The sequence below is a fragment of the Mycobacterium sp. 1164985.4 genome, from assembly GCF_001668575.1.
Taxonomy (GTDB): domain Bacteria; phylum Actinomycetota; class Actinomycetes; order Mycobacteriales; family Mycobacteriaceae; genus Mycobacterium.
In genome coordinates, this window is sequence record NZ_LZMD01000085.1 from 113876 (window position 1) to 169103 (window position 55228).

The window sequence follows — 55228 nt, forward strand, 5'->3', positions numbered from 1 at the left end:
TCCTCGAGGAGTTTCAGCCCAGCGGAGACGATCGCTTGCCGGGTGGCCTCCTTGCGCTCCTCCCGGGACATCGTCGACTCGCGGGATCGTGATCGTCCCGACCGGCTCGGCCGTGAACCAGGCGTACGACTGTTCACTATGTGAAACCTACCACAACCTGGGTCAATGGGTTGACGAGGTGCTACAGAAGCAGCAACGGTGTACATATGTTCACTCAAACGTTGACCCGGGGCATCCGGGACAGAGTGCTCGCGTCACCGCTGGTCGACCTGCTCACCGGGCCTCATGGCGTGGACCGATACACCGAGCTCGTCGCGCCCACCTGGACGCGGGCAGAGGCCCGCGCAGAGGTCGTCGCGGTGCGCCGCCAGACACCGCGCAGCGTCACGCTCACCCTCGAGCCGAATCAGGCGTTCACCGGTTTCCGCGCCGGGCAGCACGTCAACCTCACCGTCGAGATCGACGGTCGCCGTCGCACCAGGCCCTACTCGCCGGCCAACGCCGAAGAGGCTCGCTATCTCGAGCTCACGGTGGGGCGCCACGATGGCGGCCTGGTCTCCGGCTACCTGTGTGACCATGCGCGCCCCGGCATGGTGGTGGGTCTGGACTCGGTCGGCGGTGACTTCGTGCTCCCCGACGACACGCCGCGACGCCTCCTGTTCGTGTCCGGCGGCAGCGGCATCACCCCGGTGATGTCGATGGTGCGGACGCTGCGGGCCCGTGGCTTCGGCGGCGAGGTCGCGTTTATCCACTACGCCCGTTCGCTCGAGGACGCGTGTTACCGCGCCGAGCTCGACGCGATGACGGGTGTGCGGGTGCTGCACGGCTACACACGCACAGCCGCCGGATCCGACCTGGACGGCCGGTTCGGCCCTGCGCACCTCGCCGCGGCCATGCCGGCACCCGACGCGGTGTTCGTCTGCGGCCCGCCCGAACTCGCGTCCGCCGTGCGTGAGCACTGCGCGGATGTGCGCTCGGAGAGCTTCGTCCCGCCGACCTACGACCTGCCCGCCGAACCCTCCGGCGGCACCGTCACGTTCGCCGAGAGCGGGGTCGAGGTAACCGACGACGGTCGCCCCCTGCTGGAGCAGGCCGAGAGCGCGGGCCTGAGCCCCGAGAGTGGATGCCGGATGGGCATCTGCCACAGCTGCACTCGCCGCAAGACACGCGGCGCGGTGAAGAACCTGATCACCGGCGCGGTGTCCGCCGCCGAGGAGGAGGACGTGCAGATCTGCGTCTCGACTCCCGTTGGCGACGTCGACATCGCGCTCTGACACCGAAGGAGATCGACATGACCGTCATCACCGACACCCAACCGCATACCGCACAAGAGCCGCGCGCCGCACAGGAGCCACGCGCCCTCGAGAAGACCGTGGCCGGCAAGAAGATCCGCATGACCGCTGAGCAGGCCGAGGCCTTCGGCCGGGAGCTCGATGCGCTCAAGGAACGCGTGATAGCCGACCTCGGCGAGCGTGACGCCACCTACATCCGTCGAATCATCAAGACCCAGCGGGCTTTCGAGGTTGGTGGCCGCGCGCTGCTGTTCGGCGGTGTCTTCCCACCGTTCTGGCTGGCGGGCACCGCGCTGCTCGGCCTGTCGAAGATCCTCGACAACATGGAGATCGGCCACAACGTCATGCACGGTCAGTACGACTGGATGGGCGATCCGGCCATCTCGAGCCGCGGGTTCGAGTGGGACACCGCGTGCCCGGGGGAGCAGTGGCGGCACTCGCACAACTACATGCACCACACGTACACCAACATCGTCGGCATGGACCGCGACGTGGGTTACGGCATCCTGCGGATGAGCAAGGACCAGAAGTGGAGTCCGTACTTCCTCGGCAACCCCGTCTACGCGTTCCTGCTGATGGTGTTGTTCCAGTATGGCGTCGCGCTGCACGAACTCGAGACCGAGCGGATCCGGGCCGGCGAGATCACGATCGCCGACAAGCGCGAGATCCTCGAGGGCATCTGGCGCAAGACCAAGCGCCAGACGCTCAAGGACTACGTCGCGTTTCCGTTGCTGGCCGGGCCGTTCGCGCCGTGGGTCGTCGCGGGCAACCTGACCGCGAACCTGATGCGCAACGTGTGGTCGTACATGATCATTTTTTGTGGCCACTTTCCCGACGATGTCCAGGAGTTCTCCGTCGAGGAGACCAAGGCCGAGACGCGGGGTCAGTGGTACTTCCGCCAGGTGCTGGGTTCGGCGAACCTGACGGGCGGAAAGCTGTTTCACATCCTGAGCGGCAATCTGTCGTTCCAGATCGAGCACCATCTGTTCCCGGACATCCCGGCGCATCGGCTGGCCGAGATCTCCGAAGAGGTCAAGGAGATCTGCACCCGCTACGGAATTCCGTACAACAAGGGGTCGCTGCCGAGGCAGTTCGCGACGGTGGTGCGCAAGATCGTCCGGTTGGCGCTGCCTGGGTGAGTGCGGGTCAGGTCTGGCAGACCGGACACCAGTAGGACACGCGATCGCCCGGGTTGCCCGGGTGGGGCGAGTCCGACTGGATCTGCGTGCCGCACCGGCGACAGGGCCGCCCCCGTCGGCCGTACACCCACAGGTCGCGGCCGCTGCGGGTGTCGCCCGTCGTGGTCCGATTCACGCGGGACCTGTTCAGCCACAGCATGTCTCGGGCCCGCTGCACCATCCGCAGCGGGTCCTTGACGTTGCCGACGGGGGTGGTGGGGAGGTAGCCGGTGACGAAGCAGAGTTCGTTGGCGTAGACGTTGCCGACGCCCGCCATCACGCGCTGATCCAACAGCGCCTCGGCCAGCGGCCGCTGCGGGTCTTCGACGAGGTTGGCCCTGGCGACGCGCGGTTCCCAGTCGTCACCCAGCAGGTCCGGCCCGAGGTGGGCGACGGCCTCCATATCGCGATCCCGTGGCAGGATCTCGAGCACGCCGAGGTCGACGCCCGCGGCGCGGGAGTCACTGGTGTGCAACAGGATCCGGATCTTGTACTCCGGCACCCGACGGATCTGACCGCCGATCAGCCAGGCGCCCTCCATCTTCAGATGCGAGTGGATGCTGGCATCCCCGGCCCGGATGAACAGGTGCTTACCGCGGCTGAGGACCTCGTCGACCACGCAGCCCGTGAGGTCGACCGTCGCGAACTTGGGCACCCGCACGTCGCAACGCGTGAGTTCCTTACCCTCCAGCGCCTCACGCAGTTTGGTGGCGGTGCGGTAGACCGTGTCACCTTCGGGCATGCGTCAGCGCCCTCTGTTCTTCGCGCGAGCTCTCATCACCGCAACCGCAGGCCGCGCGGCGTGCGGACGAAGCCGGCGCCGAGCAGTGCGTCGTGCACTGCCGCGCGCTCGCCCTCGGCGCCCGGTTCGAGCACCGGTACCCCGTTGACCTTCTCGACGAGGAACGATCCCACGCGACCGCTGCTGACCAGTTCGGCGAGGGCCCCCGCCGACGCGATGTGCGCGTCGGCGTCGCCGGAGAAGCTCAACAGCGAACGCCCCCCGCGCTCGAGGAACCACACCAGTTCACCGTCGACCATCGCGACCAGCGCACCGGCCTTGCGGCCCGGACGGTGCGTGACGTCGTCATCTGATCGCCTCGTCGGCCACGGGAGCGCCGCACCATAGGGGTTCGCCGGATCGGCCGCCGCGAGGACGACCGCCCGGTATTCCCGGTGGTCCTGGTCGACGCTGTCCAGATAGGTGCGCAATCGGTCGACCGTCGAGGCAACGGCGAACTGGGCGCCGCCGAGCGACTCGACGAAATAGCCGCGCTGACAACGGCCCGCATCCTCGAACGCGGTCAGCACCTTGTAGAGCATCGCGAAGCCGCCAGGCACCCCCTCCGCGCCGACGGCGCCCTTGGTCAGCACCCCGTGCCTGCCGAGAAGCAGCTCGGCCTGGAAGTGTGCGCGCACGGTCGACTCCGGATCGGCCACGGGCAGCGCCGACCAGCGGCCCGCCACCGTCGGGTCGGCGTTGCGGGTCTGGGCGTGCGCGACGCTGTAGCTGCTCAGGCGGGGCGCACGTCGACGCTGTCGATGGGCGGGTGCGCTGCGCCGCCCGGCCGGCCCGCGGGTGCCCATCAGCTTCGCGCGCACCGGCGCGAACGTGTCGCCGGTGACACGGCCCGCCCAGACCAGATCCCACAGCGCGTTCTTGCGGTCGTCGGTCGGATTGTCGGCGAGCTGCCGGAAAAAGAAAGCACCGCCGCGATCGAGCGCCTCGAGAATCGCCCGGTGGACGTCGGTGAACTCGATCTCGGTGGGAGCGTTCAACGTCAACGGCGCCGACTCGGCGGAGTGGAACGCGATCCAGCCGTCGCCCCCGCCGATCTGCCCCGCACCCGACCACATGACCTCGCCCGAGGCCAGCAGTTCGTCCAGCATCGCGGGTTGATAGTCGCGAACACGTTGACCGAACACCAGAGGTTCGACGGCCGACGCCGGAATCGGAACGCCCGCAAGCTGATCGATCACGGTGGCGAGGCCGTCGACGCCGCTGGTGTGCGCCGAGCCGACCGATTGCCAGGCGGGCAGGAAGCGACCGTAGGCCGCGGTGCTGACCGGTTCGATCTGCGCACGCAGCGCGGCCAGCGATCGGCGCCGCAGGATCTTGAGCACGTCGGCGTCGCACCACTGCTCGGCAGCCGCGGAATCCGAGACCGGCAGATCGGTGAACTCGCCGCGAATCAGCTTGCCGTCGATAGCCATTCGGCCCAGCACGTCGGTGGTGACGCGCAAACCCAGGCCGAACCGGGCGGCCGCGTCGTGCGTGGTGAACGGTCCGCGGGTGCGGGCGTAACGGCCTAGCAGCTCACCCAGCGGGTCGTCGACCGATTCGGTGAACGCGATCGGCACCCCGACCGGTACGGCAACGCCCACGCCGTCGCGCAGCAGCCCGATGTCCTCGATGGCCACCCACCACGTCCGGTCGGCGAAGGAGACGGTCAACGCGCGCTTGGCCCCACGCAGGCCGTCGAGCCACCCGCCGATGTCGGACGTCGTGCAGCGCTCGGCGATCTCGGTCTCGGTCAGCGGGCCCAGCAGCCGCAGCAGATCGGCCACGCCCTCGGCGTCACGGGCCTGGCGGTCGTCGCTGAGGTGTTGGAGCTGTCGCGTCGTGCTCGTGATGACCAGGGGATCGAGCAGCTCCCGCAGCTCGACGCGGCCCAGCAGTTCCGCCAACAGCACGCTGTCCAACGACAGTGCGGCGGCGCGACGTTCAGCCAGCGGGCTGTCGCCCTCGTACATGAAGGCGCCGACGTACCCGAACAGCAGCGAGGCCGCGAACGGTGACGGCGTCGTGGTCTCCACCTCGACGAGGCGCAGCCGCCGCTGGGCGACGCGATGCATCAGCTCCGTCAACGCGGGCACGTCGTAGACGTCCTGAAGGCACTCCCGCACCGCCTCCAACACGATCGGGAAGTCGGGATACTTGCGCGCGACGTCCAGGAGCTGCGCGGCGCGCTGCCGTTGATGCCACAGCGGGGAGCGCTTACCCGGATGGCGCCGCGGCAGAAGCAGTGCGCGGGCCGCGCATTCGCGGAACCGCGACGCGAACAGGGCCGAGCCGCCCACTTCGGCGGTGACGATCGGCTCGATCTCGTCGGCGTCGAACACGAACAGGTCGGCGCCCGGGGGCGCATCCTCGGTATCGGGCAGGCGCACGATGATGCCGTCGTCGGAAGCGGTGGGCTTCTCCTCGATGCCGTACCGCTCACGCAGCCGTCGCGACACCGCGAGTGCGAGCGGGCCGTGCACCCGCAATCCGTATGGCGAGTGCAGGATGACCCGCCAGTCGCCGAGCTCGTCGCGGAACCGTTCGACGACGAACGTCGTGTCCGACGGGACGACGCCGGTCGCCTGACGCTGGTCGTCGATCAGCTGCCACAGGTTGTCGGTGGCGAAGTCATCGAAACCCATTGCCCGGCAACGTTGGTCGAACTCGTCCTTGCCCAACCGGGCGAGTTCGCCGGTGTAGGCGCCGACCGCCGCCCCGAGCTCGGCCGGGCGGCCGACACCGTCGCCGCGCCAGAACGGGAGCCGCGCCGGCTGCCCCGGCGCGGGGACCACCAGGACGCGGTCGTGGGTGATCTCGGTGATCCGCCAGCTCGTCGCGCCCAGCGAGATCACGTCCCCGGGGCGCGACTCGTAAACCATCTCCTCGTCGAGTTCGCCGACACGCGAAGGCTTGTCGGATTCGGTGGCCAGGTAGACGGTGAACAGGCCGCGATCGGGGATCGCCCCGCCGCTGGTGACGGCCAGGCGCTGGGCGCCTGGGCGCGCGGTCAGGGTGCCCGTGTCGCGGTCGTACACCAGGCGGGGCCGCAGCTCGGCGAACTCCGTCGACGGGTACTTGCCCGACAACAGGTCCAGCGTCGCCTCGAACGCGCTGCGTGGCAGCGTGGCGAACGGGGCGCTGCGCCGCACCGCGTCGAACCAGCGGTCGGCGTCGAGCGGTTCGAGCGCACACGCCGCGACGGTGTGCTGGGCCAGCACGTCGAGCGGGTTCGTCGGTACCTGCATGGTCTCGATCTCGCCCGAGAGCATCCGCTTCACCGTCACCGCGCATCCGATCAGGTCGGTGCGGTGCTTGGGGAACAGCACGCCCTGTGAGATCTCGCCGACCTGATGGCCCGCGCGTCCGATGCGCTGCAGTCCGCTCGCGACGGACGGCGGCGCCTCGACCTGGATGACGAGATCGACTGCGCCCATGTCGATTCCGAGTTCCAGGCTGGAGGTGGCGACGACGGCCTTGAGCCGGCCGCTCTTCAGGTCGTCCTCGACGATCGCCCGCTGTTCCTTGCTGACCGAACCGTGGTGGGCTCGGGCCAGCAGGGTCGGCGCGCCCGACGCCTGCCCGCTGCCCATGATGTGCGCCGGCGAACCGCCTGCGACGCCGGTGTTGGGTCCGGTCTGGAGCTCCTGGCCGGTTCGTTCGGCGTGAATCTCGTTGAGCCGCGACGTCAGTCGTTCGGCGAGTCGGCGCGAGTTGGAGAACACTATCGACGAGTTGTGCGCCTCGATCAGGTCGACGATGCGTTCTTCGACATCCGGCCAGATGGTGTTGTTCTCGAGGTTGGCCATATCAGGTACCGGCACCTGGACCGACAGGTCGAACGTCTTGGCCGCGGGCGGCGCCACGATCGTCGTGCGTGCCTGCCCGGACAGGAACCGCGCGACCTCTTCGGGTGGGCGCACGGTGGCCGACAACCCGATCCGCTGGGCGGGGGAATCGAGCAGTTGGTCCAGCCGCTTCAGCGACAGCGCCAGGTGGGCGCCGCGCTTGGTGGCCGCGACGGCGTGCACCTCGTCGACGATGACGGTCTCGACGCCGGCCAGCGTGTCGCGTGCCGCCGAGGTCAACATCAGGAACAGCGACTCGGGCGTGGTGATCAGGATGTCGGGTGGGCGGGCGATCAGTTCGCGGCGCTGCGCGGGGGAGGTGTCGCCCGACCGGACTCCGACGCTGATCTGCGGGGCCGGGACACCGCTGCGGTCGGCCACGCGCGCGATGCCGGTCAGCGGCGTGCGCAGGTTGCGCTCCACGTCGACGGCCAGCGCCTTCAGCGGGGAGACGTACAGCACCTTGGTGCCCGCCCGCGGGTCCGACGGCGCCGACGTCAACTGGTCGATTGCCCACAGGAACGCCGCGAGCGTCTTACCGGAACCCGTCGGCGCGATGACGAGCGTGTTGTCCCCGTCGGCGATCGCCGTCCAGGCCTGGGCCTGGGCGGGCGTCGGTTCGGCGAACGTGCCGGTGAACCACTCCCGGGTCAGGTCGCTGAACCGGGCGAGGGGGGATTTGCTCATCGACTCCATGGTGCACCCCACCACCGACACTTCTTCGACGGTTTCGGTGCTCTACCTATCGCCCAGCGATGGTTAGTGCACCGAAATCACAGGTCAGCGGCGTTTCGGGGATACCGCGTCGCGCAGGGAGGAGGGGATGCCGGGGACCCGCCCGACGGCGTCGAGCAGCGCATGCGCACACGCGTCGGCGACCTGACCGGCGTCGATGGACGGATCCATCAGTCGTTGCCTGCACATCTCCAAGGTGAACGCGAGCCAGCCGTAGACGGTGATGCGCAGGTCGCGCTCGACCTTGGAGTCCAGCTCGTCACCGAGCGCGGCGTGGATGCGGCTGAGGATCCGGTTGGCCTGGCGGTCGTTGTCGGTGTCCTCGATGCCCCGCAGCACGGGATCGGAGCGGCCCGACCCCACGTAGGCCGCCCACGCGCCGTGAGGGTGGTCGTCGTCGTACCGCAGATACGCGAGCACCCCCTCGCGCACCTGGTCGAACAGGCTCTGGCCGGGCCGCGGTGGCGTGTTCGTCGCTTCGAACAGCCGCTCGCCCTCGGCGCGGATCACCGCGGCGAAGAACGCCCGCTTGTCGGGGAAGTAGTGATACATCAGCGCCCGCGACACCCCGGCCCGCTCGGCGATCTCGTCGATGCGGACCTCGTCGTAAGGCCGTTGCCCGAACACTTCGGCGCCGAGCGTCAGCAGTTCGCTGCGTCGGTCGGCGGGCGACAGGCGCCGTCGAGGCTCGGCCATGCGGCCATCGTAGTGAACACATGTCAAACAGAGCTGCGTCCGGAGTATTCCGACCAGTGCGGGGTAACCCGCGCAAGCACAGGCATCGGAACGAGAGGCGATCGATGAGTTTCCCCGAACAACAGCAGTCACCGCCAGGCGTGCAGAGCGAGATGACCCCTGCTCCCGACTGCGGTGAGACGAGCTATCGCGGATCGGGTCGGCTGACCGGCAAGCGCGCGATCATCACCGGCGGCGACAGCGGCATCGGCCGCGCGGTCGCGATCGCCTACGCGCGCGAGGGTGCCGACGTGCTGATCGCCTACCTGAACGAGGACGGCGACGCCAACGAGGTACAGAAGTACGTCGAGGATGCCGGGCGCAAATGCGTACTCGTGGCGGGTGATCTGTCGGACCCGGCGCACTGCCGCGCCGTCGTCGACCGCGCCGCCGCGGAGTTCGGCGGCATCGATGTGCTCGTCAACAACGCCGCCTACCAGATGACGCACGACACCCTCGACGAGATCAGCGACGAGGAATGGGATTACACGTTCCGGCTCAACATCGGCGCGTACTTCTACCTCGTGAAGGCCGCGCTGCCGCACATGGGTCCCGGCGCCTCGATCATCGGCAGTTCGTCGGTGAACTCCGACATGCCGAATCCGAAGCTGGCGCCCTACGCGGCGACCAAGGCCGCCATCGCCAACTTCTCGGCCAGTCTGTCGGAGATGTTGGGGGAGAAGGGCATTCGTGCCAACAGCGTGGCTCCTGGCCCGATCTGGACCCCGTTGATCCCCTCGACGATGCCGCCGGAGAAGGTCAAGCAGTTCGGCGAGAACACGCCGCTGGGCCGTGCGGGGCAACCTGTCGAATTGGCACCGATCTACGTGATGCTCGCGTCGGACGAGGCGAGTTATGTGACGGGTGCGCGGATCGCGGTGACCGGCGGCAGGCCGATCCTGTAGACGGAACTCCTACAATGACGCGATGACCGAATTGCGTGTCGAGCGCACCATCGCGGCACCGCCCGAGCGCGTATTCGACTGGCTCGCCGACCCGAACGGCCTCACGGCGGCGCCGCTCGTCCTGCGGGCCAGGCTGGCGAAGGGAACGTCGGAAGTGAAGGCCGGCACGGTACGGATCGTGACCGGGACCGGCATGTGGTTCGAAGAGGAGTACACGGCCTACGATCCGCCGCGTAGCTATTCGTACCTCATCCTGCGCTCGGTTCCGGGTTTCGTTCACGAAGGCGGCACGCTGACGTTCACCCCCGCAGGCACCGGTACCCACGTCGAATGGGTAACCAGGTACACCCACCCGCTCTGGTCGGGCGGAAAGGCCTTCGAGCCGGTGAGTTCGCGGCTGTTGCGGTGGAACTTCCGCGCCATCCTCGACGGCTGCGCCAACGCGCTGGAGACGTCCTAGCCGAAGTGCACGCCCTGTGCCAGCGGTAGTTCGGTCGAGTAGTTGACCGTGTTGGTGGCCCGGCGCATGTAGGCCTTCCACGAGTCCGACCCCGACTCGCGGCCGCCGCCGGTCTGCTTCTCGCCGCCGAAGGCGCCTCCGATCTCGGCGCCCGAGGTCCCGATGTTGACGTTGGCCATCCCACAGTCCGAGCCGTCGGCGGCCAGGAACCGCTCCGCCTCGCGCATGTCGAGGGTGAAGATCGACGACGAAAGACCGTGCGGGACCGCGTTGTTCATCGCGATCGCCTCGTCGAGGCTGTCGTATGTCATCACGTAGAGGATCGGGGCGAACGTCTCGGCATGCACGATCTCGGTCTGGGCGGGCATGCGCACCACCGCCGGTGTGACGTAGTAGGCGCTCTCGTCACCGACGTCTTGGCGTTGCCCGCCGATGACCTCACCGCCGTCGGCGCGTGCGATCTCCAACGCGCGCACCATGTCTCGATATGCGGTCTCGTGGATCAGCGGGCCGACGAGCGTGCCGTCGACCGACGGATCACCGACGGGAAGTTGGCGGTAGGCGGCGGTGATCCGCTGGACCATATCGTCGGCGATAGAGGAGTGCACAATCAGCCTGCGCAGCGTCGTGCACCGCTGACCCGCCGTGCCCGCGGCGCTGAACACGATGGCGCGCGCCGCCATTTCGAGGTCCGCGGACGGCGTCACGATCGCGGCGTTGTTGCCGCCGAGTTCGAGCAGGACCTTGCCGAACCGCTGGGCCACCCGCGGGCCGACCTGCCGGCCCATCCGTACCGACCCCGTCGCGCTGAGCAAGGCCACCCGCGGATCGTCGACGAGGCGTTCGCCGATCTCGCGGCCGCCCTGGATCAATCGGCTCACTTCGGGTGGGGCCCCGACGTCGCGGGCCGCGCGGTTGATCAACGCCTGACACGCCAGCGCGGTCAGCGGGGTCAGCTCCGATGGCTTCCACACGACGGTGTCACCGCACACCAACGCCACCGCCGCGTTCCACGCCCAGACCGCGACGGGAAAGTTGAATGCGGTGATCACGCCGACCACGCCGAGCGGATGCCAGGTCTCCATCAGCCGATGACCGGGGCGCTCGGAGGCGATCGTGCGGCCGTAGAGCTGACGCGAGAGCCCAACGGCGAACTGGCAGACGTCGATCATCTCCTGCACCTCACCGAGGGCCTCGGACGTGATCTTTCCGGCCTCCAGAGTCACCAACGCCGCGACGTCGGCCTTGTGGGCGGACAGCAGCTCACCCAGCCGTCCCACCAGCGCGCCACGGACCGGCGCGGGCGTGGTGCGCCACGCCGTGAACGCTTCAGTCGCTTCGCCGATCGCGCGGTCGGCGTTCTCGGCCGTCGTCTCCGGGACGGTGAACAGCACCTCACCGGTGATCGGTGTGCTGGCCTGCAATCCGTGCTCCCCGGGGGCGCCGAGGTCACCGTCGAAGCCGACGGCGTGGAGTGCGTCGAGTGCATGCGTGCGCAGCATCTCGACGGAGGGGAGTGTCGCTGTCGCCATGGTCGTCATTGTGCTGCTTTCTCGTAGAGCGCGTAAGGGTCGTGGACGGGTCGGCCGATCCGGTCGGACAGCCAAGCTGCGCCGTAGTCGAAACCACCGGCGGACTCGTCGGCCCGTGCGTCGTCGTCGAGGTTCGACCGGAAGATGCCCGCCGCCGAAGCGGGCAGGAAATCCTCGTAGACAACCGGTTTCGACGGATCGCCGCCGCGGTAGTAGGCCAGCCCGGATGCGGCCAGCTCCTCGTCGGTGGCCGGGAAGTACTGAGCCCAGACGGCGGCCGGATCCGGGGTGGCCATCGCGGCGTCGTAGTGTTCGCGGCCTCGGTCCGTCAGCGCCACCCCGCGAGCCTCGACCTCGCCGAAGCGCACCCGCAGCGCGCCCTCCGACACCGAACCGTCCGGCTCGCGGAAGCGCCGTTGCTCGGCGAGCGCGCGAAAAGATGTCTGCCTCAACAGCACCGGTGGACCGTCGGCGCGCGGTGGGCCCTGGATCGCGTCGATCATCGTGATACCGCGATCCGTCATCCGGCTATACAGCTCGTCGATGTCGAGCACCCGCGGCGTGAGGTGGTTGATATGGGTGGTGGTGACGCCCGCGATGTCGGCCGCCACGGCGGAAACCCTGCTGAGTTCCTCGTACCACCCGCGGTCGATGGGTGCACGCGACAAGGCGAACGCGGCCACCGCGGCGGCGACGAACCGTTCACCCCGGTCCTGGTCGACCGTGCCCGCAGCGACTATGCGCCTTGCCTCGGCGATCAGCGCGGGGTCGAACAATTGCCGGCGGCCCACGAACCGCTCGACACGACCGCGTAGCTCGGCGGGGAAGAACCGCGCGTCGGCGGTGGCGAGCATCGACGTAAACACCCGAAACGGGTTGCGGGCCAGTTCATCCGGATCGATCGGGCGAAACGCCGTGGACACCACCGGAACCGGCGACTCCGCTTCACGCAGGTCGTAGAAGCCGACCGGGTACATGCCGAACGCCGCGAACAGGTCGGCGACGTCGGCGAGTTCGGCGGCGCTGCCCACCCGGATCGCACCGTGGCGCTCGGCGGTGACGCGTTCGAGCGAGCCGAATCGCTCGGCGCCCGAAACCCCGTCGGCATGGTCGCGGTTCACCTCGGAGGCGACCTCCACGAGCGTGGTGTAGGCGGGCACCTCGGCGCCGTACATCCGGGACAGTTCGGCGGCGAACCGGGCCCGTAACTGCCATGGTTCGAAGCTCTTCGGGGTCACCGCTTGCACCGCCTCGGATACAGTGCCGCCATGGCTGGAGCCGACGAACAGCCCCACACCGCGACGCATCTCGACGAGATCGATCGCACCCTGGTCCGTGAACTGATCGCCGACGGCCGCGCCACGCTGGCGCACCTGGCGGCGACCGCGGGACTGTCGGTCTCGGCGGTCCAATCGCGCGTTCGGCGGCTCGAGGCGCGCGGCGTAGTGACCGGATACTCGGCCCGGATCAACCCCGAAGCGGTCGGCAAGATGCTGTCGGCGTTCGTGGCGATAACTCCTCTCGATCCCTCGCAACCCGACGACGCGCCCGCGCGCCTTCAACGCATAGAGGCCATCGAGTCCTGTCATTCGGTGGCCGGGGACGAGAGCTACGTCCTGTTGGTCCGCGTCGAGTCGGCGCGGGCGCTCGAGGACCTGTTGCAGCAGATACGCACCGCGGCCAACGTTCGGACCCGAAGCACAATCATCCTACAGACTTTTTACGAGCGTCGTGACTTCATACCGTAACTATTCCTGTCACAGACGCTTTTGACCGTATATCTTCTGGTAACCTCCCGGTATGACCGATCTGTTGCTGCGTTCGGACTGCGGGTCCCCGACCGGCGCCGCCGGGCTCGACGTCGGACCCGATGATGTCCACGCCGTGCTGTCGCGCAGCATTCTGGCCGACGGAATGGATCTGGTGCTCGACATGCGGCGGTCGTCGGGTTCGTATCTGGTCGACGCCCGCTGTGCTGATGGGGAAGGCGAACGCTTCCTGGACATGTTCACGTTCTTCGCCTCGTCCGCGTTGGGGTGGAACCACCCGGCGCTGGCCGACGACGACGCATTCCGCGCCGAGCTCGCGGCTGCCGCCGTCAACAAACCGAGCAACTCCGACGTGTACACGGTGCCGATGGCGCAGTTCGTCGACACGTTCGTGCGCGTGCTGGGGGATCCGGCGTTGCCGCACCTGTTCTTCGTCGACGGCGGGGCGCTCGCGGTGGAGAACGCGCTGAAGGTGGCGTTCGACTGGAAGAGCAGGCTGAACGAGGCCGACGGGCGAGATCCCGCGCTGGGCAGCAAGGTTCTGCACCTACGCGGTGCGTTCCACGGCCGTAGCGGCTACACCTTGTCCCTGACCAACACCGACCCGAACAAGGTGGCCCGTTTTCCCAAGTTCGACTGGCCGCGCGTCGACGCGCCGTATCTACGCCCCGGCTTGAACGATGAGGCTATGGACGCGATCGAGGCGGAATCCCTACGTCAGGCCCGCGCCGCGTTCGAGGCCCACCGGCACGACATCGCATGCTTCATCGCAGAACCGATTCAGGGCGAGGGCGGCGACCGGCACTTCCGGCCGCAGTTCTTCGCGGCGCTGCGCGACCTCTGCGACGAGTTCGACGCGCTGTTGATCTTCGACGAGGTGCAGACGGGCTGCGGGCTGACGGGGACGACATGGGCCTACCAACAGCTCGGCGTGACCCCCGACGTGGTCGCCTTCGGCAAGAAGACCCAGGTATGCGGCATCATGGCCGGTCGCCGCGTCGACGTTGTGCCCGACAACGTCTTCACCGTGAGCTCGCGGCTGAACTCGACGTGGGGTGGCAACCTCACCGACATGGTGCGGGCCCGCCGCATCCTCGAGGTGATCGAGGCCGACGGCCTGGTGGCCGGTGCGGCCGAGATCGGCCGCTACCTGTTGCGCCGCCTCGAGGCGCTGTCGGCGGAGTTTCCCGACGTCGTGCTCGACGTTCGGGGCCGCGGACTGATGTGCGCGTTCAGCCTGCCCACCCCGGCGCTGCGCGACGAGTTGGTTCGCAGGCTGTGGGAGCGGCGCGTGATCCTGCTCCCGAGCGGAACGAGCAGCGTGCGATTCCGGCCCGCCTTGACGGTGTCGCGGGAGGAGATCGACCCGGCCATCGACGCAACCCGCGCGGCCCTGCGCGACGTGCTCAGGTGAGCTGGGTCGGCGCCGACGGCTCCAGCAGCCGTCGGATCGTCGCACGCAAGCGAGGCAGGTCGGCGCCACATACGAGCACGCAACCGTGACGCTCTGCGAGCTTGCGTGCGGCAGCGGTGAATTCGTGATTCGTCACCACCATCGTCTGAGTGCAGTCCTGCATCGGCGCGCCCGCCACGACTTCCTGTACGGCACCGGCTCCGACCGGGCGCGACTGTCGCTTGCACTGAATGGCAACGCGATTCGGTCGCATGCCGACGATGATGTCGACACCCCAGTCTCCGGTCATCGCCGTCATGATCACCGGAGCACCGCAGGACCGCGCCACTCGCGCCACGTAATCCTCGAACTCGGCACCGGACATCGCCGCGGTGGGATCCTCGCGCGCGCCGGCGGTGGTGGCACCGGCGAGCGCGCCGGCAAGAAAGCGTGGAGCGGCGGCCAGCAGCAGCGGCGCAACGAGACCGATCGCGACGCTGACCTGAACAGCGACCCCGAGAAGCCATGCCCCTACCCCCGCCGCCGCAGCGACGGCCAGGTACACCTTCACGGTCACCCGACGGATCCTAAGTTTCGACCCCGACATGCAGCCCACAGTCGGTGCCGGTGTTTATCCGATAAACGAATGAACGTCATCGCCGCGATACACGTGTGCGGTCACCGGCGCTAACCTGCGATCATGACAGACGAGCTGCCCGAGTCCAATGGGCAGACACCCGTCGAACAGGCCCTTGCCGGCGGTGACCCGCACCGCGTGGGCTGGTTCCGGTTCTATTTCGCCGACGAGCGCTGGGAGTGGTCGCCGCAGGTCGAGCGGATGCACGGCTACGAGCCGGGTACCGCGCAACCGACGACGGAACTGGTGTTGTCGCACAAACATCCCGACGACTACCGCCAGGTGGCGGCGACGCTGGAGGAGATCCGCAGGACGTCGGGTGCGTTCTCCACCCGTCATCGGATCATCGACACCCGCGGCGACGTGCACCACGTCGTTGTGGTCGGCGACCAATTGTTCGACGACGGCGACCAGGTGGTCGGAACCCACGGCTTCTATGTCGACGTCACCCCGTCGCTGCAGCGGCACGACAGGGTTTTCAGTGCGGCTGTCACCGAGATGGCCGAGGCCCGCGGCCCGATCGAGCAGGCCAAGGGCATGCTGATGCTGGTCTACCGAATCTCCGCCGACTCGGCGTTCGAATTGCTCCGGTGGCGTTCACAGGAGACCAACACCAAGCTGCGGCTCCTGGCCGAGCAAATCGCCAAGGACTTCCTTGAGCTGAACTATGACGAGGAGTTGCCGCCACGCGCAACCTATGACCGGCTCCTGCTGACCGCGCACTATCGCGTCGAAAACTGAGGTTTACCGAGCCAAGCAGCCGGGAACACCCTCTGCGTCTAATTCATATCGCTGATTGCGCAGCAAATTCGGGAGTTTTCGTCGTGTATCACGGTCCCAGCGAGCTGAGGCATGTCGACACCGGCATCCGCGACGCCGTGCGGTTCGCCATCGGTATCGGTGCCACCGGCGCCATCTTCCTGCTCGGCGCCATGGTGTGGGTGAGCACCTGTCAGGGCGCGACGGCCGACACCCTGGCCTGCGGCGCGCCCCAGCGAACCCTGCTGGCGCTCGCGGCGCCCGCCGTCCTCCTGCTGGGCGGGGGGCGCGCCTTCTTCCGCGCCTATCAGAACTGGCGCAGGGGCGAGATGTCGACCGCGTGGCAGGGTGCGGGATGGTTTCTGCTGACGTCGATGCTGCTGGTGCTCACCACGAGCATGCCCGCCCTCACCGGATCCGCGGTGTTCGGCGGATGAGCACTCAAGCCTACGCCGATCACCCGTTGACCGCCGTCGCGCTGGTCTGCAGCCTCAAACCCAGCCCCGCCGAGTCGAGCAGCGCACTGATGGCCGAGCACATCTGTCAGAACTTGCGCGACGCCGGTGTGCAGACCGAGATCGTGCGATGCGTCGACTACGCCATCGCGCCGGGTGTCGAGGCGGACATGGGTGACGGTGACGAGTGGCCGCAGATCCGCGAAAAACTGTTGGGCGCCGACATCCTGGTGTTGTCCACCCCCATCTGGCTGGGACACCCCGCCAGCGTCACGCAGCGGGCGCTGGAACGTCTCGATGCCGAGCTGTCGAACACCGACGACGCGGATAGGCCGGTCATGGTCGGCAAGGTCGCCGTGGTCGGGGTCGTCGGCAACGAGGACGGTGCGCACAAGGTGATTGCCGACTGCTTTCAGGGCCTCAACGACATCGGCTACAGCATCCCGGCCCAAGGGGGCACCTACTGGACGGGTGAGGCGATGCAGAGCAAGGACTACAAGGAACTCGACGAGGTTCCCGAGCCGGTCGCTACGACGACTGCGGCGTTGGCCCGCAACGCCGCTCACCTCGCAAGGGCCCTGCGAGCCGAGGTGTACCCGTCCTATCGGTGAGGCTCATTTCGGTTTCGTTTCTTCCCTATGGGGTCGGGTAGTTCTAGCGTTGTCAGTAGCCCATAACCGGGTGCAGGTATGCCGAGAGAGGAGTACCGATGAAGAGCCCGAAGGATCCCGTCGACCACGCGAGGACGACACGTCCGCACGCCGGGGAGACGATGAAGGACAGCAAGGACCTGCCGGGACTGATCCTCATCGGAGTGGCACTTGTGCTGTTCGTTTCGGCGCTGGCGGCCCACGGTGCCAGCCATCACAGCGTGGGTATCGGCTTGGGTTGCGGCTCTGCCGCGCTGTTGATCATCGGCGGCGGGTGGCTGCTGGTCGAGCACCTACGGGTGCGCAAGATCGAAGAACGTTGGTACGCAGAGCATCCCGACGCTCAGCGGCAACGACCCAGTAGCTGAAGTAGTCAAGAGAAAAGCCCAGCCGATCGGCTGGGCTTTTCTGCTTTCGGTCCGAACTACTGCTCGTTCTCCTGGCGCTTCTCGGCGGCCTCGGCGCCTGCGCGAGCGGACTCCGCCTCGGCTTCCTTCTTGGCCGCATCCTGCTGGGCATCGGCTTTGTCCTGCTGGGCCTTGCCCTCGCGAACCATGTCGTCGCGGCCGGTGACAGTGCCGACCGTTTCCTTCGCCTTGCCCTTGACGTCTTCGACGACGCCCTTGATGCCTTCTTCAGGGCCACTGTTCTTCTCGGTCATGTTCACCTTCCGCAGTGGAGTGGATTCAGTCCAATCACGAGGAACTTCCTCGCGCAGGTGTCGGGTTCCCGAGCACCTGACCGACTAAACGCCCGCGCTGGGCAACATCGCCGAGAAGCGGGTGTAGTCGGCGCGCAACCGCACGCCATCCGTGCCAATACGGGCGACGTCCTCCCACGCCGCCACGAACGTTCCGCGGTGCCGCCACCTCGCGACTCGGGCTATCAGAGCCGGGGCGGTCGCGCCCGACCGTTCGAAACCCCAGAACGACGACCGCGTTTTGGGACTCACGACGAGTCCCAGCACCCGCGGCGCCGGCGGATCGTCGGTGGGGTCGCCGCTGGTGGCGAGGCGAACGTCGATCACCGTGCCGACCCGACGGTTGCCGGCGTCGACGACCCGCAGCCCCAAGAGTTCACTCAGCCGCATGTCGGCCTCCCGGAACGCGTCTGACGATGTGGTCGCGCAGCCAGCGTTCGACCCAGCCGACGTCGAACGTCATATCGGTGGGTTTGAGCCTGACAACGACCTCGACCGAGGCGACCAGGCGCCAGGGGATCTCCTGCAGTCGCGAACGAGGAGGTGATCCACCCAAGATGCGCGTCGCCACCACCTGTCCTGAAAGCAGGGCACTCACCCGCGGTGGCTGGGCGTCGACGGCCACGTCGTGATCCATCTCGATGCCGGTCAGCTCGATGTCGTCGACGATTCCGACGGGATCACCCGCGTCGTCGAGCATCTGGCGGTCCAGCAGATGCAGTCGGGCGTCGAGTAGGTGACCACGATGACGCTTGACCGGAAGATCGTTCACTGTCCCGCTCCCGTCACGATCATCAACGGGATCGCCGCCACCGACGCGGCGACGATGACCACCAGGAACACCGAGGCGAGCATGTTCGTCACCCTTCCGTTGGTCTCACCACCCATGTATTGAGAGTCGTTGGCCACGATCAGGATTGGCAGGTATGTCAGCGGAAGGGCGATGGCAGAGAACACCACGGAGTACTCGGTGACGAGGATGGGGTCGACTCCGGTGAACAACACCGCTGCACAGGCGATGATCGCGATGAAGATGACGACGTGGAAGCGCGCGGCCTCGGCGGGACGTCGGAACTTGCCCCACGGCCAGCCGAGGAACTGGGCCAGGATGTATCCGCTCGACAGCGCCGTCTCCAGCGCGGCGCCGAACGTCGCCGCGACGACACCCACGATCACGAACGCCAGCGCGAGCTTCCCGCCGGCGGCCACGACCGGCATGACCGTCTGCGACAGCGAGGTCACCTCGATCTGTTGAGGGAGCAGGACAATCGCTGCCGAGGCCGCGATACCGAGCGACAGGAGACCCCCGAGCGGGAAGCCGACGAGCACGTTGACGCGTGATGTGCTCAAATCCTTGCGGGTCCAATGCTCTTCGACGGCTCCGGAAGAGAAGAAGAAGACCTCGTACGGCGTCATCGCGGCACCGAACAGCGCGATGGCGAAGTACCAGTAGGTGGCCTCGGATTCCTGCTCAGGGATGACAGGCGTCATCGCCTGGTCGGCGAGATTCGCCCAATCCGGTTGCAGCAGAAACACACTGACGAGGAACACGATCAGGAGCAGTCCCAACAGGCCCGCGACGTTCTCCATGATCTTGAACTTGACTCGCCATACCACCAACCAGATCGCGAACGCCGCGACGGGAATCCACATCATCGGGCCGACGTCCGTAGCCAGTTGCAGGGCCAAAGCGACACCGCCGATCTCGGCAGTCAATGTCATCAGCGTGATGAAGAAGGATGCCGCGAGGTTGGCGGCCGCGGTGCGCGGACCGAGGCGCTCCCTGATGATTTCGAAGGTCGCACGGCCGCTGACCGCCGCTACGCGGCCGGCCATGTTGGCGTACAGGCAGATTCCCGCGACACCGACGACAACGACCCAGGCCAGCCCCATTCCGAATCGTGACCCCACCACGGCGTTGGTGACCAGGTCGCCGATATCGACGAATCCACCGATCGCGGTCAGTATCCCGAGCGCGACCGACAAGAGCTTCTTCATCAGCGGTATCGGCTTTCGAGCGCGGTCGCTGCCGCCAGGAGGTCGGCGCGAGCCCGCTGCGGCGACGGTTCGCTGCTGACCCGTCTGATGCTGGCTGCCGCGGCGTTGAGGATGCCGATGATGTCGGTCATCGAGTCGGTCAGCATGCGTTGTCGCCCGACGTCGACGGAGTCGCGGGCGCGCAGATCGGCGATGCCCTGGTAGGCCTTCACGACGTCGGAGCGGGCGTCCGACAGCTGCACACCGGCCAGTTGAGCCGTCGACCGTCCCTGCGACCACAGGTCCAACGCCGAGGCGCCGCTGCGCGCCGCCGACGTCGTTTCCTCCATCGCGCTGGCGAGTTGGCCCGGCATGCCGTCGCGATTAGCGGGGCAGCATGTGAGCAGAAGCCCGAGCGCGACGAGCACGACCAGCAGGGTCAGTGGTCCCTGGAGTCGTCGAGCGCGCTCGTAGCCGGGCATCGCACTGGTGCCTGTCAGTCCCCGACGGTGCCGTCCTCGTCGTCGATCTCCACCGTCTCGAGCTGTTCCTGCCAATCCGCGGGCGGTGCTTCCAGCGGCGGATCCGGTTCGGGTTCTGCGCTGGCTTCCTCGTCGAGAACCGGTTCGCTGGTGTCGCGCTGCTGCTCCATCGCATCGGCCACGGGAACGTCGTCGGGCAGGCTTTCGCTGTCTGACATGCCGGTCGGGTACCCGTGCACCCAGTTGTGAAACGGCACCCGAGTCGAGCCTCTCTGGGGGTTCGACGGAAAAGTCCGATATGCGAATCGGCTCTCGTCCGCTATGCGAAGAGTCGATCGGAGAACCGTTTTGCCTCAGAAGTGCTCGGGTAGGCGGGCCTCATGTCGATCTCGTCGACGCCCCGTTCGGTGCTCCTCTGGCATGTGCACGGGTCTTGGACCGAATCCTTTGTGGCGGGCCGGCATCGCTGTGTATTGCCTGTGAATGAGCGTAGAGATTCCGACGGCCGCGGGCTGTGCGGGCGCAATTGGCCACGAGCGCAAGAGGTTTCGCTCGCTGATCTGTATGACGAGGACATCGACCTGGTGGTCTTGCAACGTCCCGAGGAAATCGATCTGACGAACCGGTGGCTGGGACGCCGACCGGGTCGAGACTTACCCGCGGTTTACGTGGAACACAACGCCCCGCGTCCGTTCGCGGTCGACAGCGTTCATCCGGTTGCTGACCGTACCGACATCCCGATCGTCCACGTGACCGACTTCAACCGGCTCATGTGGAACAACGGTTCCGCCCCGACTCGCGTCATCACTCACGGGATCGCCGACCCAGGGTTGCTCTACCGCGGGGACGTCGCGGCCGCCGCGACGATGATCAACGAACCGTGCAGGCGTTGGCGCACGGTCGGCGCGGATTTGCTGGCCGAGTTCTCCGAGCACGTCCCGATCGACGTCTGGGGCATCGACACCGATGTGATCAGCGAATGCATCGCCAGTCCGCGGGTGTGCGGAAGAGGTGACGTGCCGACCCCCGTCCTGCTGCCTGAGGTGGCCCGGCGTCGCGTCTTCCTGCACACCGCCCGGTGGACATCGCTGGGTATGTCGCTGATCGAGGCGATGTTCATCGGAATGCCGGTGGTGGCCGTCGCGTCGACGATGGCGCCGCTGGTCGTGCCGCCGGAAGCCGGTGTCGTGAGCGTCGACGTCGACGCACTCGGCCGCGCGTTGGCGTCCTTCGTCGCGGACGGCGCCGCCGCCACCGCGGCCGGGAAGGCGGCGCGCGATTTTGCCAAGGCGCAGTTCGGAATCGATCGGTTTCTTGCGCAATGGGACGACCTCATCGATGAGTGCTGTCGGTGACAAGGAAAGGAGGGGCGCCGATGAAGATCGCAATGGTGTCTGAGCATGCGAGCCCGCTCGCTGCGCTCGGCGGAGTCGATGCCGGAGGCCAGAACGTGCACGTCGCCGAGTTGTCGGCGGCACTGGCCAGGCGGGGCCATCAGGTCGGCGTCTACACCAGAAAGGACGACCCGAAGCTTCCCGACCGGGTCGTCACCTCGCAGGGATACACCGTGGTGCACGTGCCGGCCGGACCGGCCGAACCGCTCCCCAAAGACGAACTCCTCGCCCATATGGGGCCCTTCGCGCAATTCCTCGACGACGACTGGGCAACCGACCGGCCCGACGTGGCCCACGCCCACTTCTGGATGTCCGGTATCGCAACCCAACTCGCGGCCCGCCATCTCGACCTGCCCGCCGTGCAGACCTTTCATGCGCTCGGTGTGGTGAAGCGTCGCCATCAGGGTGTCCGTGACACCAGTCCGCCGGATCGGTTGCACCTCGAGGCGACGGTGGCGCGCTCGGCGACCTGGGTTGCCGCCACGTGCACGGACGAGGTGTTCGAGTTGATGCGCATGGGCCGGTCCCGCAACCGGATTTCCGTGGTGCCGTGCGGCGTGGATCTTGACCTGTTCAACCCGGAAGGCCCCGTCGCTCCGCGGGGTGACATGCGCCGCATTGTCAGCGTCGGCCGGTTCGTTCCGCGAAAGGGCTTCGACGTCGTCGTGCGCGCATTGCCGCATATGCCCGATACCGAGCTCGTGATCGTCGGCGGACCGGAGGCCTCCCAGCTCGACACCGAGCCCGAGGCGCGTCGATTGATGGGTCTGGCAGGGGATTTGGGTGTCGCGGACCGCGTGCACCTCTACGGTTCGGTGTCCCGCGGCGACATGCCGGCCATCCTTCGGTCAGCCGACGTGGTCGCGTGCACCCCGTGGTACGAACCGTTCGGCATCGTGCCGCTCGAGGCGATGGCGTGTGGTGTTCCCGTCGTCGCCTCGGCGGTCGGCGGAATGCTCGACACCGTCGTGCACGACGTGACCGGACAGCTCGTCAGGCCCAAGCGCCCCGACGAGGTCGCCAAGGCGGTGAACACCTTGCTGCGAGACGACTTCCTGAGGAAGAGCATGGGTGCCGCCGGCCGGGACCGTGCGAGGGCCCGCTACTCCTGGGACCGGATCGCCGTCGACAGCCAGCGGATCTACGATCGGCTGGCCCCGGTGCGGGTGCCGGCGACCAGCGTGTCGTCGGGATGACCGGTTCAGCTCGACTCCAGCAGACGCACGGCTTGCTCGAGCCGGCTGGGCAATGTGCGCCGCTGCGCGACGACCGCGGGGAGGCGAACCACCGCCTCGACAGCGCCCTTGGCATGCTCGCGATCACGCAGCGCCGCGGCGAGCATTCGCCCACTTGCGTTCAGGCAGTGGCCAATCGGACGTCGCAGCCATGTGGTGAGTACGTCGTTGCGCAGCACCCGCGCGGCCTGCGCGGCGGTCGTGGCGCGCACCGAGGAGGGCTGGTGGATCGCCACCAGTTCGGGGTGGTAGCAGAGGTCCCATCCGTTCGCAGCCAGATCGAGCGCGAGCAGTTGCTCCTCGCCGCGGAAGTGCAGGATGTCGCTGAAACCCCCAGCCTGCTGAAACGCCCGCTTGCGCACCATGGCGGCACAGCTCATGAAGCCGAGGATCGATGGGCCCGGCAGGTCCGGTCGCCGGCCGAGCGCGCTGTGTGCCAGCTGTGTGGAGAACGAATCCTCGCGGCGCTGCGGCCATACGATCGTGCGCGCGGCGAGCAGTCCCACCGACGGATGCCGTTCGAACGCCTCCACTGCGGTCGGGGGGGACTCCGGCGTCCACCAGGAGTCGTCATCGCAGAAGGCGACGTACGGCGTGGGGCACGCCGCCACCCCGACGTTGCGCCCGACCGCGCCACGATTGGTGTCGAGCCGGATCAGCCGAAGGCGGTTCGCCGACCTGGCAGCCATCCTGTCGATGATCGCGGCGGTGTCATCGGTGGATGCGTTGTCCACCACGACGATCGGGCATGCGGTGGTGTCCAGCAGCCGGGCTGCTACCGTCGCGAGTTCGGTGGCGCGATTCCGGCTGGCTATCACGAACGAGAGGTCGGAGAAGGCTCGGTTCTGCATGACCGGGGTGACTACCCGCACATTCGGAAGGCAAACGATGCGTGACATCAAACGCGCTCTGGTTACCGGCGGCAGCGGGTTTCTCGGCGGGCACCTGTGTGAGCGGCTGCTGGACCGCGGGGTCGAGGTGATCTGCGTCGACGATTCATCCACCAGCGCGCCGTCCGCGGCGGACCTGTTCCTCGACCACCCGGGATATCGCCTCGTCCGCCACGACATCAGCGAGGCACTGCCCGACCTCCCTGTGGAAATCGACACCGTCTTCCACCTGGCGTCGCCTGCCTCGCCGGTGGACTATCTCCAGCTGCCGATCCAGACGCTGCGCACGGGCGCACTGGGCACCGAGCACATGCTGCAATACGCCGAACGATGCGGTGCACGGCTGGTGCTGGCGTCGACCAGCGAGGTCTACGGCGACCCACAGGAACACCCGCAGTCCGAAACATATTGGGGGAACGTCAATCCCATAGGGCCGCGCAGCGTGTACGACGAAGCCAAACGGTTCGCCGAGGCGTTGACGTTCGCCTACCTGCGTGAACGGTCAGCCGACATCGGCGTTGCGCGGATCTTCAACACGTACGGGCCCCGGATGCGGCACGACGACGGCCGCATCGTGCCGACATTCTGCCATCAGGCGCTGGCGGGCGAACCGCTCACGGTCAACGGGACCGGCGCCCAGACCCGGTCGCTGTGCTACGTCAACGACACCGTCGCGGCGCTGATCGCGTTGGGCGAATCCGATTGCGCCGGTCCGATCAACATCGGCAACCCCGACGAGCTCACGGTGTTACGCATCGCTGAGCTCATCCGCGATCTGGTCGGCAGTGATTCACCGATCGAGTTCCGCCCGGTGCCGCAGGACGATCCGCGACGGCGGTGCCCCGACATCACGCTGGCCGGAGAGCTGCTCGGGTGGCAACCGCGGATCAGCTACACCGAAGGCTTGTCCACGACCGTCGACTGGTTCCGTCGGCAATCGGCAACCGTTGCGCTGCAGGGGAGTTGAGGTAAGCCATGCGCATCCTGGGAGTCAACGCAGTATTTCACGATCCGGCTGCCGCGCTGGTGATCGACGGTCAGATCGTCGCGGCCGCCGAGGAGGAGCGATTCACCCGACGCAAGCACGGTAAGCAGGCCGTGCCGTTCTCGACGTGGGAGTTGCCCGTTGAGTCGGCGCGATGGTGCCTCGAACAGGCCGGGTTGAAGCCGTCCGATCTGGACCTGGTCGGCTATTCCTACGACCCCCGCCTGATGGACCAGTCCGCCGACGAACCGGGCGGTTTGGACCGCGACTGGGAGTACCTGCGCACGCTCTATGCTGAGCGCGCCCCGCGCTTCCTCCGGTCCGCGCTGGCAGGCCTCGACCCCGGAATCGTGCGCCACGTCCGCCATCACGTCGCGCACGCCGCATCGACAGCGCTGGCCTCCCCGCACCCCGACTGCGCGGTGCTCGTCGTCGACGGCCGCGGCGAGCGGTCCTCGATGCTCGCCGGGAGTTATCGCGACCACAAGCTCGACGTGCTCGCGACACAGTCGCTGCCGCACTCGCTGGGTCTGTTCTACGAAAGTCTCACCGAACACCTCGGATTCAAGCGGTCGAGCGACGAGTACAAGGTGATGGCGATGGCGTCCTACGGAACGCCGCGGTTCGCAGACAGGTTCCGCGAAGTCGTCTACGCCTGCGGCGACGGAGGTTTCCGCACCGAACCGGTGGACTGGAATGCGATCACGCCGGCCCGGGGGCCCGGTGCCGGCAAGGGACACGCGCTCGACCGCCCCGAACCGGAGCACGCCGATCTGGCGTGCAGTGTCCAGACGGTCGTGGAGGAGGTGCTGCTCGACCTGGTCGGGTGGCTGCGTGAGCGCACTGATCACGAAAGCCTCTGCCTGGCCGGTGGAGTCGCGCTCAACTGCGTGGCGAATTCGAAGATCTACAGCCTCGGGGGCTTCTCGAAGGTTTGGGTGCAGCCCGCGGCCGGTGACTCGGGAACGGCGCTGGGCGCGGCGCTGGCGTTGGCGGGGGAGAACGGCGAGCCGATCGCACCGATGCCGTCGGCGGCGTTGGGTCGCGGGTTCTGCGATGACGAGATCGAAGCGGTGCTGACCGAGGCGGCGATACCGCACGAGCGGCCCGCGGATCTGGCCGCCGCGATAGGAGACGCGTTGGCCGACAACAAGCTCGTGGGCTGGTTCCAGGGCCGCGCCGAGTTCGGCCCGCGCGCGCTCGGTCAGCGCTCACTGCTCGCCGATCCCCGGCGCATCGAGAATTTGGAGCGGCTCAACACCGTGAAGGGCCGCGAACAGTTCCGACCCGTCGCACCGATGGTGCTGGCCGAGCGCGCCGCCGAGATCTTCTCCGGCGGGCCGATTCCGAGCCCGTACATGGTGTTCGTGCACGAGGTCGCCTCCGAATGGCGCGACCGTATTCCCGCCGTCACCCATGTCGACGGCACGGCCCGAATCCAGACCGTCGATCGCAGCCACCCGTTGCTGCACGACACGATCAGCCGGTTCGCTGTCCGCACCGGCGTCCCGGTGATCGTCAACACCAGTTTCAACACGGCCGGGCGCCCCATGGTGGACAGCCCGCGCGACGCGCTCGAGTGCTTCGGCAGCGCCCCGATCGACGTGCTCGCGATCGGGCCGTTCCTCGTGAGGAGGCCCGAATGACGCCGGCGTTCGCAGTCGTCGTGCCGACGGTGGGACGTCCGTCGCTGTACCGGCTGCTCGCAGAGCTCGACGGTTCGGCCGGACCGGCACCAACCGCGGTGGTCGTCGTCGACGACCGGCCTGATCCGGACGGCGCGCTGGAGGTGACGTCGCGGCTTCCGGTCACGGTGCTGCGAAGCGGCGGGCGGGGGCCCGCGGCGGCGCGCAACACGGGATGGCGCGCCGCCGGAGCCGACTGGATCTGCTTTCTCGACGACGACGTTGTCCCGCAGTCGAATTGGTTCGCTGCGGTCTCCGAAGATCTGGCGAAGGCCGAGGTTGAGGCGGCGGCCGGATCGCAGGCGGTGATCGAGGTGCCGCGGGTGGGCGGCCGCAAAGCCACCGACGACGAACGTCGCACCCAGCGCCTCGCGGAGGCCAAGTGGATCACCGCCGATATGGCGTTTCGGCGCGATGTCCTGGTCGCCGTCGGTGGATTCGACGAGCGGTTCCCCCGGGCGTACCGCGAGGATTCGGACATCGCCCTGCGAATCACCCACGGTGGCAGAACGATCGTCCGCGGAGCCCGCCGATGCACCCATCCGGTCGCCACCGCCACGCTGATGAGCAGCGTGCGCGCCCAGATCGGAAACCGTGACAACGCGCTGTTGCGCCGCAAATTCGGCAGGCGGTGGCGCTCGCAAATCGGTGAGGGCCGAGGCCGCCTACCGGCGCATTCCGTTGCCACCACCGCCGCCGGCGTCGCGGTGCTGAGCACGCTGATGGGTCGGTGGCGGGTCGCACGCACCGCCGTTGCGATGTGGGCGTCGCTGACGGCGGAGTTCGCCGCCCGCCGATTCTGGTCCGGACCGCGAACCGTCACCGAGGCCGGTCGCATGGTGCTCACCAGCGCCCTGATCCCGCCGGTCGCGGTGTGGCACCGGTTGGCCGGTGAGTGGCAGTTTCGCGCGTCGCGCCCCGATCCACCGCTGGCGGTGTTGCTCGACCGTGACGACACGATCATCGAGGACGGTCCCTATCTCAACGATCCGGCCGGGGTTCGTCCGCTGCCGGGAGCCATGCGCGCATTGAATCGATTGCGCAGCAAGGGGTTGCCGCTGGCCGTCGTGAGCAATCAGTCCGGGGTGGCAAAGGGGTTGATCAGCGCCGAGCAACTCCGAGCCGTGAACGCCGAGGTCGATGCGGCGCTGGGCCCCTTTGACTCCTGGCACCTGTGCGTGCACGACGCCGAGGACGGATGCCGTTGCCGAAAACCGTTGCCCGGCATGGTCGAGGATGCCGCTGCCGCGCTCGGCGTCCCCCCGTCCCGGTGCGTAATGATCGGCGACACCGGCGGGGACGTCGACGCAGCGCTGGCCGCGGGCGCCGACGTGATCCTGGTGCCCACGGCGCGCACGCTTGTCCACGAGATCGGCGAGGCCCGAGTCAAGGCGCGGGTGGCGACGACCCTCGACGAGGCCGTCTCAATGGTGCTGAGGGAGCGCCGATGAGCAGGGCGGTCGTTGCGCGTCTGGACAGCGCCGGTGATGTTCTGATCACCGGCCCTGCGGTGCGTGCCGTCGCCGAAATCCACGACGCGGTCACGTTTCTCGCGGGTCCGCGCGGGCGGGCCGCCGCCGAACTGCTGCCAGGCGTCGACGACCTGATCGAGTGGCAGGCCCCGTGGGTCGACTTCGACTCACCCGAATTGACCGCCGGGCATGTCGAGGCGTTGATCAAACAGTTGCGCGACCTTACTCCCGAGCGGGTCTACGTCTTCACGTCGTTTCATCAGTCGCCGCTGCCGCTGGCCCTGATCTGCCGGATGGCCTCGGTGTCGTGGGTCGGGGCGATCAGCGAGGACTATCCGGGAACACTGCTCGACTTGCGACACCACGTTCCGGATGGCATACCCGAACCCGAGCGCGCGCTGTCACTGGCCCGGGCCGCCGGCTGCAACTTGCCCGCCGGCGACGAGGGCATGCTGCGGGTGCGACAACCGCCGCCCCTGGCGCCGGAGCTCGCGGAAACGCTGGGCGGCAAGCCCTTTGTCGTTTTCCATCCCGGTGCCGCTGTGCCCGCACGCCGACCGACTCCAGAACGCAGCGCCCGAATGATCGAAGCCCTCGTCGGTGCGGGGCACCGTGTCGTGGTCACCGGCGATCCCTCTGAACGCGACCTGACCGCAGCCGTCGCCGGGGACATCGCCGTCGACCTCGGAGGGCGCACCACCCTCGACACGTTGTCGGCCGTCTACGCCGCCGCGCGCGTGGTGATCGCGCCGAACACCGGGCCCGCGCACCTCGCCGCGGCCGTCGGCACTCCCGTGGTCTCCCTCTTCGCTCCCGTCGTACCCGCCTCGCAGTGGAGCCCGTACGGCGCCAACGTTGTTCGCCTCGGTGACCAGCAGGCTCCGTGCCGACTCACCCGAGCCCGCGCATGCCCGGTGGCGGGCCATCCATGCCTCGACGGCATCACCGACGACGAACTGCTTCAGGCGGTCAACAGAATTGGAGGACGGCAATGATCCCGACCATCCAGACGCACATCTGCGCACTGTCACATGCGGCCGATCACATCGCACCCGAAGCGCCCAAGCTGGCCGCGTGGGGGCACCGGCTCGCCGACGTGCTCACCACCGGCGGCCGGCTCCTGGCGTGCGGCAACGGCGGCAGCGCGGCCGAGGCGCAACATCTGACCGCCGAACTGGTCGGCCGTTTCCACGACGAGCGAATGCCGATGTCGGCGATCTCGTTGCACGCCGACACCTCTGCGCTCACGGCCATCGCCAACGATTACGGCATCGACGAGATGTTCGCCAGGGGCGTGCGGGCACACGGGCGGCCAGGGGACGTGCTCGTCTCGCTGTCGACCAGCGGTACGAGTGCGAATGTGCTCGCCGCCGTCAAGGCCGCGCACGAAACCGGCCTGACCACATGGGCGTTCACGGGACCGCAACCGAACCCACTGGCCGCCATGTGCGATGACGCGGTCTGCGTGGAAGCACCCACCACCGCGACCGTGCAGGAGATCCACCTCCTACTCGTGCACGCGCTGTGCATCGCCGTCGACGAGGTACTGCTAGGGGTGTCACATGAATAGGCCGCTGGTGATCATCGGCGATTCGATGCTCGACCTCGACATCGAGGGCACCGCAACGCGGCTCAGCCCCGAGGCGCCCGTACCGGTGGTCGACGCCGAACGGATCTGGCGGCGCCCCGGCGGTGCCGGGCTGGCCGCGGTGCTCGCCGCTCGCACGGGATGCGACGTAGTGCTGGTGACCGCGATCGGCGACGACGCCGACGGTCAGGCGCTGACCGACCTGCTGGCCGACGCGGGTGTGCGGCTCATCGCGCTGAAGATGACCGGAAGCACGGTGTGCAAGACCCGAATTCGCGCGGCCGGGCAGTCGATGCTGCGCCTCGACCGCGGTGACGGATCCGCAGCGGGTGCACCGGCGCCTGCCGAGGTCTCGGACATCCTCGGTGGGGCCGGGGCGGTCTGTGTGGCCGATTACGGACGCGGCGTCACCGCGCACACGGGGATCCGCGAACTGCTCGCGCGGACCGCGCAGCGGGTGCCGACGGTGTGGGACCCGCATCCCCGCGGCAGCGAGCCGGTTCCCGGCTGCTGGCTGGTCACGCCGAACCAGGACGAGGCGGCGGGACGCTCGGCGGAGTCGCTGCGCGAGCGGTGGGCCGCACGCGCGGTGTGCGTCACCCTGGGCTCCAAAGGGGCACTGGTTGCCACCGACACCGGCAACGCGCATCACCCGGTGCAGGATGCGGTCGCGCGGTCCGGGCACGGCGACACCTGCGGCGCGGGGGACCGATTCGCAATCGCGGCCACCATCGCGCTCGCCGCGGGTAAGGACATCCACGACGCCGTCGCCGACGCGGTGGACGCCGCCAGCAGATTCGTCGCCGCGGGCGGCGCGGTCGGCGTGTCGAGCGCGGACTCGATCGGCGGAACACCCTCGGCAGCAACGTCGACCGCCATCACCGGGGACATCGCCGAGGTCCGGGACCGGCTGCGCAGCCGCGGGGGCAGGCTGGTCGCGACCGGAGGGTGCTTCGACCTGCTGCACACCGGCCACGTCCGGCTGTTGCGGCAGGCCCGCGATCTCGGCGACGCGCTGGTGGTGCTGCTCAACTCCGACGCTTCCGTTCGGGCGCTGAAGGGCCCGCGACGACCCGTCGTCGCCGATCGGGACAGAGCGCGGGTGCTGGCCGCGCTGGCATGCGTCGACGCCGTCGTCGTCTTCGACGAACGCTCACCCGAAGCGGCGCTGGAGCAACTGCGGCCCGATGTCTGGGTCAAGGGCGGCGACTACACCGAGGCCGACCTCCCCGAGGCCGGCGTGGTCCGCCGCCACGGCGGCGAGGTCGTGCTGCTGCCGACCGTCGCCGGTTACTCGTCGTCGAACCTGATCGCCGCCGCGCGGTCATGAACCGAAAGGAATCCTCAATGGCTCTGGAAATGGCTCTGGGCAACATCATCATCACCGGCGGCGCGTCGGGACTCGGCGCGGCGACGGTGGAAGCCGTCGCACGCCAGGGTGGTACACCGCTGGTGATCGACCGCAACGATCCGAAACCGGGGGTGGCCTTCGCGCGCGCCGACCTCGCCGACACCGAGGCGGTCGACGCCGCGGTGCGCACGCTCTCCGATCAGGTCGGCGGCAAGATCCACGGCGTGTTCACCGCGGGAGGCACCGATATCTGCGGCAAGCTCGACGATGTCGCGGTCAAGGACTGGGAACGCGTCATCCACGTCAACCTGCTCGGCACGGCCGCCGTGATCCGGACGGCGTTGCCCTACCTGAAGAGCACCGGCGGCCGGATCGTCACCTGCGCATCGACGTTGGGGATCAAGGCCGTCAGCGACGCCACCGCGTACTGCGCCTCCAAATTCGGCGTTGTCGGATTCTCCCGCGCTTTGGCAGCCGAACTTGCGGGCGAGGTGGGCGTAACGACGTTGATCCCCGGCGGCATGCACACGGCCTTCTTCGACAGCCGCGACGAGCAGTACAAACCGCCGCCGGACGCCAAGCTGAACCAGCCCGAGCACGTGGCCGACACCGTGGTGTTCGCGCTCTCCCAGCCGGCGGGCTGCGAGGTCCGCGAACTCGTGGTGTGTGCCTCGACGGAGTCTTCGTGGCCGTGAGCTTCGACACCGTTCTGGTCTTGCGCGCATTGGGTCTCGGCGATTTGCTCACCGGGCTCCCGGCGCTGCGTGGTCTGCGGCGCGCGTACCCGGACGCCCACATCGTGCTCGCCGCGCCCGAACGGTATCGAGATCTGGCGATGCTCTCGGGCGCGGTCGACGAGCTCGACCCGACGCCCGGCCTCGGTCGGCTCCGACCCCGCCGCGAGCCGCCTGCACTCGCCGTGAACCTGCACGGCAGTGGCCCGCAGAGCATCGCCGACCTGTGCAGGCTGCAGCCCGGCGCCTTGATCAGCCACCGCCACTCCGCCTTGCCCGGCGTCGACGGGCCACCGTGGCGCGCCGATCTTCATGAGGTCGACCGCTGGTGCACCCTGCTCGAATGGGCCGGGATACCCTGCAACCCCGAGGATCTGGTGATACCGCGGCCGCCCGGCTATCCGGATCGGTCGTCCGCCGTCGTGATCCACCCCGGTGCCGCATACGCTGCGCGGCGATGGCCACCGGAGCGGTTCGCGGAAGTGGCCGCCGCGCTGCGCAACCGCGGGCACGACGTGGTCATCACCGGCGACGACCGCGAAGTCGACCTCGCGACGTCGGTGGCCGACGCCGCCGGCCTGCCCCGATCAGCCGTCCTCGCAGGCACTCTCGGCCTGCTCGAGCTCGTCGCGCTGATCAACGACAGCCGTCTGCTGATCTGTGGCGACACCGGCGTCGGGCACATCGCGACCGCGACCGGCACGCCGTCGGTGCTGCTGTTCGGTCCTACCCCACCGAACCGGTGGGGACCCAGGGGATCAGGTCCGCACATCGCGGTGTGGGCCGGCGACAGGGGCGACCCCCACGCCGACCGCCCCCACAGTGGGCTCTTGCTGATCACGGTCGGCCGCGTCCTCGACGCCAGCGAGAGGCTGCTGAAGGACTGCGCATGAACGCCATTCGCACGGGTGTGATCGGCGCGGGTTACGTCGGGCTGACGAGCGCGGTGTGCCTGGCCGAACGGGGGCACCACACCGTGTGCGTCGATGTGGACGCCGGGCGGGTCGAGCAGCTCCGCAGCGGTGTGCCGCTCCTCGATGAACCCGGTCTCCCCGAGCTGTTGCGCCAGGGCCTCGAGACCGAGAACCTCGAATTCACCGTTGAATACCGCGAATTGGCCGACTGTGATGTGGTGTTTGTCTGCGTGCCGACGCCGAGCGGACCCGACGGGTCGGCCGACCTGTGTGCGGTCGACGACGCGGTCGACCACCTCGCCACGGTGCTGCAGCCCGGCGCAGTGCTGGTGCTCAAGTCGACCGTCCCGGTCGGCACCACCCGGCGGATCGCGCGACGGGTGGAGGGCGCCGGCATCCGCGCGGCCTCCAATCCCGAGTTTCTCCGCGAGAGCCACGCGATCTACGACTTCCGCAACCCGGACCGCATCGTGATCGGGACCGTGGACCCCGAAGCCGCCGATCTGGTGTCGCGCGTGTACGGCAACCACACGCAGACCTTCCGGATGAGCCCGGAGAGCGCCGAGTTGGCGAAGTACGCCAGCAATGCCTTCCTCGCGGTGAAGATCTCCTACGCCAACTCGCTGGCGCGGCTGTCCGCGCGCATGGGCGCCGACGTCACCGACGTCACCCGCTGCATGGGCGCCGACGTGCGCATCGGCCCGCATTTCCTGCAGCCCGGCCCCGGGTGGGGCGGGTCGTGTCTGCCCAAGGACACCTCAGCCATGTTGCACACCGGGCGGGTGGTGGGTGTAGAACTGCCGGAGATCGAATCGGCTCGCGTGACCAACTCCACGCAATCCGCGCGCATCGTGTCGGCCCTGCGCCGGGCAGTAGCCGCTCCGCTCGGCGAGGCCCGCGTCACCGCCCTGGGCCTGACCTTCAAGGCCGGCACCAGCGATGTGCGGGACTCCCCGGCGTTGACCGTTTGCGCCGACCTGGGGCGCGCCGGTGCGCAGGTCACGGGCTACGACCCGCGGTTGGACTCGATGGACCACACGCGGCTTCGGCGCTCATCGATCGTCGCGGTAGACGATCCGTATCTGGCAACCAAGGATGCCGACGCGATCGTCGTGCTCACCGAATGGCCGGAGTTTCGGGAACTCGACTGGGCCCTGATCGCCGAGCACGCGCCAGGTGCCGTCGTCGTCGACACCCGCAACCTGCTCGACCCGGCGTTGCTCAGCGAGGCCGGATTGACCTACCTGGGTAACGGAACCCCCTCGGGCTACTGACCTTTCGCCACCCGGCGGATGAGGCGCGCGGTGCTGCGGTCGAGCACCTCCTGGCGGTCGGCCAGGGTTTTCGCCTTCGCCGCGCGCTTGACGGCCGAGGCGATCGTGAGCTCGGACTCGTAGCCCTGGACGACTCGCGGATCGACGTAGGAGCTACGCGCCACCGCGGGTGTGTTGCCGAGCTCCTCGGCGACCTCCTTCATCACCGCGGACTCGACGCGCTTGATGACGGTCTTGTTGACGGGGGGATCGGCGTCCACGAATGCGGCGGCGGCCAGTACCGTGCCGTGCCAGGTGCGCAGGTCCTTGATGGTGTACCGGTCGCCGACGAGTTCCTTGAACCGGGTGTTCAGGTCGTCGGCGTGGATGTCGATCCAGCCCGAACCGTTGCGGCACACCAGCAACCGCTCGGTGCGCTCGGGGCGGCGCAACAGCGCGCGGATCGAGCGGACCGCCTCGGGGTCGTCGATCAGCAGCGTGCGCCGCACACCGCTCTTGGCGGGGAAGTCGAACTCGATGGCGTTGCGCTGCAGCGTGACGTGCTCGCAGAGCAGCGTCGCGATGCCGTACGAGTTGTTCTCCTCGGCGTACTGCTCGGAGCCCGCCCGGAAGTATCCGAGATCGGCCAGGTGCAGCGCGAGGGCCAGCACCCGGTCGCGGTGCAGCCCGCGGCGGCGCAGGTCCGCGGCGATGCGCCTACGCATCTCGGGCAGCGCGGCCGACATCTCAAGGACCCGATCGAATTTCTCCTCGTTGCGCTCCTCCTGCCACCGCTGGTGATAGAGGTACTGGCGTCGGCCTGCGGCATCGGTGCCTACCGCCTGGATGTGCCCGTTGGGGTAGGGACAGATCCACACCTTCTTCCAGGCGGGTGGGATGACCAGATCCTTGATGCGCTGCAGGGTCTTCTCGTCGGTGACCGGGCTGCCGTCGGGATGTTCGTAGGAGAACCCGCGGCCGCGACGCACCCGGCGCAGGCCGGGACTGCTGACGACGCTACGGCGAAGACGCATGTTTGGCCCCCGAGTGCAGGGGGGTACTGAACCCCCACCATGGAGAAGTCTTACTTCGTCGCGCCATCAAAACGCCGCTCGTCACAGTCGTGTTCGCCGTTCGATCGGTCGCGTGCGGGGTGGGGCCTTCTCCATGACGGGGTAAATACCCGCGCTGGCGTGCGGCACACGTCATCGACCGCGGGTAGGCGGAGTACTCGTGGTTAGGTGGGATCCGACCTGGGGTAATCTCGCTTCGACATTGCCGGGAGGTCAAATGGCCGACGTCGCCAAAAAGAACAATGGGCACGGGCACGGCGCGCGGTCGGTGGAACTCCGGGTCGCCGCCGAACTCGAGAACCTAGCGGTTCTGCGCACCCTGGTCGCCGCCGTGGCGACCTTCGAGGATCTGGACTTCGACGCCGTCGCCGACCTGCGCCTAGCGGTCGACGAAGCGTGTACGAGGCTGATCAGGTCCGCGCTGCCCAACTCCACACTGCTGCTCGTCATCGACCCACGCGACGACGCGGTCGTCATCGACGCATCCACGACGTGCAAGAGTTCCGACATCCTGGCGCCGGGAAGCTTCAGTTGGCATGTGCTGAGCTCACTGACAGACGAAGTGAAGACTTTCGAGAATGGGCAGGGGCCCGAGGACGCTCAGGTATTCGGGATCTCCATGACGACGAGACGAGCGACGCTGCAGTGACGCCGTCGACGTCACAGGGTTCGTCGTCGCGTTCGAACTCTGAGTACGCGGATGTCGCCGACATGTTCCGCGAGCTGAAGAACGTGCCGGAGGACTCGCCGAAATTCCAGCGCCAGCGCGACCGCATCGTCGAGCGCTGCCTGCCGTTGGCCGACCACATCGCGCGTCGCTTCGACGGACGCGGCGAGCCGCGCGAGGATCTCGTCCAGGTGGCTCGCGTCGGATTGGTGAACGCGGTGATCCGCTTCGATGTGGAGGCCGGCTCGGACTTCGTCTCGTTCGCGGTGCCCACCATCATGGGCGAGGTTCGTCGGCACTTCCGCGACAACAGCTGGTCGGTGAAGGTGCCGCGGCGACTCAAAGAACTGCACCTGCGCCTCGGCGCCGCCACCGCGGAGTTGTCCCAGCGGCTCGGCCGGGCCCCGACGGCGTCGGAGCTGGCAGCGGAACTGGGCATGGACCGCGATGAGGTCGTCGAGGGCCTGGTGGCGGGCAGCTCCTACAACACGCTGTCGATCGACAGTGGCGGCAGCGGAACCGAGGACGCCCCGGCGATCGCCGACACCCTGGGCGACGTCGACCTCGGGCTCGACCAGATCGAGAACCGCGAAGCGTTGCGGCCCCTACTCGCTGCGCTGCCGGAGCGCGAACGAACGGTGTTGTTGCTGCGCTTCTTCGAGTCGCTCACCCAGACGCAGATCGCCGAGCGCGTGGGCATCTCACAGATGCACGTGTCGCGACTGCTCGCGAAGTCGCTAGCGCGACTCCGGGACCAGTTGCAGTAACGGCCGGTTGGGCTCCTCGGTAGAGAGTGCCGAAGCCAGGCTGTCGCGGATGGGCAGCGCGGCGTCCGGATCGCAGATGCGCAGCAGCCGGCTGACCGAGGTGCTCGGCACCAGCGCCCAGTCGATCTTCTCGCCCGCAGTGCGCACGTTGAGCGTGTGCAGCGCGGAAAATCCTGCGGTGCCGAAGAATTCGACGCCCGACAGATCGATCACGAGGCGCTCGAGCTCGGCGGCGTTGCGCATCGCGTAGTCGACGAACTCCCTGGAGTTCGCCGCGTCGATCTCACCGTGGGCGGAGACGATCGCGGTGTCGGGTGTCAGCCGTCGGGTGGCGAAATGCGCGGTGTGGCAATCGCGTGTTTCAACCGACTGCGCTTCGGCAATGGAAAGCGGTGTGCAATGAGAAATAGACATGTGTGACTCCATCAGTGAATGTGGCATTCGTACTGTGGTTCACGTCAAAAATTTGGGGCCCTGCGTATTCAAAGCCTTCGCAGCAGGGGCGGGAGTTCTGCCCTGCACGTCGATGACGTTCCAGCTCGGCTGTGAACTCAACCTGGATTGAACCCTACGCTGCTAACTGACCATGCACAATCAATATCGAGATCGTCGCCGTAACCACTGGTCAGACGCTTTGGAATACCTGAGAAATGGCAATTTTGTCGAAACTCGAAGCACTTGAAAGACGTGGGACATGACGGTCGCCGGTGTGCTGCTGGCCGCCGGTGCAGGCACCCGCTATGGGATGCCGAAAGTGCTTGCGGCCCAGGGTGAGTGGCTGAACACCGCGGTGAATGCGCTGCATGCGGGTGGGTGCGACGACGTGGTGGTGGTGCTGGGCGCGGCTTTGGTCGAGGTTCCGCCGCCGGCACGCGCCGTTTTCGCGGAGGCCTGGGCGGACGGATTGTCGGCATCGCTGCGGGCCGGATTGTCGGCGATCGAGGCGGACTTCGCGGTGCTGCACACCGTTGACACGCCCGACGTCGGTGCCGAGGTGGTGCGCCGCGTGGTGGCCGCCGCGACAACTTCGGAGTCGGGTCTCGCGCGGGCACGCTACGCGCAGGCGCCCGGCCATCCGGTCGTCATCGCCCGCAGGCACTGGGCCGCGCTGCTCGACCAGATACACGGCGACGAGGGGGCACGCTCGTTTCTGGCCGGTCGCGACGATGTCGTGGCGGTCGACTGTGCAGATCTGGCGACGGGTCGCGACATCGACGTCAGGTGACGTCAGCGGACCGTGAGGCCCAGCATCCCCGTGGCGAACCGGCGCACGGACTCCTCGGAGATCGCCGCCGCGTCGGCGTATCCCTCGCGGAACCGGGTGCGCAGCAACGCGGCGTGCGGATCCAGTGTGATCTCGGCCAGCATCTCTCCGGTGGTCGGCTCGCAGACCGCCCAGCTGTACGCGGTGTCGGAGGCCCACTGCGCGCGGCAGCGCGCGATGTAGCCCGGATCCGTCTCACCCATGTCGGCGAGCGCGGAGCCGTCGTCGATGAGTTCGTCATCGCGCGGCGCCCGCAAATACCAAGCGCCGGCATTGATCTCGACGGGGTCCATGCGAGTTCGGTGCGCTAACGCTCGCTGCGCGATCGGTTGCGCACCGAAATCACTTGATTTCGGCCAGGACGGTGCCCTGCGTGATGGCGGCGCCTGCCTCGACCGCGAGGCCGGTGATGGTGCCGTCCTTGTGCGCGGTGACCGGGTTCTCCATCTTCATCGCCTCGAGCACCACGACGAGGTCACCGGCGGAAACCTCCTGGCCCTCTTCGACGGCGACCTTGACCACGGTGCCCTGCATCGGCGCGGTCACGGCGTCGCCGGACGCGGCCGCCCCACCGCCGCCGCCACGCTTGCGGGCCTTGGGCTTCTTGCGGACGACGTTGCCACCCGCCGCGGGGGCGCCGCCGCCGCCGAGCGCCAGGTCGCCGGGCAGCGACACCTCGAGCCGGCGACCGCCGACCTCGACGACCACGGTCTGCCGCGGAACGGTGTCCTCTTCTTCGATGGGATCGCCACCGGTGAACGGCTCGATCGTGTTGTCCCACTCGGTTTCGATCCAGCGGGTGTGCACGGTGAAGCCGTTGTCGTCACCGATGAACGCGGGGTCGGACACGACCGCACGGTGGAACGGGATCACGGTGGCCAGGCCCTCGACGGTGAACTCATCAAGCGCGCGACGGGACCGCTCGAGGGCCTCCTGGCGGGTGGCGCCGCTGACGATCAGCTTGGCCAGCATCGAGTCGAACTGGCCGCCGATGACCGAACCGGTCTCCACACCGGAGTCCAGCCGCACGCCCGGGCCGGTCGGCGGCACGAACAATGTCACGGGGCCGGGGGCAGGCAGGAAGCCGCGGCCCGCGTCCTCGCCGTTGATGCGGAACTCGATCGAGTGGCCGCGCGGCGTCGGGTCCTCGGTGATGTCGAGCGGCTCGCCGTTGGCGATGCGGAACTGCTGGCGCACCAGGTCGATGCCCGAGGTCTCCTCGGTCACCGGATGCTCGACCTGCAGGCGGGTGTTCACCTCGAGGAACGAGATCAGCCCGTCCTGGCCGACGAGGTACTCGACGGTGCCCGCGCCGTAGTAACCGGCCTCCTTGCAGATGCGCTTGGCCGACTCATGGATCTCCTTGCGCTGAGCGTCGGTCAGGAACGGCGCGGGCGCCTCCTCGACCAGCTTCTGGAACCTCCGCTGCAGCGAGCAGTCACGGGTGCCCGCCACCACGACGTTGCCGTGCTGATCGGCGATCACCTGAGCCTCGACGTGGCGCGGCTTGTCCAGATAGCGCTCGACGAAGCACTCGCCGCGGCCGAACGCCGCGACCGCCTCACGGACCGCCGACTCGTAGAGCTCGGGGATCTCCTCGATCGTGCGGGCCACCTTCATGCCACGGCCGCCGCCGCCGAAGGCGGCCTTGATCGCGATCGGCACGCCGTACTCCTCGGCGAACGCGACGACCTCGTCGGCGTCCTTGACCGGTTCCGGGGTGCCGGGCACCAGCGGCGCCTTGGCGCGCGCGGCGATGTGGCGCGCGGTCACCTTGTCGCCGAGATCGCGAATCGACTGCGGGCTGGGCCCGATCCAGATCAGACCTGCGTCGATGACCGCCTGCGCGAAATCGGCGTTCTCAGACAGGAACCCGTAGCCCGGGTGGATCGCGTTGGCTCCGGACTTCTCGGCCGCGTCGAGCAGCTTCTCGAACACCAGATACGACTCCGCCGAGGTCTGGCCCCCCAGGGCGAACGCCTCGTCGGCGAGCCGTACGTGAGGAGCGTCGGCGTCAGGTTCGGCATACACCGCCACGCTGGCCAGCCCGGCGTCCTTGGCGGCCCTGATCACCCGGACCGCGATCTCCCCGCGGTTGGCGACCAGCACCTTGGAGATCTTCGAGCTGGCGTGACTGGGCACTGCGCCTCCTGGTGGCATGTCTAAGAAACGTCTTTAGGAATGTAACTGGGGGAAGTTTATGCGTCGTCGCTGAGGTCCCCGTGAGCCGGTCCCTTACCCGTCGGTAACCGACGGAAGACCTTCAGCGAAGCCGCTTCTTGATGCGGGTCAGCATCGCCGACATCCCACGCAACCGCAGCGGGCTGATCAGCGCCGCGAGCCCCAGTTCGGAGTAGAAGTCGTCGGGCACGGCGAGGATCTCGTCGGCGGAGTGGTCGTCGAGCCCCGCGGCCAGGATCGCGGCGAACCCGCGGGTCGTGGGCGCTTCGGCGGGCGCGCTGAAGTACAGCCGGACATGCTCGCGGTTCTCGGCGTCGACGTGCAAGAACAGCGGCGACTGGCATTCCGGAACCGGTTCCATCGCCGCTTCTTCGAGGTCAGCGGGCAGCGGCGGCAATTCGTTGGCGAACTCGAGGAGCAGTTGCAGCTTGTCCTGCCCCTGCATCTCCTTGAAGTCCGACACCACCTCGGCCAGCGCGGCCGGCATGCTCATGGCGCTTCGCCTGGATCTTCCCCTGCGACCACAGGAACTCGCACGGCGTTGCCCCACTCCGTCCACGAGCCGTCGTAATTGCGGACTCCCGGCAGGCCCAGCAGGTGCGTCAGTACGAACCAGGTGTGGCTCGAGCGTTCCCCGATGCGGCAGTAGACGATCGTCTTGTCGTCGGGGGTCAGAAAGCCGTAGAGGTCCTCGAGCTCGGCACGGCTGCGGAACCGGCCGCTGTCGTCGGCGGCCTTGGCCCACGGAATGGAGCGCGCGGTGGGGATGTGGCCGCCCCGCAGCGCGCCCTCCTCGGGATAGTCGGGCATGTGGGTGCGCTCGCCGGTGTACTCCTGCGGCGAGCGGACGTCGATCAGGGGCGCCTGGCCGAGCAGGTCGAGCACGTCGTCTTTGAACGCACGGATGGGCGTGTCGTCGCGCTCGACGACGGGGTAGCCGTTGCTCGTCTTTGTCGGCACGTCGAGCGTGGTCTCGCGGCCGTCGGAGATCCACAGGTCGCGGCCTCCGTTGAGGAGGCGGACGTCCGGGTGACCGAACAGTGTGAACACCCACAGGGCGTACGCGGCCCACCAGTTGCTCTTGTCGCCGTAGATCACCACGGTGTCGTCGCGGGAGATGCCCTTGCGGTTCATCAGCTCGGCGAACTGTTCACCGGTGATGTAGTCGCGCACGTGGGGATCGTTGAGGTCGGTGTGCCAGTCGACCTTGACCGCACCCGGGATGTGGCCGGTGTCGTAGAGCAGCACGTCCTCGTCGGACTCGACGATGGCGAGTCCCGGTCTGCCAAGGTTCGCCGACAACCAGTCGGCGGTCACCAGGCGTTCGGGGTGGGCATACGACTGCAGGGCGGGATCTGGATCGGCAGGTAGAGGCACAAACCCGAGCCTACCGAGGCGCGCGTATCCCGTGGGATCAGGTGACTGGGTTGTCGCGCCAGAGGTCGGCCAGCGACAGCCCGGCGCGCTCGAACATGCCGCGGATCAGCGGTAGGCCGATGCCGATCACCGACGAGGGGTCACCCTCGACGCCGTCGACGAACCAGCCGCCCAAACCGTCGAGGGTGAAGCCGCCAGCCACCGCGGTCGGCTCCCCGCTGGCGACGTACGCCTCGAGATCGGCGGTCGACGGTGTGGAGAAGTGCACCGTGGTGGAGGTGGCCTCGGCCAGACGACACGCAATCTCGTTGTCGCGCAGACGGATCACGCAGTGTCCGGTGTACAGCCGGCCGGAGTTGCCCGCCATCTGGCGCCAGTCGGACAGCGCCGTCTCGGCCGAGGCCGGCTTGCCGACCAACGCGCCGTCGCGCAGCAGCATGGAGTCGCACCCGATCACGACGCAGTCCGTGCCGACGGCGGGATCGAGGTCGGCGACGACGGCATCTGCCTTGGCCGCCGCGAGAGCGACCGTCACCTCCGCAGGTGTCGCCGCATGGTCGAGGTCGGCGATGACGGCGTCCTCGTCGACCCCGGAGACCACGATCAGCGGATCGATTCCGGCCTGCCGCAACACTTTTCGGCGGCCGGAGGAGGCCGAGCCGAGGACGACCCGCGTCATCGACGACGCATGTGTGTCCGTTCCACGAGCGTCACCCGCTGCCAGCTGAACGGCGTGTACCGCAGCCGGTTGACGGGATGGCCCCAGAGGTTCTCCTCCTGCTCGCGCGGCTCGGCCGGTGCGCTCGACGCGGCGGCGAGCACCGTGATCAGCGCGGCGAGCTCGTCCCGGGTCGGTTCACCCTTGACGACCTGAATGTGCGCCTCGTGATCCTGCTGAGTGGCGATCTGCTCGTCAGTCACCGTCGCCTCGACCTCCCCGTCGCTCGCCGGAGCCGAGCCATTCGCCCCGCTCACGCCGGCTGGATTGTTCGCCCCGCTCACAGCGGGATGTTCCCGTGCTTCTTGGGCGGAATCTGCGTGATCTTGCGTTCCAGCAGGCGCAGCGCGTTCGCCACGTAGCCGCGCGTGTGCGACGGCGGGATCACCGCGTCGACGTAACCGCGCTCGGCCGCGATGTACGGGTTGACCAGCGTGTCCTCGTACTCCTGTTGCAACTCCAGGCGCAGCGAGTCGACGTCCTCGCCGTTCTTGGCGGCTTCCTTGAGCTTCGAGCGGTACACGAACCCGACGGCGCCCGAAGCGCCCATCACGGCGATCTGCGCGGTCGGCCAGGCGACGTTGACGTCGGCGCCCATCTCCTTGGACCCCATGACGCAGTAGGCGCCGCCGTAAGCCTTTCGGGTGATCACGGTGATCTTGGCGACCGTGGCCTCGCCGTAGGCGTAGAGCAGCTTCGCGCCGCGCCGGATGATGCCGTTGTACTCCTGGCCGGTACCGGGCAGGAAGCCGGGCACGTCGACCAGCATCACGATCGGGACGTTGAAGCAGTCGCAGGTCCGGATGAACCGGGCGGCCTTCTCCGAGGCGTTGATGTCCAGGCAGCCGGCGAACTGGGTCGGCTGGTTGGCCACGATGCCGACGGGGCGGCCCTCGATGCGGCCGAACCCGACGATGATGTTCTGCGCGTAGCCGGCCTGCACCTCGAGGAACTCGTCCTCGTCGAGGATGCGGGTGATGACCTCGTGCATGTCGTAAGGCTGGTTCGGCGAATCCGGGATCAGCGTGTCGAGTTCGAGGTCCTCGTCGGTGAGGTTGTCCTCGATCGGGCCCTCGGGTACCGCCTCCGGGTAGCGCGGCGGATCGGCGTAGTTGTTGCTCGGCAGGTACGACAGCAGCTCGCGCACGTAGTCGAACGCGTCCTGCTCACCGGAGGCCACGTAGTGCGCCAGACCGGACTTCGCCATGTGGGTGTGCGCGCCGCCGAGCTCCTCCATCGTCACCTCTTCGCCGGTGACGGTCTTGATGACGTCCGGCCCGGTGATGAACATCTGGCTCGTCTGGTCGACCATGATCACGAAGTCGGTCAGCGCGGGGGAGTAGACGTGCCCGCCTGCCGCGGCGCCCATGATCAGCGAGATCTGCGGGATCACGCCGGAGGCCAGGATGTTGTTGTGGAAGATGTTGCTGTACAAGCCAAGTGAGACGACACCCTCTTGGATGCGGGCGCCCGCGCCGTCGTTGATACCGATCAAAGGCCTGCCGGTCTTGATGGCCAGTTCCTGGACCTTGACGATCTTCTCGCCGTACACCTCGCCGAGGCTGCCGCCGAAGACCGTCGCGTCCTGACTGAAGATGCACACCTCGCGGCCGTCGATGGTCCCGTAACCGGTCACCACGCCGTCGCCGAGGGGGCGGTTGGCCTCCATGCCGAAGTTGGTGCTGCGGTGGCGAGCCAGGGCGTCGAGTTCGACGAACGAGCCCTCGTCGAGCAGCGCCAGGATGCGCTCGCGAGCGGTGAGCTTGCCCTTGGCGTGAGTCTTCTCGATCGCTTCCTCACCGACCGGGTGCAAGGTCTCCGCGGTCCGCTTGCGCAGATCGGCCAGCTTGCCCGCGGTGGTGTGGATGTCGATCTCGTGTTCGCCTGACGGCTCGACCGACGGCTTTTGAACGGAGGTCATGGTGGTCGATGCTAACGAACGGCCGCCGCGCGACCGACGGCGCGTCCTTAAGGTCTCCTTAGGGCTCGACAACTGACAGAGGGGAGGGCGACGCGATGACCACACAACGGCTTCCGCTCGACATCGCAACGCTGCGCGAGCAGGTCGGCAGCGGTTCGCAGACGTGGCGGCGCATCGACGTGGTGGACGAGACCGGATCGACCAACGCCGACCTGATCGCGCGAGTCGCGCGTGGCGAGGACATCGAGGGCGCCGTGCTGATCGCCGAGAATCAGACCGCCGGCCGAGGCAGGCGGGGCCGCAGCTGGTCGGCGATACCGTTCGCGCAGATCACGATGTCGGTGGGGATCGACGCCACCGCGGTGCCCAGCTCGGCGTGGGGCTGGTTGCCGCTGGCGACCGGCGTGGCCGTCGTCGACGCGGTGGCCGACACGGGCGTGTCTGCGGGCCTGAAGTGGCCCAACGACGTTCTCGCCGGCGAGGGCAAGCTGGCCGGGATCCTGGCCGAAGTCGCGGCCGGGCAGCGGGCCGTGGTCGTCGGCGTCGGGCTCAACGTCTCGCTGCGCGCCGAGGACGTCGGCGTCGAGGGGGCCGTCTCGCTGGTCGATCTCGGGGTCCCGGCACCCGACCGGCAGCGCATTGTCGTTCGACTGCTGCACGAACTGGGCAACCGTCTCGAATCGTGGCGGCGCGCCGGGGGAGCGGACGCCGGGCTGGCGGCCGACTACCGCGCCGCCAGCCTGACGCTGGGGCGGCGGGTCCGCGCGCTGCTGCCCGGCGAGCAGGAGATCGTCGGTGTGGCCCGTGACGTCGACGACCAGGGCAGGCTCGTCATCGAGTCCGACGGACGGCCGGTGACCGTTTCGGCGGGCGACATCGTGCATCTGCGTCCCGACCAGTGACTTCGTCCTAAAGTCATCGCATGGGTTACCCGGACAACGTGCTCGCGTCCGACGAGCAGGTGGTGCTGCACCGCCATCCGCATTGGAAGCGGCTCATCGGGCCGGTCCTGATCCTGCTCGTCGTGACGGCGTTGGCCGCGTTCGGCGGCGGCTACGTCAACAGCACAGGCTGGGACCAGACCGCCCGCAACGTCGTGCTGATCGTGATCGCCGCGATCTGGCTGATCATCGTCGGATGGCTGACGCTCTGGCCGTTCCTGAACTGGTGGACCACGCACTTCGTGATCACCGATCGCCGCGTCATGTTCCGCCACGGCGTGTTGACCCGCTCGGGCATCGACATTCCGCTGGCCCGGATCAACAGCGTCGAGTTCCGGCACGCGCTGCTGGACCGCATCTTGCGGACCGGCACGTTGATCATCGAGTCAGCGGCGCAGGACCCGCTCGAGTTCCACGACATCCCGCGAGTGGAGCGCGTCCACTCGCTGCTGTATCACGAGGTCTTCGACACCCTGGGCTCGGAGGAGTCGCCCAGCTGAGTCACCTTGCCGGCGTGTCGGCCGGGACGGCGCAGCGGCGTGACGTTCCCCTCGCCGTCGACGTGATCGAGGTGCTCGTGGTGGTCCTCCATGAGCTCGGCGAGCCCGCCCGCGGTGAGCGACTCGACCGCCTTGTCGGGGTTGCGGCCGAACTCGTCGGGGAACACCCAGCGCCGGAACGCCCAGAACCGGAAGGCCATCTGCAGCAGGTTGCCGATGATGTAGGCGGCGATGAAGTCGGCGATGTTCTCGACGGTCAGGCTGACCTCGGGCACCCGCAGCATCAGCACGTAGCTGGAGAACCACAGCGGGGCCATGCTCAACAGCACGCCGACGCCGGAGAAGCCGAAGAACAGCAGCGCCTCGTGATGACGCTCGCGGCCGCCGCGGTCGCGGAAGCTCCACTCGCGGTTGAGGATGTAGGACGCGATCACCGCGACAATGCCCGCGATGATCTTTGCCGTGACCGGCTTGGGCTCGAGCACCGTGAGCTTGAGCGTGTAGAAGACGGACGTGTCGATGATGAACGTCGTCGCGCCGACTATCGCGAACTTGATGAGTTCGTGATGCCGCTCGAAGTACGGCCGTACCGGTTTCGGCAGCCGCGCGATCGTCGCATCGGTAAAGGACACAACAGGGCAGTGTACGTAAATCCGGCAGCCTACGTGTACCCATGCAGGTCGCGGTGGGTACGCGGGGGCCGACCCGGACCGGTCGTCATGACACCATGTGGACGTGTCGCAGAACCCCAAAGGGCCCCCGGTGGTCGCCATGGTCGGCGGTGGTCAGCTGGCCCGGATGACTCATCAGGCCGCGATCGCGCTCGGCCAGACGCTGCGTGTGCTCGCGGTCGATGCCGGTGACCCCGCCGCGCAGGTCAGCCCCGATGTGGTGCTGGGCACACACACCGATCTCGACGCGCTGCGCCGTGTCGCCGCCGGCGCCGATGCGCTGACCTTCGACCACGAACACGTGCCGACCGAGCTGTTGGAGAAGTTGCTCGCCGAGGGCGTCAACGTGGCACCGCCGCCGTCGGCGCTGGTACACGCCCAGGACAAGCTGGTCATGCGCCGCAGGCTGGAGGCGCTCGGCGCGCCGGTGCCGCGGTTCGCGGCGGTCGAGGAGCTGGCCGACGTCGACGCATTCGCCGAGCGGGTCGGCGGCCCCGTGGTCGTCAAGACCGTGCGCGGCGGCTACGACGGGCGGGGAGTCACGCTGGCCGCAGACGTCGCCGAGGTGCGCGACGCCGCGCAGCGGTATCTGGACGGCGGGGCGCAGGTCCTGGTCGAGGAGAAGGTCGCGATGCGGCGCGAACTGGCCGCCCTGGTGGCGCGTTCGCCGTTCGGGCAGGGCGCCGCGTGGCCGGTGGTGGAGACCGTGCAGCGCGACGGCATCTGCGTCGAGGTGATCGCGCCTGCGCCGGGTCTCGACAACGAATTACGTTCGACAGCAGGGCAATTGGGGCTAAAGCTTGCTTCTGAGCTCGGTGTCGTCGGCGTGTTGGCCGTCGAGCTGTTCGAAACCGTCGACGGCGCGCTGCTGGTCAACGAGCTCGCTATGCGCCCGCACAACTCCGGACACTGGACCATGGACGGCGCGTACACAGGTCAGTTCGAACAGCACCTGCGCGCGGTGCTCGACTATCCGCTCGGCGACACCGCGCCGATCGCTCCGGTCACCGTCATGGCGAATGTCCTTGGCGCGCAGGAGGCTCCGGCGATGACGATGGACGAGAGGCTGCATCACCTGTTCGCGCGGATGCCCGATGCCAAGGTCCACCTGTACGGGAAGGCCGAGCGGCCGGGCCGAAAGATCGGCCACGTCAACGTGCTCGGCGCAGCCACCGGTTCGCTGGGCGACGAGGCGTACGTCGCCTATGTGCGCGAGCGCGCGGCCAGGGCGGCACACTGGTTGTCGCACGCGGAATGGACGGACGGATGGGACCCACATGAGTAGCGCTCCTGCGCCGCGCGTCGGCCTGATCATGGGCAGCGACAGCGACTGGTCGGTGATGGAGGACGCGGCCGACGCGCTCGCCGAATTCGAGGTGCCGTTCGAGGTCGGCGTCGTCTCGGCGCACCGGACGCCGGTCCGGATGCTCGAATACGCGCAGAGCGCGGCCGACCGCGGTATCGAGGTGATCATCGCGGGCGCGGGCGGGGCGGCGCACCTGCCCGGCATGGTGGCGTCGGCGACGCCGCTTCCGGTCATCGGCGTCCCGGTGCCGCTGGCCAAGCTCGACGGGATGGACTCGCTGCTGTCGATTGTGCAGATGCCCGCCGGCGTACCGGTGGCCACGGTGTCGATCGGCGGCGCGCGCAACGCCGGGTTGTTGGCGGTGCGGATCCTCGGCGCGGCGGACAGCGCGCTGCGCGAGCGGATGCTGCGGTTCCAGGCCGACCTGCACGACACCGTGCTGCAGAAGGACGCGGCCCTGCGCGAGCGCCTACTCGGCGAATAGGTGGACGGGGCCCTCGAGAGTAGGGTTACCGGCGAGTAGCAAGGAGTTTTCATGGCCATCGGCAACCCGTCGTTCGACCTCTTTCAGCTCTCCGACGAGCACAACGAACTGCGCGCGGTGCTGCGCGACCTCTGCGAGAAGGAGATCGCCCCGCATGCGGCCGACGTCGACGAGAAGGCGCGCTACACCGACGAGGCGCTCGCGGCGCTGACGTCGTCGGGCATGGCCGCCATCCACATCCCTGAGGAGTACGGCGGTCAGGGCGGCGATTCGATCGCGGCCTGCATCGTGATCGAAGAGGTCGCCAGGGTGTGCGCGTCGTCGTCGCTGATCCCGATCTGCAACAAGCTCGGCACCATGGGCTTGCTGCTGCGCGGCAGTGAGGATCTCAAGAAGCAGGTGCTGCCCTCGATCGCCGCGGGTGAGGCCGTCGCCTCTTATGCACTCTCGGAACGCGAGGCGGGCAGCGATGCCGCCTCGATGCGCACGAGAGCCCGCCGCGAGGGTGACGAGTGGGTGCTCAACGGCGCCAAATGCTGGATCTCCAACGGCGGCCAGTCGACCTGGTACACGGTGATGGCGGTGACCGACCCGGACAAGAAGGCCAACGGCATCTCGGCGTTCATCGTCCACAAGGACGACCCCGGCTTCTCCATCGGCGCCAAGGAGAAGAAGATGGGTATCAAGGGATCGCCCACTACCGAGTTGTACTTCGAGGACTGCCGGCTTCCGGCCGACCGGATAATCGGCGACGAGGGCACCGGATTCAAGACCGCGTTGGCCACCCTCGACCACACCCGCCCGACGATCGGTGCGCAGGCGGTCGGCATCGCGCAGGGCGCACTCGACGCCTCGATCGCATATGTCAAGGAGCGCAAGCAGTTCGGCAAGCCGATCGGCGACTTTCAGGCCGTGCAGTTCATGCTCGCCGACATGGCGATGAAGATCGAGGCCGCCCGGTTGACCGTGTATTCCGCGGCTGCTCGCGCCGAACGCGGCGAGCCCGACCTCGGGTTCATCTCCTCGGCGTCGAAGTGCTTCGCCTCCGACGTCGCGATGGAGGTCACCACCAACGCCGTGCAGTTGTTCGGCGGCTACGGCTACACCACCGACTTCCCCGTCGAGCGGTACATGCGCGACGCCAAGATCACCCAGATCTACGAGGGCACCAACCAGATTCAGCGCGTGGTGATGTCGCGCGCCCTGCTGAAGTAGCCTCTCGCCGGAGAACGCGCGACGGTCAGCCCTTGGTGACCTTCTCCGTCGCCCTGCGCCGATCGGCCAGCGCGGGGTCGGGGTTGGCCACCTGCACCAGCGAGGCGCCGGCGGCGAAGACGCCCAACAGGTGCTCGACTAGCTCGTCGGCGGAATTCCAGCCGGCACTGGACAGCACGCGATCGGAGGCGGTAATCCCTTGCGCGGCAGCAGCTTCAAGAGCCGCGGCGAGCACCTCGTCGACCCCGCGGCCGTTCAATGCGGGACCGGGGGAGCGCTCGGGCACGATCTGGTCGCCGTGGACCCGGACGGCGGTGGCGTAGTCGGTCACCCCGACCGGCAGGTCGGCCGCGGGCTTGCCGAACGGGTCCAGCGAAAGCACCGCAACCTCACCTATTCCGCTGCCCATCGCGACGATCTCGTCGGCCTCGGCCAAGCGATCCGCGGTGCACAGCGCGACGTCGGCGGGGCCGTCGGCACCGAGCACGACCTCGGCGCCGATCCACCAGATGCCGAAGTACACCGCGGCGCTCTGCCAGTGTGCGGGCAGCAGAACCGCGACGCGCGTCGACGGTCCGGCGCCCAACTCGTCGCGTAACAGGTTGGCGGTCTTGGCGGCCCAGTTCGCGAGCGTGGCGGTCGACAACTCGATGCGTTCGCCGGTGGCGTCGTCGTAATAGGTGATCCGCGGGCCCGCCGGGTCGGACGCCATGAGCGGGTCGAGGATCGCTCCGCTGAGCGTGGTCACGCTAGTTGATGCACGCGGGATCGTCGGACCCGGCGGTCAGGATCGGCGACGGCGGCGGCGGTGCGGTCTCGGTCGAGCCGACGGTCACGGAGTCGGCGGCCAGCGTCGGAACGCTGCTCCCGTCCAAGCCGGAGCCCGGACCCGTGTAGTCGTCGGCGAGCACCACCCGCACGTTGCCGGGCGCCACCGACGGGTCCTCGACGATCGCCAATCCGCCCAGATCCTCCGAAACAGCCTGCGCGCCAAGGTCGTCGCTCTTGGGGGCGCGGACCTGGCTGTTGGCCACCGGATCGCCCTCGTGGTTGCCCGTGGGGCCGGGGGTGAAGCCCTTGTTGGTCAACACCTGCGACACCGAGGCGGCCAGGCCGTTGACTTCGGTGGCGTTGACCACCTCGACGGTGGTCTTGTCGGGCGAGTAGGCGATCTCCTCGGTCTTACCCTGATCCTGCTCGTGCAGCAGGCTTTCCACCCAGCTCTTGACCTCGCTGGGGTCGACCCGCACGACGCTCTGCATGCCGTCGTCGCTCCAGCCGTTCTCTTGCAGCACCGGAATGGTGGCGAACGCAACGTTGCCCGCGGCCAGCTTCTGCAGCTGCTCGGCGAATTCCATGACGTCCCAACCGTCGGACAGCACCACCGAGCGCTGGACCGCGTCCTGAAGTCGGTTCAAAGTGGACGGGCTCGACAGCGTCTTGCCCGAGATCACCTCGTGGGCAAGCGAAGCCATCACGGCTTGTTGGCGCGTCACCCGGTCGAGGTCGCCGCGCGGCAGGTCGTGTCGTTGGCGCACGAAGCTCAGCGCCTGCGGACCGTTCAGCTTCTGCCAGCCCGCCGGAAAATCGGCACCCGAAAGAGGTTCGTAGACCGCCTCTTTCAGACACACGTTGACGCCGCCGAGGGCTTCGGTGATCAACGCGAAGCCCAACAGGCCGACCTCGGCGTAGTGGTCGACCGTGACGCCGGTGAGGTTGGCGACGGTCTTGATCAGGGCTTCGCGGCCGGCCTCGGTCGCCTGCGGCTCGGCCTCGGCGGGGTCCATACCCTTTCCCTCGACGAGCTCGGTCATCTTCTCCAGATGTTCCGAGCCGTAGACGCCATTGATCTTCATCTTGCCGATACCTGGCGCCTCCACATACGAGTCGCGGGGAATCGAGATGGCGGTGGCGGACTTTCCGTTGTTGGGCACGCGGATCAAGATGATCGTGTCGGTGTTGGTCGACTCGTCGTCGCCCGCGCGCAGCGTGGCCAGCTCTTCCTGGGACAGGGGATTGCCGTGCGCGTCGGTGCGGCTGTCCAGCCCGACGAGCAGGATGTCGATCGCGCCGTCCTCACCGCCCTCGCCCAGCGCGATCGACGAGATGTGATTGATACCGGACTCGAACGAGCGGATCTTGCCCCACGCGACGCCGGTACCGACCACGATCGCCAAGGCCGCGGACACGGCGATGACACGAAGCATTCGACCGGGCATCAGCCCAGGCTACTGGGGAGACGGGCACAGAGCGGGTAGCGCGACTCGGCGTGCCAGACTCGTGACCGTGTCTTTTTCCGAGCCGGCCCGAATCGTGATCCCTGGCGCAGGCGGGATGGTGGGCCGTGTTCTCGCAGGTCAGGCCCGCGGGCAGGGTCGGGAGGTGCTCACTCTGGCGTCGTCGGAACTCGACATCACCGACGCGGCGGCCGCCGAGCGTGTCATCGCCCCCGGAGACGTGGTGATCAACTGCGCCGCATTTACCCAGGTGGACGCCGCAGAGACCGAACCGGACCGGGCGTACGCCGTCAACGTGGCGGGGCCGGCCCACCTCGCGCGGGCGTGCGCGTCCGCCGGGGCGCGCCTGATTCACATCTCGACCGACTACGTGTTCTCGGGCACACTGCACCGTCCATATGAAATCGACGACGAGACAGGACCCGTGAACGTCTACGGCCGCACCAAACTCGAGGGTGAGCGGGCGGTGTTGGCCGCGTTGCCCGGTGCGCACGTCGTCCGCACCTCGTGGGTGTACGAAGGCGGCGAGGGAACCGATTTCGCAGCGGCCATGCGGCGCAAGGCCGCCGGTGACGACACGGTGGAGGTGGTGGCCGATCAGATGGCGTCCCCGACCTACGCCGGTGACCTCGCCGTGGCGCTGTTGGAGATCGCGGACGGCGCGATCCGCGAACCGGTGCTGCACGCCGCCAACGACGGTGAGGCGAGCCGCTACGACCAGGCGCGGGCGGTGTTCGAGGCCGTCGGTGCCGATCCCGAGCGGGTGCGACCCGTCACCAGCAAGCCTCGGCCGGCGCGGCGGCCGCCGTATTCCGCGCTGTCGGGTCGACGCTCCACCGAGGCGGGCCTCACGCCGCTGCGACCGTGGCGCGAGGCGCTGCAGGATGCGCTGTCGAGGTTCGGGCGTGACGGCCCGTTACCCTCGACGCCGTGAGTTCGGAACCGGTGCCGCATGAGTGACGAGTTGATCGTCGTCACGGTGACGTACTCACCCGGCCCGCATCTCGACCGGTTCCTGGCCTCGCTGTCGCACGCCACGGACCGGCCGGTGACCGTGGTGATGGCCGACAACGGTTCGACCGACGGTGCGCCCGAGGAGGCGCTCGCGCGTTATCCCAACGCCCGATTACTGCGCATGAGCGGCAATCTCGGCTATGGCAGCGCGATCAACCGCGCCGTCGCCGAGTATGTCAACGACTCCGACAACAACGACTTCTTCGTGGTGGCCAACCCCGATGTGCAGTGGGGTCCGCGCAGTATCGACATCATGCTCGAAGCCGCCGGCCGGTGGCCGCGCGCGGGTTCGCTGGGGCCGCTGATCCGCGACCCCGACGGTTCGGTGTATCCCTCGGCGCGCCACCAGCCGAGCCTCGTGCGCGGTGGCATGCACGCGGTGGTGGGGCCGTTCTGGAAGTCGAACCCGTGGACAGCCGAGTACCGCCAGGAGCGTCAGGAGCCCAGCGAACGCCCGGTCGGCTGGCTGTCGGGATCGTGTCTGTTGCTGCGCCGGTCGGCGTTCGAGGAGATCTCGGGCTTCGACGAGCGCTATTTCATGTACATGGAGGACGTCGACCTCGGAGATCGGCTCTCGCTGGCCGGCTGGCAGAACGTGTACGTCCCGTCGGCCGAGGTTTTGCACGCGAAGGGTCACGCGACCGGCAAGGACCCCGCGCGCAACTTGGCCGCCCATCACACGAGCACCTACACTTTCCTCGCGGATCGGTACCCCCGGTGGTGGCAGGGTCCGCTGCGGTGGACGATCCGGAGTTCGCTCGCCGCGCGCGCGGGCCTGGTGGTCCGCCACTCACGTCGCAGAGGGGCGAAAGGACGGCGCAAGTGAATCCTGCACAAGTCGACGCCGTCATCCTCGTCGGCGGCCTGGGCACCCGGCTGCGGCCGCTCACCCTGTCCGCTCCCAAACCGATGCTGCCCACTGCCGGCCTGCCGTTCCTGACGCATCTGCTCTCGCGTATCGCCGAGGCCGGCATCGAGCACGTCGTGCTCGGCACCTCGTACAAGGCCGCGGTGTTCGAATCCGAGTTCGGCGACGGGTCGAAGTTCGGGTTGCAAATCGAGTACGTGGTCGAGACCGAACCGCTGGGCACCGGCGGCGGCATCGCCAATGTCACCGGCAAGCTGCGCCACGACACCGCGCTGGTGTTCAACGGCGACGTGCTGTCGGGCGCCGACCTGCGCGCGCTGCTGGACAGCCACGAGAACAACGCCGCCGATGTGACGCTGCACCTGGTGCGCGTCGGAGACCCGCGTGCGTTCGGGTGTGTGCCAACGGACTCCGACGGCATGGTGACCGCGTTCCTGGAGAAGACCCAGGACCCGCCGACCGATCAGATCAACGCCGGCTGCTACGTGTTCAAGCGCGAGGTCATCGACCGCATACCCAAGGGCCGCGCTCTCTCGGTCGAACGCGAGGTGTTTCCGGGCCTGCTGTCCGATGGGCTTCGGGTGTGCGGCTACGTCGACTCCACCTACTGGCGCGACATGGGCACACCGGAGGACTTCGTGCGCGGTTCCGCCGATCTGGTGCGCGGTATCGCGCCGTCACCCGCGCTGGGTGGGCACCGCGGTGAGAAACTGGTGCACGACGGCGCCGGCGTCGCGCCCGGTGCGCTGCTGATCGGCGGCACCGTGGTCGGTCGCGGCGCCGAAATCGCCGGGGGCGCAAGGCTGGACGGCGCGGTGATCTTCGACGGCGCGCGGGTGGGTGCCGGCGCGGTGATCGAACGCTCGATCATCGGGTTCGGGGCCCGCATCGGTCCGCGAGCGCTGATCCGCGACGGCGTGATCGGCGACGGCGCCGACATCGGTGCGCGATGCGAACTGCTGCGCGGCGCGCGCGTGTGGCCGGGAGTGACGATCCCCGACGGCGGAATCCGGTTCTCGACCGACGTTTAGCAGCGATTTGGGTGCACTACCGATCGCCGAGCGATCGGTAGTGCACCGAAATCACCGATCGCGGGCGGCCGCCGCCAACTGGGTGAGGCCGAAATCGCAATCGGCCGGCAGTGCGTCCAGCGGCCACCATCGCAGGTCCAAAGACTCGTCGCTGACCACGATTTCGGCGTCGGCAGGGGCGCGCACGATGAACTGCATGTCGAGGTGGCGGGTCGGCACCCCAAGCGAGCATGTGACGGGATGAACGTGAAGCGCGGCCATCACCGGATCGATGGTGAGGCCCTCGATGCCGGACTCCTCGGTGGCTTCCCGCAAGGCGGCGGCGACGACGTCGGAATCGGTTGGTTCACAATGCCCGCCGAGTTGCAGCCACCGCCCGAACCTCGGATGCAGGGTCAGCAGCACCCGTGTGCCGGTGTGGTCGAGCACCAGCGCCGATCCCGTGATGTGACCGGGTGCGCACTCGCGAAGACAGCCGTCGGCGCGGGCGGCCAGGAACGCCAGCACCGCATGCCGCAGAGTGTCCTGTGCGGGGTCCGGTGCATGCCAACGGGTCAACGTCTCGACGGCCGAGGTGTGCAGGCTCACTTGCGCACCAGCAGTCCGTCGGTCGGCACGGGAGCGCGCGGACCGGGCGGTGTGTCGTCCTCGGGGTAGCCGATCGCAATCGCGCCCAACGGTTCCCAGGCATCGGGCAGATCGAGCTCGTCGCGGACGATGTCGGAGGCGAAGATCGTCGACCCGATCCAGCAGCTGCCGACGCCACGGACGGCCAACGCCACCAGCAGCGCCTGCACCGCGGCACCGACGGCGACGGTGAACATCGTGTGCTCGGCGGCGGTGCGGTCGGCGTCCGGATAGCTGTGCACACCGTCGGGCACCAGAAACGGGATGACGACTTCCGGTGCGTCGTAGAGGATCCGGCCGCGTTCGACGCGGCGTTCGACGGCATCGGCGGGGCGCCCGTCGGCCGAGAGGTCGGCGCGCCACTTGTCCTTCATCCGGTCCAGCAATGCCAAGCGTCGGGTCTGGTCCTGTAACCACACGAACCGCACCGGCCGCGTGTGGTGGGGAGCCGGCGCGGTGAGCGCTTCGCCGACAGCAGATTCGACGAGTTCCGGCGCCACCGGTTCGGCCGAGAACCGGCGTACCGACCGGCGCAGCAGCTGCGCCTGGCTGCGGCCGAGCGCGATGGCCTCCTCGG

The 55228-nt window shown here is 68.1% G+C and carries 60 protein-coding genes (2 of these 60 cut by a window edge); 32 read left to right on the plus strand and 28 right to left on the minus strand.

Annotation, left to right across the window (positions count from 1 at the left end):
- Positions 1-137: the beginning of a TetR family transcriptional regulator gene (locus tag A5650_RS19115; protein ID WP_067295004.1), read on the minus strand. 541 nt of this gene lie to the left of the window's left edge; the window shows 137 of its 678 coding nt (coding positions 1-137); its start codon is at positions 135-137; the stop codon falls past the left edge of the window.
- A gap of 69 nt (positions 138-206) precedes the next feature.
- Here A5650_RS19115 and A5650_RS19120 point away from each other — a divergent pair, with 69 nt between their 5' ends.
- Both A5650_RS19120 and A5650_RS19125 read left to right on the plus strand, forming a co-directional pair.
- A complete protein-coding gene (locus A5650_RS19120; RefSeq protein ID WP_067295007.1) occupies positions 207-1274 on the plus strand; it encodes a ferredoxin reductase in 1068 nt (355 codons plus the stop codon).
- Positions 1275-1291: 17 nt separating this feature from the next.
- Positions 1292-2431: a fatty acid desaturase family protein gene (locus tag A5650_RS19125; protein WP_082950833.1), complete on the plus strand. Its 1140-nt coding sequence runs from the start codon at positions 1292-1294 to the stop codon at positions 2429-2431.
- Between the two features lie 7 nt (positions 2432-2438).
- On the opposite strand, the gene nei2 is transcribed toward A5650_RS19125, so the two are convergent.
- The 3 genes from nei2 to A5650_RS19140 all read right to left on the minus strand — a co-directional run bounded on the left by nei2 (position 2439) and on the right by A5650_RS19140 (position 8530).
- Positions 2439-3212 carry an endonuclease VIII Nei2 gene (gene nei2, locus A5650_RS19130; RefSeq protein WP_067295009.1) on the minus strand — a complete coding sequence of 258 codons (774 nt, stop codon included), beginning with the start codon at positions 3210-3212 and terminating at the stop codon, positions 2439-2441.
- Positions 3213-3247: 35 nt separating this feature from the next.
- Positions 3248-7786, minus strand: a complete 4539-nt coding sequence (locus A5650_RS19135) for an ATP-dependent helicase (protein WP_156744197.1) — start codon at positions 7784-7786, stop codon at positions 3248-3250.
- A gap of 93 nt (positions 7787-7879) precedes the next feature.
- Positions 7880-8530 carry a TetR/AcrR family transcriptional regulator gene (locus A5650_RS19140; protein ID WP_067295015.1) on the minus strand — a complete coding sequence of 217 codons (651 nt, stop codon included), beginning with the start codon at positions 8528-8530 and terminating at the stop codon, positions 7880-7882.
- A 104-nt stretch (positions 8531-8634) separates the two neighbouring features.
- Here A5650_RS19140 and A5650_RS19145 point away from each other — a divergent pair, with 104 nt between their 5' ends.
- Together A5650_RS19145 and A5650_RS19150 are read left to right on the plus strand one after the other, a co-directional pair.
- Entirely contained in the window at positions 8635-9474 is an 840-nt protein-coding gene (locus A5650_RS19145) for an SDR family oxidoreductase (RefSeq protein ID WP_067295018.1), read from the plus strand.
- A gap of 22 nt (positions 9475-9496) precedes the next feature.
- Positions 9497-9934 (plus strand): SRPBCC family protein, encoded by a 438-nt coding sequence (locus A5650_RS19150; protein WP_067295021.1) that lies wholly within the window; start codon positions 9497-9499, stop codon positions 9932-9934.
- On the opposite strand, the gene amaB is transcribed toward A5650_RS19150, so the two are convergent.
- The gene (amaB, locus tag A5650_RS19155) at positions 9931-11475 is read right to left on the minus strand and encodes an L-piperidine-6-carboxylate dehydrogenase (protein ID WP_067295023.1); all 1545 of its coding nucleotides are present in this window, start codon (positions 11473-11475) and stop codon (positions 9931-9933) included. The two genes, A5650_RS19150 and amaB, sit on opposite strands and share 4 nt — an antisense overlap.
- On the minus strand, positions 11472-12641 hold the full coding sequence (hglS, locus tag A5650_RS19160; protein ID WP_067295451.1) for a 2-oxoadipate dioxygenase/decarboxylase: 1170 nt from the start codon (positions 12639-12641) through the stop codon (positions 11472-11474). The genes amaB and hglS overlap by 4 nt, the downstream gene beginning before the upstream one ends.
- Positions 12642-12734: 93 nt before the next feature.
- Between hglS and A5650_RS19165 the strand changes: the two genes are divergently transcribed.
- Together A5650_RS19165 and lat are read left to right on the plus strand one after the other, a co-directional pair.
- Positions 12735-13214 (plus strand): Lrp/AsnC family transcriptional regulator, encoded by a 480-nt coding sequence (locus tag A5650_RS19165; protein WP_067295454.1) that lies wholly within the window; start codon positions 12735-12737, stop codon positions 13212-13214.
- Positions 13215-13266: 52 nt separating this feature from the next.
- On the plus strand, positions 13267-14649 hold the full coding sequence (lat, locus tag A5650_RS19170) for an L-lysine 6-transaminase (protein ID WP_067295026.1): 1383 nt from the start codon (positions 13267-13269) through the stop codon (positions 14647-14649).
- Here lat and A5650_RS19175 read toward each other — a convergent pair.
- A complete protein-coding gene (locus A5650_RS19175) occupies positions 14642-15235 on the minus strand; it encodes a restriction endonuclease (RefSeq protein WP_067295029.1) in 594 nt (197 codons plus the stop codon). The two genes, lat and A5650_RS19175, sit on opposite strands and share 8 nt — an antisense overlap.
- 93 nt (positions 15236-15328) lie before the next feature.
- Here A5650_RS19175 and A5650_RS19180 point away from each other — a divergent pair, with 93 nt between their 5' ends.
- From A5650_RS19180 to usfY, 4 genes are all read left to right on the plus strand, one after another.
- Positions 15329-16006, plus strand: coding sequence for a PAS and ANTAR domain-containing protein (locus tag A5650_RS19180; RefSeq protein ID WP_067295032.1), 678 nt, complete (start codon positions 15329-15331; stop codon positions 16004-16006).
- 83 nt (positions 16007-16089) lie between these two features.
- Entirely contained in the window at positions 16090-16461 is a 372-nt protein-coding gene (locus tag A5650_RS19185; RefSeq protein ID WP_067295035.1) for a hypothetical protein, read from the plus strand.
- A complete protein-coding gene (locus A5650_RS19190) occupies positions 16458-17090 on the plus strand; it encodes a flavodoxin family protein (protein WP_067295038.1) in 633 nt (210 codons plus the stop codon). Before A5650_RS19185 ends, A5650_RS19190 begins: the two co-directional genes overlap by 4 nt.
- 98 nt (positions 17091-17188) lie before the next feature.
- A complete protein-coding gene (gene usfY / locus A5650_RS19195) occupies positions 17189-17497 on the plus strand; it encodes a protein UsfY (protein ID WP_067295041.1) in 309 nt (102 codons plus the stop codon).
- A 56-nt stretch (positions 17498-17553) separates the two neighbouring features.
- Here usfY and mbp1 read toward each other — a convergent pair whose 3' ends face one another.
- The 6 genes from mbp1 to A5650_RS19225 all read right to left on the minus strand — a co-directional run bounded on the left by mbp1 (position 17554) and on the right by A5650_RS19225 (position 20506).
- Positions 17554-17790, minus strand: a complete 237-nt coding sequence (gene mbp1 / locus A5650_RS19200) for a microaggregate-binding protein 1 (RefSeq protein ID WP_064400879.1) — start codon at positions 17788-17790, stop codon at positions 17554-17556.
- Positions 17791-17874: 84 nt separating this feature from the next.
- Entirely contained in the window at positions 17875-18219 is a 345-nt protein-coding gene (locus A5650_RS19205) for a PRC-barrel domain-containing protein (RefSeq protein ID WP_067295044.1), read from the minus strand.
- Positions 18206-18601: a hypothetical protein gene (locus A5650_RS19210; RefSeq protein ID WP_067295047.1), complete on the minus strand. Its 396-nt coding sequence runs from the start codon at positions 18599-18601 to the stop codon at positions 18206-18208. The genes A5650_RS19205 and A5650_RS19210 overlap by 14 nt, the downstream gene beginning before the upstream one ends.
- Entirely contained in the window at positions 18598-19827 is a 1230-nt protein-coding gene (locus A5650_RS19215; protein ID WP_067295050.1) for an Nramp family divalent metal transporter, read from the minus strand. Before A5650_RS19215 ends, A5650_RS19210 begins: the two co-directional genes overlap by 4 nt.
- Complete coding sequence (locus tag A5650_RS19220) at positions 19827-20288, minus strand: hypothetical protein (RefSeq protein ID WP_067295052.1); 462 nt, start codon at positions 20286-20288, stop codon at positions 19827-19829. Before A5650_RS19220 ends, A5650_RS19215 begins: the two co-directional genes overlap by 1 nt.
- A 14-nt stretch (positions 20289-20302) precedes the next feature.
- Positions 20303-20506, minus strand: coding sequence for a hypothetical protein (locus A5650_RS19225; RefSeq protein WP_067295458.1), 204 nt, complete (start codon positions 20504-20506; stop codon positions 20303-20305).
- A 162-nt stretch (positions 20507-20668) separates the two neighbouring features.
- On the opposite strand from A5650_RS19225, the gene A5650_RS19230 reads away from it, so the two are divergent.
- Positions 20669-21643, plus strand: coding sequence for a glycosyltransferase (locus A5650_RS19230; RefSeq protein ID WP_067295055.1), 975 nt, complete (start codon positions 20669-20671; stop codon positions 21641-21643).
- A gap of 20 nt (positions 21644-21663) precedes the next feature.
- Complete coding sequence (locus A5650_RS19235; RefSeq protein WP_067295058.1) at positions 21664-22878, plus strand: glycosyltransferase; 1215 nt, start codon at positions 21664-21666, stop codon at positions 22876-22878.
- A gap of 5 nt (positions 22879-22883) precedes the next feature.
- On the opposite strand, the gene A5650_RS26935 is transcribed toward A5650_RS19235, so the two are convergent.
- On the minus strand, positions 22884-23768 hold the full coding sequence (locus A5650_RS26935; protein WP_067295061.1) for a glycosyltransferase family 2 protein: 885 nt from the start codon (positions 23766-23768) through the stop codon (positions 22884-22886).
- A 37-nt stretch (positions 23769-23805) separates the two neighbouring features.
- Here A5650_RS26935 and A5650_RS19245 point away from each other — a divergent pair, with 37 nt between their 5' ends.
- From A5650_RS19245 to A5650_RS19285, 9 genes are read left to right on the plus strand one after another with little or no spacing between them, the layout of a single operon-like run.
- Entirely contained in the window at positions 23806-24774 is a 969-nt protein-coding gene (locus tag A5650_RS19245; RefSeq protein ID WP_156744198.1) for a UDP-glucuronic acid decarboxylase family protein, read from the plus strand.
- A gap of 8 nt (positions 24775-24782) precedes the next feature.
- Positions 24783-26438 carry a carbamoyltransferase family protein gene (locus A5650_RS19250; protein ID WP_067295067.1) on the plus strand — a complete coding sequence of 552 codons (1656 nt, stop codon included), beginning with the start codon at positions 24783-24785 and terminating at the stop codon, positions 26436-26438.
- The gene (locus A5650_RS19255) at positions 26435-27928 is read left to right on the plus strand and encodes an HAD-IIIA family hydrolase (RefSeq protein ID WP_067295070.1); all 1494 of its coding nucleotides are present in this window, start codon (positions 26435-26437) and stop codon (positions 27926-27928) included. The genes A5650_RS19250 and A5650_RS19255 overlap by 4 nt, the downstream gene beginning before the upstream one ends.
- Positions 27925-28944, plus strand: coding sequence for a glycosyltransferase family 9 protein (locus A5650_RS19260; protein ID WP_067295073.1), 1020 nt, complete (start codon positions 27925-27927; stop codon positions 28942-28944). Before A5650_RS19255 ends, A5650_RS19260 begins: the two co-directional genes overlap by 4 nt.
- Positions 28941-29519, plus strand: coding sequence for a D-sedoheptulose-7-phosphate isomerase (locus A5650_RS19265; RefSeq protein ID WP_082950836.1), 579 nt, complete (start codon positions 28941-28943; stop codon positions 29517-29519). The genes A5650_RS19260 and A5650_RS19265 overlap by 4 nt, the downstream gene beginning before the upstream one ends.
- A complete protein-coding gene (locus A5650_RS19270; protein ID WP_067295076.1) occupies positions 29512-30867 on the plus strand; it encodes a PfkB family carbohydrate kinase in 1356 nt (451 codons plus the stop codon). Before A5650_RS19265 ends, A5650_RS19270 begins: the two co-directional genes overlap by 8 nt.
- Before the next feature lie 17 nt (positions 30868-30884).
- Positions 30885-31583, plus strand: coding sequence for an SDR family oxidoreductase (locus A5650_RS19275; protein ID WP_231992664.1), 699 nt, complete (start codon positions 30885-30887; stop codon positions 31581-31583).
- Entirely contained in the window at positions 31574-32515 is a 942-nt protein-coding gene (locus A5650_RS27170; protein WP_067295083.1) for a glycosyltransferase family 9 protein, read from the plus strand. The genes A5650_RS19275 and A5650_RS27170 overlap by 10 nt, the downstream gene beginning before the upstream one ends.
- Positions 32512-33810, plus strand: a complete 1299-nt coding sequence (locus A5650_RS19285; RefSeq protein WP_067295087.1) for a UDP-glucose dehydrogenase family protein — start codon at positions 32512-32514, stop codon at positions 33808-33810. Before A5650_RS27170 ends, A5650_RS19285 begins: the two co-directional genes overlap by 4 nt.
- Here the strand turns inward: A5650_RS19285 and A5650_RS19290 are convergent.
- Complete coding sequence (locus A5650_RS19290) at positions 33804-34823, minus strand: DNA topoisomerase IB (RefSeq protein WP_067295090.1); 1020 nt, start codon at positions 34821-34823, stop codon at positions 33804-33806. The genes A5650_RS19285 and A5650_RS19290 overlap by 7 nt on opposite strands.
- 256 nt (positions 34824-35079) lie before the next feature.
- On the opposite strand from A5650_RS19290, the gene A5650_RS19295 reads away from it, so the two are divergent.
- Positions 35080-35511, plus strand: coding sequence for an ATP-binding protein (locus A5650_RS19295; protein ID WP_067295093.1), 432 nt, complete (start codon positions 35080-35082; stop codon positions 35509-35511).
- Positions 35512-35573: 62 nt separating this feature from the next.
- The gene (locus A5650_RS19300; RefSeq protein WP_369816186.1) at positions 35574-36296 is read left to right on the plus strand and encodes an RNA polymerase sigma factor SigF; all 723 of its coding nucleotides are present in this window, start codon (positions 35574-35576) and stop codon (positions 36294-36296) included.
- Here the strand turns inward: A5650_RS19300 and A5650_RS19305 are convergent.
- A complete protein-coding gene (locus tag A5650_RS19305; RefSeq protein ID WP_067295464.1) occupies positions 36267-36710 on the minus strand; it encodes an STAS domain-containing protein in 444 nt (147 codons plus the stop codon). The genes A5650_RS19300 and A5650_RS19305 overlap by 30 nt on opposite strands.
- Positions 36711-36990: 280 nt before the next feature.
- Here A5650_RS19305 and A5650_RS19310 point away from each other — a divergent pair, with 280 nt between their 5' ends.
- The gene (locus tag A5650_RS19310) at positions 36991-37521 is read left to right on the plus strand and encodes a nucleotidyltransferase family protein (RefSeq protein WP_067295096.1); all 531 of its coding nucleotides are present in this window, start codon (positions 36991-36993) and stop codon (positions 37519-37521) included.
- Positions 37522-37523: 2 nt separating this feature from the next.
- On the opposite strand, the gene A5650_RS19315 is transcribed toward A5650_RS19310, so the two are convergent.
- The 7 genes from A5650_RS19315 to A5650_RS19345 form a co-directional block, all read right to left on the minus strand.
- A complete protein-coding gene (locus A5650_RS19315) occupies positions 37524-37853 on the minus strand; it encodes a hypothetical protein (protein ID WP_067295100.1) in 330 nt (109 codons plus the stop codon).
- A gap of 49 nt (positions 37854-37902) precedes the next feature.
- Positions 37903-39702 (minus strand): acetyl-CoA carboxylase biotin carboxylase subunit, encoded by a 1800-nt coding sequence (locus tag A5650_RS19320; protein WP_067295103.1) that lies wholly within the window; start codon positions 39700-39702, stop codon positions 37903-37905.
- Positions 39703-39823: 121 nt separating this feature from the next.
- Entirely contained in the window at positions 39824-40234 is a 411-nt protein-coding gene (locus A5650_RS19325) for a SufE family protein (RefSeq protein ID WP_067295106.1), read from the minus strand.
- Complete coding sequence (locus A5650_RS19330) at positions 40231-41118, minus strand: sulfurtransferase (RefSeq protein ID WP_067295109.1); 888 nt, start codon at positions 41116-41118, stop codon at positions 40231-40233. The genes A5650_RS19325 and A5650_RS19330 overlap by 4 nt, the downstream gene beginning before the upstream one ends.
- A 37-nt stretch (positions 41119-41155) precedes the next feature.
- Positions 41156-41797, minus strand: coding sequence for a nucleoside triphosphate pyrophosphatase (locus A5650_RS19335; protein ID WP_067295112.1), 642 nt, complete (start codon positions 41795-41797; stop codon positions 41156-41158).
- The gene (locus A5650_RS19340) at positions 41794-42093 is read right to left on the minus strand and encodes an acyl-CoA carboxylase subunit epsilon (RefSeq protein ID WP_067295115.1); all 300 of its coding nucleotides are present in this window, start codon (positions 42091-42093) and stop codon (positions 41794-41796) included. The genes A5650_RS19335 and A5650_RS19340 overlap by 4 nt, the downstream gene beginning before the upstream one ends.
- A gap of 23 nt (positions 42094-42116) precedes the next feature.
- On the minus strand, positions 42117-43757 hold the full coding sequence (locus A5650_RS19345) for an acyl-CoA carboxylase subunit beta (protein WP_067295118.1): 1641 nt from the start codon (positions 43755-43757) through the stop codon (positions 42117-42119).
- 95 nt (positions 43758-43852) lie between these two features.
- Between A5650_RS19345 and A5650_RS19350 the strand changes: the two genes are divergently transcribed.
- Together A5650_RS19350 and A5650_RS19355 are read left to right on the plus strand one after the other, a co-directional pair.
- Positions 43853-44659 carry a biotin--[acetyl-CoA-carboxylase] ligase gene (locus tag A5650_RS19350; RefSeq protein ID WP_067295122.1) on the plus strand — a complete coding sequence of 269 codons (807 nt, stop codon included), beginning with the start codon at positions 43853-43855 and terminating at the stop codon, positions 44657-44659.
- 20 nt (positions 44660-44679) lie between these two features.
- Positions 44680-45198, plus strand: coding sequence for a PH domain-containing protein (locus A5650_RS19355; RefSeq protein ID WP_067295125.1), 519 nt, complete (start codon positions 44680-44682; stop codon positions 45196-45198).
- Here the strand turns inward: A5650_RS19355 and A5650_RS19360 are convergent.
- The gene (locus tag A5650_RS19360) at positions 45153-45830 is read right to left on the minus strand and encodes a GtrA family protein (protein WP_067295129.1); all 678 of its coding nucleotides are present in this window, start codon (positions 45828-45830) and stop codon (positions 45153-45155) included. The genes A5650_RS19355 and A5650_RS19360 overlap by 46 nt on opposite strands.
- A 103-nt stretch (positions 45831-45933) precedes the next feature.
- Here A5650_RS19360 and A5650_RS19365 point away from each other — a divergent pair, with 103 nt between their 5' ends.
- From A5650_RS19365 to A5650_RS19375, 3 genes are read left to right on the plus strand one after another with little or no spacing between them, the layout of a single operon-like run.
- Positions 45934-47154 (plus strand): 5-(carboxyamino)imidazole ribonucleotide synthase, encoded by a 1221-nt coding sequence (locus A5650_RS19365; RefSeq protein WP_286150388.1) that lies wholly within the window; start codon positions 45934-45936, stop codon positions 47152-47154.
- Positions 47147-47659, plus strand: a complete 513-nt coding sequence (gene purE, locus A5650_RS19370) for a 5-(carboxyamino)imidazole ribonucleotide mutase (RefSeq protein WP_067295132.1) — start codon at positions 47147-47149, stop codon at positions 47657-47659. The genes A5650_RS19365 and purE overlap by 8 nt, the downstream gene beginning before the upstream one ends.
- A gap of 51 nt (positions 47660-47710) precedes the next feature.
- Positions 47711-48874: an acyl-CoA dehydrogenase gene (locus tag A5650_RS19375; RefSeq protein ID WP_067295135.1), complete on the plus strand. Its 1164-nt coding sequence runs from the start codon at positions 47711-47713 to the stop codon at positions 48872-48874.
- Between the two features lie 25 nt (positions 48875-48899).
- Here the strand turns inward: A5650_RS19375 and A5650_RS19380 are convergent, their stop codons facing one another.
- A complete protein-coding gene (locus tag A5650_RS19380) occupies positions 48900-49622 on the minus strand; it encodes a TIGR03089 family protein (RefSeq protein WP_156744201.1) in 723 nt (240 codons plus the stop codon).
- Between the two features lies 1 nt (position 49623).
- Entirely contained in the window at positions 49624-51093 is a 1470-nt protein-coding gene (locus tag A5650_RS19385) for an LCP family protein (RefSeq protein WP_067295138.1), read from the minus strand.
- Between the two features lie 115 nt (positions 51094-51208).
- Here A5650_RS19385 and rfbD point away from each other — a divergent pair, with 115 nt between their 5' ends.
- The 3 genes from rfbD to manB are packed head-to-tail and all read left to right on the plus strand — an operon-like array spanning position 51209 to position 54024.
- Complete coding sequence (gene rfbD / locus A5650_RS19390) at positions 51209-52045, plus strand: dTDP-4-dehydrorhamnose reductase (protein WP_067295141.1); 837 nt, start codon at positions 51209-51211, stop codon at positions 52043-52045.
- Between the two features lie 18 nt (positions 52046-52063).
- On the plus strand, positions 52064-52951 hold the full coding sequence (locus tag A5650_RS19395; protein WP_067295144.1) for a glycosyltransferase family 2 protein: 888 nt from the start codon (positions 52064-52066) through the stop codon (positions 52949-52951).
- Positions 52948-54024 (plus strand): mannose-1-phosphate guanylyltransferase, encoded by a 1077-nt coding sequence (gene manB, locus A5650_RS19400; RefSeq protein ID WP_067295146.1) that lies wholly within the window; start codon positions 52948-52950, stop codon positions 54022-54024. The genes A5650_RS19395 and manB overlap by 4 nt, the downstream gene beginning before the upstream one ends.
- Positions 54025-54075: 51 nt before the next feature.
- On the opposite strand, the gene A5650_RS19405 is transcribed toward manB, so the two are convergent.
- Together A5650_RS19405 and A5650_RS19410 are read right to left on the minus strand one after the other, a co-directional pair.
- The gene (locus A5650_RS19405) at positions 54076-54612 is read right to left on the minus strand and encodes an NUDIX hydrolase (RefSeq protein ID WP_067295149.1); all 537 of its coding nucleotides are present in this window, start codon (positions 54610-54612) and stop codon (positions 54076-54078) included.
- Positions 54609-55228, minus strand: partial view of a coenzyme F420-0:L-glutamate ligase gene (locus A5650_RS19410; RefSeq protein WP_067295151.1) — the final stretch only. The gene runs 748 nt beyond the window's last position; the window shows 620 of its 1368 coding nt (coding positions 749-1368); its start codon lies beyond the right edge, outside the window; it ends in the stop codon at positions 54609-54611. Before A5650_RS19410 ends, A5650_RS19405 begins: the two co-directional genes overlap by 4 nt.

Bases quoted from the DNA above. Each gene is read 5' to 3' on its own strand.
- A5650_RS19120 (WP_067295007.1), top strand. From the start codon at position 207: ATGTTCACTCAAACGTTGACCCGGGGCATCCGGGACAGAGTGCTCGCG.
- A5650_RS19125 (WP_082950833.1), top strand. From the start codon at position 1,292: ATGACCGTCATCACCGACACCCAACCGCATACCGCACAAGAGCCGCGC.
- nei2 (WP_067295009.1), bottom strand. From the start codon at position 3,212: ATGCCCGAAGGTGACACGGTCTACCGCACCGCCACCAAACTGCGTGAG.
- A5650_RS19135 (WP_156744197.1), bottom strand. From the start codon at position 7,786: ATGAGCAAATCCCCCCTCGCCCGGTTCAGCGACCTGACCCGGGAGTGG.
- A5650_RS19140 (WP_067295015.1), bottom strand. From the start codon at position 8,530: ATGGCCGAGCCTCGACGGCGCCTGTCGCCCGCCGACCGACGCAGCGAA.
- A5650_RS19145 (WP_067295018.1), top strand. From the start codon at position 8,635: ATGAGTTTCCCCGAACAACAGCAGTCACCGCCAGGCGTGCAGAGCGAG.
- A5650_RS19150 (WP_067295021.1), top strand. From the start codon at position 9,497: ATGACCGAATTGCGTGTCGAGCGCACCATCGCGGCACCGCCCGAGCGC.
- amaB (WP_067295023.1), bottom strand. From the start codon at position 11,475: ATGACGACCATGGCGACAGCGACACTCCCCTCCGTCGAGATGCTGCGC.
- hglS (WP_067295451.1), bottom strand. From the start codon at position 12,641: ATGTACGGCGCCGAGGTGCCCGCCTACACCACGCTCGTGGAGGTCGCC.
- A5650_RS19165 (WP_067295454.1), top strand. From the start codon at position 12,735: ATGGCTGGAGCCGACGAACAGCCCCACACCGCGACGCATCTCGACGAG.
- lat (WP_067295026.1), top strand. From the start codon at position 13,267: ATGACCGATCTGTTGCTGCGTTCGGACTGCGGGTCCCCGACCGGCGCC.
- A5650_RS19175 (WP_067295029.1), bottom strand. From the start codon at position 15,235: ATGTCGGGGTCGAAACTTAGGATCCGTCGGGTGACCGTGAAGGTGTAC.
- A5650_RS19180 (WP_067295032.1), top strand. From the start codon at position 15,329: ATGACAGACGAGCTGCCCGAGTCCAATGGGCAGACACCCGTCGAACAG.
- A5650_RS19190 (WP_067295038.1), top strand. From the start codon at position 16,458: ATGAGCACTCAAGCCTACGCCGATCACCCGTTGACCGCCGTCGCGCTG.
- usfY (WP_067295041.1), top strand. From the start codon at position 17,189: ATGAAGAGCCCGAAGGATCCCGTCGACCACGCGAGGACGACACGTCCG.
- mbp1 (WP_064400879.1), bottom strand. From the start codon at position 17,790: ATGACCGAGAAGAACAGTGGCCCTGAAGAAGGCATCAAGGGCGTCGTC.
- A5650_RS19205 (WP_067295044.1), bottom strand. From the start codon at position 18,219: ATGCGGCTGAGTGAACTCTTGGGGCTGCGGGTCGTCGACGCCGGCAAC.
- A5650_RS19215 (WP_067295050.1), bottom strand. From the start codon at position 19,827: ATGAAGAAGCTCTTGTCGGTCGCGCTCGGGATACTGACCGCGATCGGT.
- A5650_RS19220 (WP_067295052.1), bottom strand. From the start codon at position 20,288: ATGCCCGGCTACGAGCGCGCTCGACGACTCCAGGGACCACTGACCCTG.
- A5650_RS19225 (WP_067295458.1), bottom strand. From the start codon at position 20,506: ATGTCAGACAGCGAAAGCCTGCCCGACGACGTTCCCGTGGCCGATGCG.
- A5650_RS19230 (WP_067295055.1), top strand. From the start codon at position 20,669: ATGTCGATCTCGTCGACGCCCCGTTCGGTGCTCCTCTGGCATGTGCAC.
- A5650_RS19235 (WP_067295058.1), top strand. From the start codon at position 21,664: ATGAAGATCGCAATGGTGTCTGAGCATGCGAGCCCGCTCGCTGCGCTC.
- A5650_RS26935 (WP_067295061.1), bottom strand. From the start codon at position 23,768: ATGCAGAACCGAGCCTTCTCCGACCTCTCGTTCGTGATAGCCAGCCGG.
- A5650_RS19245 (WP_156744198.1), top strand. From the start codon at position 23,806: ATGCGTGACATCAAACGCGCTCTGGTTACCGGCGGCAGCGGGTTTCTC.
- A5650_RS19250 (WP_067295067.1), top strand. From the start codon at position 24,783: ATGCGCATCCTGGGAGTCAACGCAGTATTTCACGATCCGGCTGCCGCG.
- A5650_RS19255 (WP_067295070.1), top strand. From the start codon at position 26,435: ATGACGCCGGCGTTCGCAGTCGTCGTGCCGACGGTGGGACGTCCGTCG.
- A5650_RS19260 (WP_067295073.1), top strand. From the start codon at position 27,925: ATGAGCAGGGCGGTCGTTGCGCGTCTGGACAGCGCCGGTGATGTTCTG.
- A5650_RS19265 (WP_082950836.1), top strand. From the start codon at position 28,941: ATGATCCCGACCATCCAGACGCACATCTGCGCACTGTCACATGCGGCC.
- A5650_RS19270 (WP_067295076.1), top strand. From the start codon at position 29,512: ATGAATAGGCCGCTGGTGATCATCGGCGATTCGATGCTCGACCTCGAC.
- A5650_RS19275 (WP_231992664.1), top strand. From the start codon at position 30,885: ATGGCTCTGGAAATGGCTCTGGGCAACATCATCATCACCGGCGGCGCG.
- A5650_RS19285 (WP_067295087.1), top strand. From the start codon at position 32,512: ATGAACGCCATTCGCACGGGTGTGATCGGCGCGGGTTACGTCGGGCTG.
- A5650_RS19290 (WP_067295090.1), bottom strand. From the start codon at position 34,823: ATGCGTCTTCGCCGTAGCGTCGTCAGCAGTCCCGGCCTGCGCCGGGTG.
- A5650_RS19295 (WP_067295093.1), top strand. From the start codon at position 35,080: ATGGCCGACGTCGCCAAAAAGAACAATGGGCACGGGCACGGCGCGCGG.
- A5650_RS19300 (WP_369816186.1), top strand. From the start codon at position 35,574: ATGTTCCGCGAGCTGAAGAACGTGCCGGAGGACTCGCCGAAATTCCAG.
- A5650_RS19305 (WP_067295464.1), bottom strand. From the start codon at position 36,710: ATGTCTATTTCTCATTGCACACCGCTTTCCATTGCCGAAGCGCAGTCG.
- A5650_RS19310 (WP_067295096.1), top strand. From the start codon at position 36,991: ATGACGGTCGCCGGTGTGCTGCTGGCCGCCGGTGCAGGCACCCGCTAT.
- A5650_RS19315 (WP_067295100.1), bottom strand. From the start codon at position 37,853: ATGGACCCCGTCGAGATCAATGCCGGCGCTTGGTATTTGCGGGCGCCG.
- A5650_RS19325 (WP_067295106.1), bottom strand. From the start codon at position 40,234: ATGAGCATGCCGGCCGCGCTGGCCGAGGTGGTGTCGGACTTCAAGGAG.
- A5650_RS19335 (WP_067295112.1), bottom strand. From the start codon at position 41,797: ATGACGCGGGTCGTCCTCGGCTCGGCCTCCTCCGGCCGCCGAAAAGTG.
- A5650_RS19345 (WP_067295118.1), bottom strand. From the start codon at position 43,757: ATGACCTCCGTTCAAAAGCCGTCGGTCGAGCCGTCAGGCGAACACGAG.
- A5650_RS19350 (WP_067295122.1), top strand. From the start codon at position 43,853: ATGACCACACAACGGCTTCCGCTCGACATCGCAACGCTGCGCGAGCAG.
- A5650_RS19355 (WP_067295125.1), top strand. From the start codon at position 44,680: ATGGGTTACCCGGACAACGTGCTCGCGTCCGACGAGCAGGTGGTGCTG.
- purE (WP_067295132.1), top strand. From the start codon at position 47,147: ATGAGTAGCGCTCCTGCGCCGCGCGTCGGCCTGATCATGGGCAGCGAC.
- A5650_RS19375 (WP_067295135.1), top strand. From the start codon at position 47,711: ATGGCCATCGGCAACCCGTCGTTCGACCTCTTTCAGCTCTCCGACGAG.
- A5650_RS19385 (WP_067295138.1), bottom strand. From the start codon at position 51,093: ATGCCCGGTCGAATGCTTCGTGTCATCGCCGTGTCCGCGGCCTTGGCG.
- rfbD (WP_067295141.1), top strand. From the start codon at position 51,209: ATGGTGGGCCGTGTTCTCGCAGGTCAGGCCCGCGGGCAGGGTCGGGAG.
- A5650_RS19395 (WP_067295144.1), top strand. From the start codon at position 52,064: ATGAGTGACGAGTTGATCGTCGTCACGGTGACGTACTCACCCGGCCCG.